Here is a 57,671-nt window from a genome sequence, read left to right on the forward strand (position 1 = left end):
AGGAAGCACCAAATAATTTTCTTTAAACATTTCCTCAATTTCTTCTTTAACTCTGTCTCTTTCTTGTGGTAAATAACCCAAAAAATAGTAAGCAATCCCTCCAATTAAAAGCAAAGCAATTAACATAGTGGCTTGCTTTTGTTTTTTTTGTTTTTGGTTTTCAAGGGCTTTTTGCTCTGCTTGTTCGTCAAATTCGTAATACATGATTTTATTCTCTAAGTTTTTTTAGGAGTTCAACTCTTTTCAATACTCTTTCTTCCATGGCTGCTTCAGCTCGTTCTTTGCGTCGCAAAACTTCGGCAGGGTCTTCTTGTTTAGTGAGGTAATAAATGACAAAGGCTAATAGGGCAAGTATGGCAATTAAAACCAACCCTCTTTGTCAAGGTTCTAAATTAGTGTAATTTGGGCTGAAATTATCCCATAGTTCACCGGCTTTTTGTTCTAATTTCTCGGTTTGTTCACCAAGTTTTTGTTTTAGTTCTTCAGTGTCAATATCAAGGTCAAATTGTTTAGTCATGGTTAATAATCGTATTCGTATCTACTTCTGGGCTGGCTATCTTTTTGGTTCATAAGAAGAAAAAGAACTACTAGAGCTACAACAGCAAAGATAATTAATTGCTGATTTGATTGGTTGTCATCATCTTTTTTTCTTTTGTTTCGAGGAGTTTTGTTGTTATTTCCGTCTGGGTCATTATTATTATCGGAATCACTATCAAAAGGGTCATTAGGGTCAGTTGGATTTCTTCGGTTTCCACCTCCTCCGCTTCCGCTATTACCATCGCCTCCCGAGTTTCCTCTTGCTTTCTTTTCAAGTGCTTTTTTTATTCCCTCAATCATGTCAGAAACATATTTACTGGGATCAAAGTTTATTTTAGAAGTAGGGATTGCTTGTTGTTTTCTTAAATTATCTTCTAGTTTCTTGCCATCCTCTTCAATTAATAGTAGCAAAGCTGCTCTTTTAGTTGGATCTTTTTCTTTAGATGCTTTTCTTTTATTTTCCTGTATTCGTTTTTCAATTTGTTTTTGTTCCAACTTCAAGCGTCTTAGTTCTTCAATATGTTGATACTTTTCTCCTGTTAATTGACTTTTCAATTCATCTAGTTCTCTGCGACATTCTTGCATTTTTTCTTCTACATACGGACTCATAGCATCATCGGCTCAAATGATACAGATACCAAACATGGCACTCGAAGCACCAGTTCTTGGGTGTAAATTATTGCTGATTTCATCGACTTTCCGAGTATAATCACGTTTTTTAGTTTCGTATTCCTGTTGACTAGTGCATTTGTTTAATTCTTCAATGATTTTCTTGCTATCTAAACTTTGCAATTTATCAAATCCTCGGGCTAAAGTTCCGCAATCTTCTCGTAAGTTGTGACTACCTCCTCAATTACAATGTCCACCATCTCAATAAGTAGAATCATTATTGTAAGCAGGATTTCCTTTACGAGCATAGCCTAGTTGACTAAAATCAGTGTGTAGTTGGTCAGCGATATATTTCATATATTACTTCGCTATTCCTCTCAACACTTCTTCATCTTTTTCTAACCTGCTTCACTTCCATAGCATTCATGCTAAAACAATCACTACCGGTAAAACAAAATACCCTAAACTAACCCCACATAACAACTCTTTCCATCATACTTTTTCTTTAAAATCTCTAATCATGCTCTCCTCCTTTAATAATCTTCCCTAAAAAGCCAAAAAAAGTCCAACCAATAAATCCTACTAATCAGAAAGTTAGGCCAGTAATAATTCCAATCACCATTCACCCACTCATTATCCATGTCTCCTTTCAATCATTCTTTCTCATTCACTTAACTTTCCTTTAACATTTTGAGAAATTTCTTGTAAAGCTACCTGTAATCCTCTATTTTCTGCTTTCAAATCATTTTTCTCTATCTCTTTTAAGCCCAAAGAACTATTCAGTGTTCTTATTTCTTTTTTCAAGTCTTCATATTCACTAGAAACAGTTAAAAGATTTAATTCTTCTTTTTTTCTACATCTTTCACAATCGACTGGTCTTCAACCACATTGAGGACACTTAGCTCCTCAAATGTGGTCACATTGGCTGCAATAAACATTAACCATTATAAACTCCTCCCTAATTCTTGGAATTCTTTAATAAGTTTCTCTAATATCTTCTCATTTTCGGAGTTTTCTTTCATTTGGAGTTCTAATTTACGATTGCTTTCAGCTAACTTTTGGTTAGTTTCAGTGATAGTTTGGGTATTGGTGGCTAGTTTGGTTTTAATTTTGGTTTGGAGTGTGCTTCATTCAGTGGCTAATTGTTGTAATTTATCTTTTAAGTTCATATTATTTGATTTCTTGGTTTAGTTTTTGCATGGAGGCTATTAGGTTATTAAGCGTTGTTTCTAGGGCTGATTGGTCTTGGTTAGAGGGCAGGTTATCAGTTTGTGTTTCTTTATCATTAGTAGGCTTTTGGGTAGGCTTTAACTGGCTTTCTAGCTTGTTTTTAAGCATAGTTAAGTTTCAAGACTTATTAGTATCTATTCCTTGCTCTTGGGCTCAGAGGGCAACTTGGTTTCATTGGTTGGTTAAGAGGGAAATTTGTTTATCACTTAAATTAGTTTGAGTTTGAGTAGATTTAAGGGCAGGTTGAAGGCTTTTAGGAATAGTTTTTGGGTGTTCTTGTTTTTGACTGAAATAATAGACTATTAGGATTAAAAGAATAGCAATTATTAAGATTTTATTCATAGTTTTTTAGAAAATTGGTGACAAGAGGACAAGGAATAAAAGGGCAAGTTAAAAGGAAAGCAAAAGGGAAAATATAACAATATTTTTAGTGAAAAGGGCGAATTATGTTAATCACAACTTTTTAAGCATCAAGTGCAACTAGGTTTAGAAGGCAAAGGAAAGTTTTTCTTTTTGTCCTTATTGATTAAGTGCCAAATGTCATAAAGGAGAATATAAACTAGATTTCTTTCAACTATACCAAATATTCTGATTTGTTTGCTGATTTTGAACTTATAAATATCTGGATCTTTAATGTTTTGCTCAATTCAAGTTGTCGGATATCCAACTTTTTGAAAAACTTTGGCAATGTTGTTTCTTGTCTCATTAATTTTATCTTTTTTCACTGGATAACAATCTTGATCGCTTTCTAAACCTCGAATAGTCTTAGATGACCAAACCCGTAAAGAATTCTCAATAATTGTGCGATATTTTCTGATTTCATCCTTTGGAACCTGGTTAGTAAAATAAAAATTCTTGTTATTTACTTCTACGCACTTATTTAAAGTATAAGCAAAAGAGAAACAAATATTATCAGAATGAATTTTATTCTCTGAATCTGGCTTAGGCTTTGGCAAAACTAATCAACTCCTCCAAAGCAATTTCTTGAGTAGAAACTTCTGTTTCAGGCAACTCGTCTCGGGCTTTTTGTCAAGGACCATGATGGGATTTTTCTACTAAATCTCAAGCTTCTAATGCCTCATTTTCTTGGTAAACTTTTACCAATACAGCAAGAACTTTTTTTTGACGCAAAGAAGGAATCTCGGCAAATAGAGTATCTAAACTAGAAGAACTAGTCATAGCATCAAAAACACTTCTTAAGACTGGACCATATTTCCAAGCTTGAAATTTTTCGCGGAAAAGAAACAAATCATTTCTCAATCCTTCTAGGAAAGAAAAATAAATCAACTTTTGAATAACTAAGTGTGAAATAACTCCTCGTTTGTAGAAATATTTAGCGATTGCTAAAGGCTGGATGTTCAGGTCTTCTCCTAATTTCATTTTGATTGTGGCAAATTTGTTCATAATAATTGGCATGTTTTTTCTATATATAGATTTTATAAGTTTACAAAATTATTTAAGAATAACGCTTGAAATCAAGGCTTCTTTAATCCCATTTACATCATTTTTCACCCCCGATTTTTTGTTTTCATTCTCAGCGAAAGTTTTGGCAATCACTGGAAGTATACTTTCTCTTTAATTCTAGTTGGCCAGTTTCAAGCAATTCTAGAATATAGAAAACTAAATAAACCCCACAGTTATAACCATCTTTTTGCTTGTCTCCTTGGAGAATTTGGATATTATTTTCTAGTTCAGTAATTTGGCTAATGAAAGGCTTTAATTGTTTTACTTCACTTTCTATTCCTCACCCAGAAGAAGTATAATAAACTTGATAATTAGAGCATTCCTCTCCAAAAGTTAAGTTTTGTAAAATAAATAATCCTCAGTGATTTCCTGAAACTCGCAAAGGAAACAACACATATTCAGCTTTATTTCACTCTAATTCTTGGAGGAATTCAGGCAAATCTCAGTCTTGGTTATTTTGGGCTTTATAAAAGCAGTTGTAAATGTTGGCAATATCAGTGCGGAGTGTGAATTGTTTTTGCTTAGTTAAAGCTTCCTGTATTCTTGGGTGATTAGTTAAAATGAATTCTAGGTTATCATCAGTAAGTCAGCCATAATCAGTAGGGGCATTAATGGGCTTTAGGGCAGGAAACTTAGGAGTTTCTATTGCTGCGGGTTCATAAAAAACTTCAGCAGCAGGGCAATGGATAAATTCAGGGTCAGGGATTGAGATATTGGGAAGAAAGTTAATTATGGGCGAGCGAGGAGGAGAAGGCGAGTTAGTAGGTGGGATATTGGGCTTTTTAGGGTTAGTGATGGGTAGGATTGGCTTAATAACAGGTTTTTTTTGAGTAATAACAGGTCGGGGAGGCTTAGTTTCTTGGTTTAGGTAATAAATCATTAGGGCAAAGATAATTAAAAGGATTAATAACTGGCTCTTGTTCATACTAACTCATTAGGAAATAGAGCACTATCAGGGCAATAATCACATACAATCAGAGGTTTTTATTAGTGGGATACTTAGCTTCTAATTGTTCTTGTAAAACTTGCTTTTCTTGCTGAACTTTGGTTAATTCTTTTTGAAGATTTTGGAAAGCATCACCTTCTACTGAGGCTGATTCTAGTTTTGTGATTCATTCAGTGAGTTTAGTGATTTCTTGGTTGGCAGTGTTAAGTTTAGTTTGGAGGTCAGTATTGCGTTCTTGGATTAGGGCATAAGATGCTTGTTTTTTGGCTAGTTCTTGGTCTTTTTGGTTTAAGGTGGTTTGATAGGAAGTTTGGTTTTGTTGGCTTTGATTTTCGGTATTGGTGAGTTGGTTTTTGGTGTCTTGGAGAGTGTTTTCAGTAGATTTTAAAGTATCTCTTAAATAGTCAGCAGATTGCTTGAATTTGTCTTTTTCTTGGTTGAGTTCTTGGATATTAGCTTCTAATTTTTGCTTTTCTTGATTTCATTCTTGGAGAGCTTGCTGTCTTTCTTTTAAGAGTTTTTCTTCAGTTTCTTGCTTGGTTTTTTCTAAGTCTTTTAGTTGCTTTTCCAGAAGAGTTTTTTGCTCCTGTAATTGCTTTTCTGCTTCAGTTTTAGCTGTCAGGTCAATTTGGAATTGATTTACTTGCTTTTGTAGGGCTTCTTTTTGCTGGATTTGTTGCTGATAATTAGCTTCTTTTTGGCTGTATTCAGCAACTTTATTTTCTAAGGTTTGGATTTTTTCTAAGAGTTCAATTTCTTTACGGAGTGGAGCCGTAGATTTCTTGCTACCAGTGCGTAAGTTGGCTAATTCTTGTTTCTTTCTTTGGATTTTAGTGTTTAAGGGTTCACTGGGTCGCTGATGGTTTCTTGCTGTTCATATTCTGCTAACTGGGTTTTTAGGTTTTGGATTTCTGCTTTTCAGGAATCTAAGAAAGTGAAAAAGGGTTGGAGGCGTTTACAATTGTTGATAGTGAGAACAATGAGTTTTTTACAGTTTTCCAAGCCTTTAATTGTCACCAAGTTATGACAATTGTTAACATCCAAAGAAGTTAAATTAACTATATTCTTCACTATCATGTTGATTACTTTACCCTGGACCGCTTGATGATAACTTATGCGGGACGCCTTTTGGTTCCTTCGCAAGTAAAAGTAATTAAAGCTTTGGTAAGCATGTATCCACCCAAGAAATGATAAAATAGTTGGTGTAAATAGATGCATTATTCCTAAAATTATAATATATGGACCAAATTAATCCATATAGTAAGTGCTAACCAAACACTGATGGCAGTTAGTAACAACTAATTGAGGAAAGTCCGTACTCGCCCAAGCTGCGACGCTTGGAATGTTGGTGCTAGAGTTAATAATTCTAGGCAGGAATACAAATTCTTGACGGCTGACGAAATACCTAACTAGGTTCTCAAATAGGGTAAATTATAGTTTGTCATGTTCTCCGACCCTTACCTCCTTTCTACTTACAAGGTATTAGTCTATAAAAGTGCTATAGTGACGAATACTAGAGAAATCTAGGAAGTGAGACGACGTAAACCCCGCCAGCGAGCAATCCAAATTAATTGGTAGGAGCAGCCAAAAGGAAGAAATGAATTCTAATTGGCTATTCGCAAGAATAAGATAAATCATCAGTTAGAACAGAATACGGCTTATGTTTGGTTAGCAGTTATTGATAAATAACGCCTAATAATAAAGGTTAAAGGTTGCCAAATCTCAAAATTTAATTTCTTTTCTCAAAACACACCAATGAGAAACACCACTATCAAATCAAACATTTTTAATTTTTTAAGGCCAAAGTAATATGTAAAGATTTTTCTACTTTTTCTATTTCTTCTATGCTTAATTTTCCTAACTTATCACCAAATCTTTTTCTATCCACAGTGCGAATTTGGTCAATTAAAATTACTCCTTTTTTGTTTTGTAAATGACTGGCTACTTGAAAAGGATAAATCTTATCTATTTTGCTCATTATTAGAAATCACCACTCCCGGATGTTTGCCTTGCAGTTCCCGTCCATTACTCGATGGCAAACTAATTTAGTAGACTTCACCTCGCCGAATTAACTTTTCTGCCATTATTTACTATTTCTCCTTTTTTTCTCTCAATTTATTCAGTCCTCATCTTGGGCTTTTTCTCATTTTTTCGCTAATTCTAATAAATGAGGATTATTAGCATAACACTCTTGATAGGCTTTGGCTAAATCTTCTTTTTCTTGCTCTAATTTTTCCTCTACTGTTTCTTTAATAAATTTACTAATTTTTCCCTTTCCTACTTCTTGCTGTAAACGTTGGTATAAGGTAATTGGAATGGTAATGCTTAAAGTTTGTTTTGGTTCTACTTGTTTCATAATATTATAATTTTATATTGTTATAATGTTTTTTTTCATAACTAATTAAATCTATCTTTTTCTAAATCAAAACCAAAATCTAATAAAATACTATCCGGAATTTGGTAAAAATTAACTTTTACTTAGTTAAATATTAATAAACAACTTTTATTAGAAGAATTAAAAAAAGCATTAGTCAAGTATCAGCAAAAAGAAATTAAAAATGAGATAGTTTTGTTGGTTATCCAAAAAAGATAATTTCTTTTTCTTGCCTGTGTTTTTGTATCCAAACACAGGTTAAGCAAATTTTTTTATAAAAAGTGCAAGTTCACGCTTAAAATTATCTAAAAATCTTTATTCGCTAAATAAACATTTTTAACCTTTTTATCATTCTGTAAGGCTGCTTCTTTGTTTATATTATTAAAAATCATATTCGTTATTTCATGGATTAACAAGAATATTTTATCTTGCTAGAAAAACAAAAAAAATATATATGGATGCAGAAAAATTAGCCAAGTTAAAAGAATTACGTTCACAAACCGAAATTAGTATTAAACTTTGTCAAGAAGCTTTGGAAAAAAATAATTATGATTTGCGGCTGGCACAACAATGACTGCAAAAAGAGGCAAAAGTTTTTAGAAAAGACCAGGGGGAAAACGAGCAAAAACAAAAACTTGGTGTTGTAAGTATTAAAGAAAAACAAAGCAAAATAGTTGCTTTTATACTTACTTATACGGACTCTTCTATACCTTCTGATAGTGAAGAACTTGGGAAAGTGGTAGAAAAGTTAGAAAATATTCTTTTAGATAATTTTTCAATTTTTTACAAAAAAGACGATTGAAAATTGCCAGAAGAGGCACAAAAAGAATTAGATAAATTGTCGCAAAGGATAAAAGATAAAGGAATTAAATTAGAAAAATGCCGATTTTTTCAACAAAAAGAAAATGAACATTTAGGAATTTATGTTCACCAAAAGAAAATCGGAGCCTTAATTTCAATTCAGGGGGGAGATGAAGATATTGCCCATGAACTAGCACTACAAGTAGTAGCTAATAAGCCACAATTTCTTTCCTTGGAAAGCATTCCCCAAGATATTAAAGAAAAAGCAAAACAAAAGTTTTCGATCCAGATTCAAGAAAAAAACCCGGAAAAAAAACCAGAAGTTATTCAAAAAATTACACAGGATAATTTGAATAAATACTTAATCAAAACTTATGCTTGTTTTTTAGAACAAAGCGATTTTCGCGACCCAGAAAATAAAATTAAAGACTATTTGACAGAAAACCAAGCACAAGTTAAAGAATTTTATTTGCTAACAGTTTAAATCTATAAAAAAATAAAGAAAAACAAAAGTTAAGAAATTATACTTGTTAATTTGTTTGTCAGACAAAAAAAACATTTTTTCTAATTTATTCAATTGATACTCTTTATAGCGTTTCAAAATTTGTTAAAATAACAAGACCCTTAATGATTAGCAAAAACATTAAAATTGCTCTTTCAGTATTAAAAATATCTATTATGGAAAAACTTAAATCTTCTGCTCAAGGCAATTTATTAGACCAAATTACTGAACCATATCTGCGAAATGACTTGCCTTCCTTAGAAATAGGAGAAAGAGTAAAAGTAATTATGAGAACTCAAAGTAAAGAAAACAAAGAAGTGCATTCATCTTCATTTGAAGGAACAATTATTGCCCAAAAAAGAAAAAAGCAAATTAGTTATAATTTTACTGTGCTTCACGAAAGTAATAAATTAATTGTCAAGCAAGTTTTTTCTTATCATTCGCCTCTGATTGCTGGAATTAAAAAACTAGGTAAAATTAACCAAAAAGTTCGTCAGGCGAAATTATATTCTTGAGAAAGAAAATTAGTTGCCCGAAAAGCTGGTGAATAAAATTAAAATATTATGCTTTGTGCGAAATGTTACAAAAAAAATCCAGAAGGATAAGAGATTAAAAAAGGAAGTGGATTAAGCCTTGAAGTTGAATTGGAGGAGGAAGTAAAGTAGTTTGCCGCAAGTGTGCCAAAAAAGATGAAAAAACCAATCGGATAGTTTGGGGTTTTTATTGGTTGGTTCGTTTTTGTTCTTCTTTTTGGGATTTTAACTATTATTCTGCAAGAAAATATAACAACTATTTTGCTTTTATTTCATTAAAAACAACGAAAAAATTAAAGTTATTAACAAAAATTAAATATTAGGACCACTTTCAATAATTAAATGATATTTTTCCAAGTTTTCTAACTGTTCTAAATGATTTTTATTAAGAACAGTTGCTAACTCTTCTTTTCAGTTGTTGATTTGCCCTTTTTGCTGTCGGTAATCAATGATTCTACGAGCATAACTTTCTCCAATACCCGTAATGGCCGTAAAAGGGATTAAAATTTGCCCATTAATTATTTGAAAGTTTTTAGTTTCAGACTTATTGAAATCAACTCCTAAACGAAAATCTAAGTGTTTTTTTTTCATCTCTAAAATAATTTTCAAAGTGTAAAGCAATTCTTTTTCTTTAGTTGTTAGTTTTCACTCGCGCAAACTATAATTAGGGATATTTACTTTGTTCTTAACTCTTTTTTTTTCTGCTTCACTCAAATTTAAATGTGGCAATGACTTTCCTAAAAGTAGATTTTTGCTTTGTTCATCACAGTTCTCTATTTGCGTAATAATTTTTTGCTTAGTGGTTTGGAGAACAGCACTAATTTCTTCTTTTTTTTGGACTAAATATTCGTCTTTATTTGCTTTGTTTCCGTTAATTCCTTTAATTAATTCTTGCAATACTTTAACAATCGAGAGCAACTCTTTTTCGCTATTTTTGGCTTTTCCAATGGTTTCTAAAAGTTTTTCTAAACGAAAATTAATACTTTCCGGGTCAAAGGTCATTAACCAAATGTCGTGAACTGCTACATGATAGGTCAAAAGAACCGAATAAAATTCTTGGGGATGATAAACTTTATAGTAAGCAGTCCTTCAAGCAGTAGTAGTATAAGCAATAGCATGGGGTTTAGGAAAGATATATTGAATTTTGCTTAAAATATTGTAATATTTTTCTCCTGAGGTTAATTCTTTACTGGTTTTTTTTGCTTCTTGGATTTCTTTTAATAGTGATTTTGATTTTAATGGTAGTAATTTAGCCAAAAAATCAACAGTTTCAAGAGTTTCCTTTCTCTGATTAGCCAATTGTTCTACTTGGTCTATTTCCTGACTTTGCTCAAGGATTGGTTCTTTAATTTGGTATTTTTGCTCAATTGCTTTTAGCAATTTTTGTGCCTCGCTGTTTGGGTTATTTTCTTGCAGTGCTTGATGAGTTTTTTGAATAACTTTCAGCAAATAATTAACTTTTTGCTGATTTTTAAGTTCTAGGGACATTGTTTTTAAGTATATTTATTTTTAAGTTGCTGCTTATTATTAAGAATGTTCGCAAAAATCACTTAAAATCTTTTTATGCTTGGCAAAATTAAAAAAATGCTTATTTTTTTGTGAAAAAAGAGAGTTTTTCCTAATTCTCAGGGAGCAATCAAAGACAGTGAATTGTCTGTGGACCAAATTAATACTAAAATTAGAGATAAATTAAAAACTAGGAAAAATTTCATTGTTCTCTCTCGTTATGAGACTTATTTTTCTTTTTTAAAGGATTTAGGTTTATGAAAGAGCTTTCAAATTTTGTCAACAAAGGATTCAATAGTTCTCCGCGGTAGTAATATTCGCCCTTTAGTTATTAATGAAAACAACGACAAAGTAATTATTTTTTGTCATGGAGTAACCAGCAATCAGTGGGGTTTGTTTTATTGTATTCATTTAGTTTTACAATTAGGCTACCAAGTAGTAATTTATGACGCTCGAAATCACGGAATTTCTGGCAAATCTTATACTACTTTGGGAAAAGTTGAAGCCTATGATTTGGAAGATATTGTCAATTGAACCAAAAAATATTGTCAACCACAACAAATTGGTCTTTACGGCTTTTCCATGGGAGCAGCAACTTTACTTTTTTGGTTAAGTTTATTTCAGAACCAACATCCTGAAGTAAAATTCCTTATTTGCGAAGCCCCTTTTGATAGTTTTTCCGCCCAATTTAAGAATTTAACAAGAACAAAGGCTAATTCTTGACGTCGCTTGATTGCGGAACGTTTTTTGAAGTATGCTTTGCCTTCTTCACAAAACTTAGAAGACGTTAACCCCATTTCGGCTTTGCCTGATAAATTGTCTCTTAAACTGCTTTTGCTTCACGGCACTGCTGACATCACCATTTCTTGAAAGGCTTCTTACAATATTTGGGAACATTTTCAAAAAAATCCAGTTAATCGACCATATATTAATTGCTATTTTTTTATCGGAGCCGACCACGGCGAAGTTCCTTTTATTGGTGATGCTTTGGTTGGTAAATTGCGATGAATTGGGAATAAACGCCAAAAGTCAGAGTTTTCCACTTTTACTGAATTGCTGGTAACTTTTTTAAAAAAAAATTTTTAATTTTCGTTAATTTTGGAGAATTATTTTGGGCCCAGGAAAACAAAATTATTAAGTTTCAAGTAAAAAAGTATATATAATGATTATAAGCATTAATCCTAGTGGCACCGGTACCACTGCCTGTTTTTTATTTTCTGACTGAAATAAATATGAATTTCGTAGTTTTACTGATAAAGACTGATTAAACCATGCCGAATTCATTCAAAAGTTAATCAAAAAAGAAAAGCCAGAAGTAATTATTTATGAAAATGTTAGTTTTCTTAAATTTGCTAATTATCATTTTAAAAATCTTTTAAAAGTAATTGCTATAATCGAGTTGGTTTGCCATGAAAAACAAATTAATCGCCAAGCAATTGTGGATAAATATACTAAATGAGTAGAAGTAAAAATTAAGCAAAAGAAAATACCAGGTCTCGAATACGAAAAAAGAAAATATTACTTTCAAGACAAATTACTTACTCATGATGAAAAAAACACTCTTTTATGCTTTTATATTTATTGAACTAAAATGGTTAAAAAAAATTGGTTATCAGCGTAATAATTAATCCAAAGAGTAAAATAAATGAAAGACTAAAAGTAGCAATTATTCAATAGTTTTTATTTTTTGTTAGTTGGTTTTTTGGCATAAGACCGAACGAAACAGATTAAAAACTTTTGCTAATACTGCCCAAATCTTTTAATCTTGGTTTTTTCTTCCCAAGGATTACGATATTGTAGACTAGCAAAATAATTTCCCAAAGGAGGTCATTTGCTTATTTTACTTAAAAGATGAGGTTGTCAAGGTATCATTACTATGATGCTAGAAATTTGCTTTTCATTAATAATCAAAAAAAGAACAGTCCCCTGTTTAACTTTTTGCTTTTCTCTAACCAAACAATGAATTGCTTTATAAACTGAAGTAAGTTTAGTATTAAATCTAATTGTCAGAATAATCTGTAATCCATTATCATCAACCAAATGAATAGTAGCAGTATTCAGGTAAATTTTCGCAACATAACCATCTAAGGAACTGTGTACTTTGTAACTGCGAGGATAAAAAAAGCAAAAAGAGTGTCCAATTAACGAATTTTTAACCATTTTTATTGTACGGCATTTAATCGGATTTGTTAAACGAAATGGTCAACGAAATCAAGAAAAAAATCACAACTTAAGTTCTTGTCAAAAGTGGGGACGGTCCCGTTTTCATAAATGAATTAAATATTTAGTCCTTTCCATGTTTTTCTATAATAATTTTTAGAGTAGTTTTTAACTACCAAATTTAAAATTCCTTTTTAGAAAACTTCCATTAGTGCGAATTGTGTTGTTTGCAATAATAACTTAACATAAGTAAACTATCAGGGCTAACAATGTCTCTAACTTCATTTAAAGATAGTGGACGATGTGCTTTTTTTTTTAGTTTTTCTTTTTCTTTTTTTGATAAGTTGAGTTGGTCATAGTCAATGTCCGATGGTAGCCACTTGTTTTCTAATTCTTTGGTCAATTTTTTCATTTTTTCTACCTGTTGTTCCTGTCTTTTAATGTAGTACTCATATTTAATGTTGATTTCACATTCTCTTTGACCTTCCCAAGTTAATTTTTTAATTTCAGGAACTCACGGACTTAAGTCTGCCAAGGAAATTTTTCGTTGTCCTTTAATTAATAATTCATAAGCATTAATAAGTGTTATTTTTTTTAATAATTTTGCTTGATTATCAGCATAAACTTTAGGAAAATATTGACTTAATTCAGAAAAGGTGAATTTTAATTCTTGAAGTCTTTTGGCGATAATTTTTTGTAATTCCTGCTTGTGTTGAAATTCTTCTCATTGTGCTTCATCTAATAATCCTAATTCACGGGCAATTGAATAAAGGCGAGTATCGGCATTATCATGTCTTAAAAGTGAGCGATATTCAGCTCAAGAGGTTAAAAGACGATGAGGCTCGTCAATTCCTTTCACTAAATCATCAATTAAAACCCCAATATAGGCTTGTTCACGTCCTAAGATTAATGGTGGAAGATTTTTAATTTTTTGACTGGCATTAATGCCGGCAATTATACCTTGAGCGGCTGCCTCCTCGTAGCCAGTAGTGCCATTAATTTGCCCCGCAGTAAAAAAATTATTAATTAGTTCTGTTTCCAAAGTTTTTTTTAATTGGGTTGAATCTACTACATCATACTCAATTGCATAACCTCATTTTTGTACCTGGGCTTTTTCAAATCCGGGGAGAGTCATCAAAATCTTTTTTTGAACTTCTATTGGTAAAGAAGTAGAGAGTCCCTGTAGGTAGTAAGATTTTTCTTCATCAGTGTCTTCTACTTGGGATTGTGGTTCCACAAAAACTTGGTGTCTTTCCTTGTCGATAAAACGACAAACTTTATGTTCAATGCTAGGACAATGGCGCGGCGGAGTACCCATGTCTGGTTTATAAAAAATGGGTGATAAATGCGAATTATCTCGAATAATTTGGTGAGTTTTTTCGTTAGTATAAAGCAAATAACAAGGCAATTGTTTATTAAAAGGCAATAATTTTTCATTTTTGCTGTGGTAAGAAAATTTTAGAGGCAAATTATGTCCTGGTTCTAGTTTAAACTTATTACAATCAACGCTGTTTTTCAAAATCCTTGGACTAGTGCCAGTTTTGAAGCGCTTCAATTGAAAACCCAGTTCTTTTAATTGTTGGGAAATATTATTAATTACCTTTTTTTCTCCGTCTGGTCCTTCAATATGGCTCTCTTTGCCCTTATAAGTAATTGGTTGTAAATAAGTCCCAGTAGTTAAAATAACTATTTTGCTGGAAATTTTTTGCTGGTTGGTTAATTTAACACCAATAACATTATTTTTCTCAATTAGTAAACTTTCGACTGCTCCCTCTATTACTTCAAGATTTTTTTGCTGGCTTATTAAGTTTTGCATATAACGGGAATAAGCAACTTTATCTGATTGGACTCGCAAAGCTTGAATGGCTCGCAAAGTCTGAAAGGCTGGGTCTGAAGAATAATTCAAAAGTTTAAATTGCAAAGCAGTAGCATCTGCTGCTTGACCCATTACTCCTCCTAGAGCATCAATTTCTCTTACTACTATTCCTTTGGCAGACCCACCAATTGAAGGATTACAAGGCATAAAACCAATTTTTTCTTTATTTAAAGTAACCAAACAAACTTTGTTTCCTAATTTAGCACTAATGCAGGCTGCTTCAATTCCGGCATGACCACCACCAATAACAATAATATCAACATTTTTCATTATTATAATAATTTTTTATTGTTTTTTCTTTCTAAACTTAAATAGATATCAGTAAGTGCGAATAAAAAGCATGCCATAGTAGTAATTTATTCTTCTTTCTTTTCTTTTTCTTCAGTTTTTGAAGTTTCAACTTCTTTTTTATCTATTTTTTCCATAAATTTACTATGATTAGGGCAAAGCAAATTATCTTTTTTCAGCAAGTGTAATATCATTATTGTTAACATATCTAAATTACTTACTGGAATCTGCGAAATTGGCTGTTTATTTTCCTTTTCCTTAGACTTTTCTGCTTCCTCTATTTGCTGGCGAATAAAATTAAAACAACGCATTAAATAGCAACAATCAAAAACGCTTAATCTTATTTCTCCCCGGTTTATTCTTTCGCTTAATTCAGTTAAAAGTTTGGGGCTTTCCACTTTTGTTAAATTAACGAATTCTAAGTTTCCAACTAATTTTAATTTAGCATCTTTATCTTTTTCTTTACTCAATTTTTCACCACTAATTTTTTCTCATAATTCCGGATAACGTTCTTTATCGCTTTCAATGGTTCTTAATGTTTCTTCAACTGCGTGGTTGTTTACTTTGATAATTTTATTCATTGCCTATATTTATTTTTTTCGCCGAGAACGAATAATTATTACTGTTATTATGGCTAAAAAGCCAGTTATTAAAGCAGCGAAAATCACTATTTTTCAAGGAAAATCAGAAGGAGAGGAAGAAGGTTTAGATTGCTTAGAACTTATTACTATGTGCTTTTCTTGTAGATTACTATCTGGTTTGTTATTTTGTTTTTGGTCTTGATTAAACTCTTTTTGTTTCTCTTGAATGGCGTCTTCTATTAAATGTAAAAAAGTATTTAATTCCTCATTTTCAGTTCTTTTTCAGAATTCGTGTCTTTGTTTGTTAGTCAATACTTCTCAACCAGGGATTTTTCTTAATTCGGCTTTTCTTTCCAATCAACGGTCATCTTCTCCTTTTAGTTTTTCTTCATAAAATTCAAATTGAAGTTCTTCTTCAAGGGCACTTTCCTTATAATCACTAATTACCAAAGCATTACCTTCTTTTACGGAAAGTCAATCACCACTACCTAATCGAGTCCCTTCTAAAATAAATTTTTTACCAACATTTTTTCATTCAGTTAATCTTTTGGCAAAATCTCAATCTAAACCAAGCCAATGTGGATGTCAAAATATTTTATTACAAGTAATTTGCTCACCATTTATTGTAAAAGTCCGAGGAGATATATCAAAACAATATCCTTTTTTAACCGGAGTAATTTTTTCTCAAACAATTTCTAAATCAGAAATAATTCGTTCTTGTTTTATTTCTTCGTTTTCTTCTTTGCTTCTTCCATATTCTAAACTATTACAATAAACTACTAAGGTGTTTGGTCAAAGGCTGGAAAAATTAACCCTTTCTCCATTCATAAAATCTTTTTGTTTTAAGTTAAAGACCTGATTATTTTCCAAGGCATTTTTTAATAAAAATTCAATACCCATATGATTTTGGCAAAAAAAGTCAATGGTTTCAATTTTCTTCTTTTCTCCATTTAAAGAGAGTCAAAAAGGCATTACTTTTACGCGAAAAACATAATCATGTTGAGTGTTTTTTACCGGATTGCCATTACCTTTTTCTAATCAGTCATCAATTATTTTTAAACCGAGTCGCATCCCAGTGGCTTTTAAAATTTGAAGAGCATTATTTTCTGAACTTATTTGAAAAGTGAGAGAGTTTGACATAACAGTTAAATTTTAGAAGAAAAAGAAAAAAATTAGGAATATTTGTTTCAAATCTTGCTTTTTAACTCTTTAAGTTTACTCTGAAAAAAATCAGGCAATGGTGCTTGGAAAAAAAATTTTTCTTTCTTTGGACCAAAAAATTCTAAACTGTGAGCGTGTAAAAATTGACCGATTTCGGGATTAGCACAAATTTGACCATAAAGCGGGTCGTTGTAAATTGGATGATTAATCTTTTGAAAGGCTAACCGAATTTGGTGAGTTCGACCAGTTAGAGGAAAAATCTTTAAAAAAGTATAGTTATTTAATCTCTCAATGACCTGAAAAGAAATCTGGACCAATTTGCCTTGTTGAGCATTTAAATCCATCCTAATTTTTCCCTTTTTCGGAAACTTTTTCTGCTCATAAAAAGTAATTTCTCCGCTTTCATTAACTAAAACTCCTTCAACTAGTGCTAAATAAGTTTTTTGAATTTTTCTTTTTTTGAAAAGAGTGGTTAAATAATTAAAACTTTTTGAACTTTTGGCCACTAAAAGTAAACCAGTAGTCTGTCGGTCTAATCGATGAACTATTCCCCAGCGGGGAACAGAGGTAAGCAATGGTTCATATTTAACTAAAATTTCTTCTAAACTTTCTGTATAGTCCTTAGTTTTCTGAACGGATAAATTGTTTGGTTTATTAATTAATAACAAGTTTTGGTCGTGGTAAATAATGTCAAGCATGTTTTTTTTGATTTTCTGTAAAAATATAACTATAAAGATAGAAAAAAATGAGTAGTAAATTAAATATTCTAATTGAAGGATTTGATGTTCGACCAGTAGAAGTAACGACGGCTTGAATTCTCCGCAAACTTTTAGATACTAAAATAAAATTTAATGCGAAGGGTAAAGTATATTTACCAAACCAGTGAGAAACAGAAACCGTTTTGAAGTCTCCGCATAAACATAAAAAATCCCAAGAACACCTCGGCAGAATAATGCACCGCCGCTTAATCCAGGTTATAGATACTTCTTTTGCTGATTTAAACAAAATTGGCTTAAAAGGTGAGCATCCGGAAATTTCTCGGGGAGTTCAAGTACGACTAAAAGTTTAATACGAACGGAGAGAACGAAAATCTTTTACTCGTATTTTATAAGTTTTATTGCCAATTTTAAACTTTTGAATGTTCCCTCGAAACTTCCTTTTGGTAGCTATCATTGAGAAAGAACGATTGTTGCCTACCAAAGGCTTATTCTTTGCATTTAATATTTTTTTTAATTTTTCCTCTATCTTTTTCATATTTTTAATTTTAAACTATTATGAACCAAAAAAATCAATTAAACAACAACCAAAACAAACCTAAAAACACCAAAAAACGCTTTCTTATTTTAATAATTAGTGGAATTATCGCAATATTTTTATTGATAGCAATTATTCTTTTTATAAAAAAATCTAAACATAAAAACCAGCAAGAACAAACCGCCTCGGAAAATGACAAGCAACCACCAAGCGAACAAGAAATTAACCCTGAAACTAATCAACCAACGCAAGAAATATCTCCTACTGATAAAGAACAGTGTCCTTATTTAAACGAACAAAATCTAATAAATAAAAAGAGTCTTTGTGAAATGTCTCTCTGAAATGATAACCAAAAATCAAATGAGGATTTAATAAAATGAAGGCAAATTCCCCAAGAATACATAATTAAACTCTGAAAAAAAGGTTATCATTGAAATGATATTTTACAATTATGAGACTGAAACTTACCACCAGAAATTATTCCTAACTTAAAAGCCGAAAAAAGTATTGGAGTTATTAATACTTTATCTTATCTTCTTGGTATTCCTTGTTCGGTCATTGAAAAATGAAAAACTATGTCCGAAGAAGAAAAAAATGCTTGAAAGAAAAAAATGGAAAATGAAGAATTAGGAATATCAAGCAAAACAATACTTATAGCACGAAAATCTTCTACTCCAACTATTAATTTTGACAGAAAAATACACGGTGCTAGCCCTTACGGTAACACGCTAAAATATGTTGAAAAACTAGTCAAATTCGCTTTCCAACAGGAAAATATTAATTCCAACAATTACGAGATATCGGTATTGAGTTGTATCGGAGCCGAAAATTTTGGTAAAGAAGGCGACATACAATACGGAAATGTAATTGGAAAATCAATCGGAGTTGCTTATTATCTTGGTTTGTTAGGAACTATTCACCAAAAACCAATTAACCAAGCCGTAGCCGCCACCGGAGTTGTTAATTTAAAAGAAAGAAAAGGAAAAATTAACGAGCAAGAAGTTAACTTACCTGCTGGTGTCGTTCTAACAATTGCGGGTTTAAGAGGAAAAACTATTGCTGCTACTGAAAAAGGAATTAGCCGCTTGGTGCTTTCCAAATATCAATCTTCTCCTAATCTTTTGTCCCGAGAAATAAAAAATCGTGATGAAAAACGTAAAGAATGAAAAAAAGCCGAGGATTATCAGCAAGTAGTTTATCCTGAAATTAAACAAAAACTAACCGTTAATTTTGCTGAAAATACTACCGAACTACGAAAATTACTTTTAGGAGGGGGACTAAGTTAATGGATTTCGGTATTGACAAGTTTATTATTATTTTCCTAGCAGTTTTAACTTTAATTTTGTCTTTAATTTTTTGGTCTTGACAAAAAAAATTGGCTAACCAGCAAGAAAAATTAAAAAAAACTCAAATTCAACAACAAAAAAAAGAAATTAATCTCATAACTAGAGAAGAAAAACTTCGCTTAGCCCAAACTTCTCTTGCTATACAAAAGAAAAGTCTCCAAAAAGAGGAAGAAAAAACAACTAATTTAAGCGAAAAACTACTCCAAAAAGAGAAAGTAATCGCCGAACAAATTAAAAAATGCGACCAAAAAGAACAACGATTAGAAGAAAAAGAAAGAGAATTATATCAGAAAGAACAAGAAAATAGCAATCAATTAAGCCAAATTAACAAATTGCGACAAGAAGCCGAACAAAAACTTTACGAAGTTTCCCAAATGGACAAAAAAGAAGCAAAAGAAATACTTTTCTCACGTCTAAAAGAAAAAATTAAAGAGGATTTAGATAAGAAAACTCAAAAAGAAATTAAAAACAATCAAGAAAAAGTTAAAGAAGAAACCACCAAAATTATTTGTTTAGCATTAGAAAAATATAGTTCGGAATTAGTATATAGCAAAACTGTTAACCATTTAAAAGTTGATGATGGTAAAACAGTAGGACGAATTATTGGCAAAGACGGTCGTAATATCAATTTTTTTCGCAAATTAACCGGAGTAGACCTCTTATTCAATTCTGAAAATGAAGTTTCTCATCGCAAACCAAAAGAAGGCAAAAAAAAAGAAGAATGAATAATTGAAATTTCTTGTTTTAATTCTTTACGGCGAGAAATTGCCACTCACACTTTACAAAAATTAATTAACGAACAAAAATTTAGTCCGCTCCAGATGGAAGCAATTTTCCAAGAAGTAAGCCAAGAAGTTGACGAGATTATTCAACAGAGCGGAGAAGAAGTTTTACACGAGCTACAAATTAGTTCGGTTCATCCTGAATTAATTAAACATTTAGGTAAATTAAAATTTCGTACCAGTTATGGGCAAAATGTTTTAGAACACTGTCTAGAAGTTGCTAAGTTGGCTGCTGGCATTGCGGCCGAATTAGGTTTAGACATTAATTTAGCCAAAAGAGCCGGCTTATTTCACGATATTGGCAAATCTGTTGAGGATGACGGTCTTTCTCATGTCACCAGCGGGGTAATTATTGCTAAACAATGCAAAGAATCAGAGGTAGTTATTAATGCTATTGCTTCCCATCATCGGAATTTTCCAGCGGATAATCCTTACTCTTTTATTGTAATGGCAGCCGATACTCTTTCTGCTGCTCGTCCGGGTGCTCGGGGTCAGCAATTAGAAGCTTATATTGCCCGAATGGAAAGTTTGGAAAAACTAGCCAAAGAATTTTCTGAAGTAGAGAAAATTTATGCTTTTCAAGCCGGTAAAGAAATTTGAGTAATTGTTAATGCCAAAAAAGTTAGTGATTACCAACTTTTAGAAGTTTCCGAGGCTATTCAAAACAAAATTCGTGAACAAATTATTGTACCCGGAGAAATAATTATTTCTGTTTTGCGAGAAACTAAATTTACCCAAAAAATGAATACTTTGCCAGCGACTAATAAGTCAAAAAAGAAAAAAACAAAGCAATAAAAAAGAAAAATAATATTTATTTAACCACATTTGCTAAGTAATAGATAAAACAAATAAGAAATAAAACAGCATAAATGCCATAGATAAAATTCCTATAAGGTTTGTATTTTCATAATCGGTTAATTCGTTTATAATGTTGAGAAAGGAAAGAAATATGGCAAAAAGCATAAATGAGAGAAGCAAAAATTAGCCAAATTAAAATCAATAATCAATGATAAAAATTTAATTTTGAAACACTGTCATTATCGCTTATTACTAAAATCAAGATAGTAAAAAACAAAGAGAGAAAAAAGCAAAGTAGAAAGTGGAAAATAAATTCTTTGACTTGCCTTTGGTTCATAATAATTATTATTTGGAAATTTTTTCTTAAAAAGAAATTAAATAAAACTACGCCAAGGAAAATAGAGTTATTTAAAATAAACTAAATTTAATTATAAACACACTTTGCTAGTTTTTTAAAAATGGCACTCCTAGGAAGATTCGAACTCCCGACGACCCGTTTAGGAAACGAGCATTCTATCCACTGAATTATAGGAGCAATTAACTGATTTTTAAATTGTTGATAAAATAAATCAGTAAAACGTCGACAATCCTTTTCTCTTGGGTTTACATATTGTTTTTATCCATCTAGCAGTTCGTTTAAATTATTAATTTCTGTGTTTTCTTGTCAACAATCAACCAATTAATCCTCCAACACCTAATAATCCTATTCCTCCTAAACTAAGCCATAAAATTTTGTAATCTTGGGGTTTTTCATTAGACGAAAACTTACTATTAACTAAGGTGTCGTTTAATTTTTTCTCTAAATCATTTAACTTTTGCTCGTTAAAACTATTTCGATTAGTTTTTTGTAAATAACTTTTAACACTCGTAAGTTCTTGCTTATGTTGATGATTATTTAGAGAATTGGAGGATAATTCTTCTTTTGGTTTGCTATCATGGTATTCAATATTTAATTTTCCGTCCGAAGTTAGAGTAATTTGTTTGATATTTTGGCTTTTAAATCATTTAACGAAATCCTTCATAAATTCCTCATTTGTTTTTTTAGACCATCTTTCGTGACATTCAACAGAACAGAAATCTCCCCTTAGTTCTCTTTTTCATTCCTCAAAACCTCTTATTACTGTAATCTTTATTGCAGAATAACTTTTCTTTCCTAGGGGCTTATGACAATAATCACAATATCCATATTTATTCATATATTATTTTTTTTGTAAAAAATCTAATAAGGGGACTTGGCCGAGTGGTTTAAGGCGACAGTCTTGAAAACTGTTATACTTCGTATGCAAGGGTTCAAATCCCTTAGTCCCCTCCATTTACGAAATTTTTAAATATTGCTGAAATCTATGTCATTAAGGAAAAAATAGTTATTGTCTTTTCACCTAATTTTTAATTAGTCTATAAAAATAAAACCAACATTGCCTTCTCTTGAAAAATAGCAAAAATTAATAATATGAGTAATGCTGAATTAGAAAAAAAAATAATTAACTTTTTTCAGCAATTAGAACCAAAGGAAGTCACTTCTCCTCTCGATTTTTCCTTTTCCCCAAAAATCAAAAATAACCAACTTACTCCTTTTTTAAAAATTAAAAGTGATTATGATAAAATTAGTCAGGAAATTAAAGAATATCAATCCTTAAAACAAGAGACAATTGACCCTGAAAGCCAAAATATTTTAGAGCAAGAAGTAAATTTATTAGAAACAAAAAAAACTGCCCTTATCGAAAGAATTAAACAAGAATTGATTGGTCAAGAAAAAAATATCCAAAAAGTCTTGATAGAAATTCGTCCCGGAACAGGGGGGGTAGAAGCAGGATTGTTTACTAGTGATTTATATTACATGTATATTAAATTTGCCAAAAAATATAAAGGCTGGAAGGTGAAAGAAGACGAAATTGAAATTCGTGCAAATAGTTTAGGTAACTTTTCTTTTGTTTCTTTTTTTGTTGAAGGCAAGGGAGTATATAAATATTTAAAAAATGAAGCTGGGGTTCATCGTGTTCAAAGAGTTCCAGTCACCGAAAACAAAGGACGCTTGCAAACTTCCACCGCTAGTGTTGTCATTTTACCTGAAATCCAAGATATTACTGTCAGGATCAACCCCCAAGATTTAAAAATTGAAACTTGTCGTTCCAGTGGTAGTGGAGGACAACACGTTAACACTACTGATTCTGCGGTGAAGATCACACACAAACCAACGGGAATTATCGCTACTTCTCAAGCTGGTCGTAGTCAACATGACAACAAGGAAAAAGCTATGTTTGTCTTAAAAAGTCGTTTATTCGAAAAATATCGTCAAGAACAAGAAAAAGAAATTGGTAGTCTACGTTCTTCGGCTATTGGTACTTCAGAAAGAGCTGAAAGCATTCGCACTTATAATTATCCACAAAATCGTGTAACTGATGACCGTTTAAGAACGAGTTGAAATAAACTTAAACACGTTATAGAAGGAGATTTAGAAGAAATATGTCAAAAATTAATTGACTATGAAATTGAAAAAAAACTAGAGAGTTGCCAAAAATTAATTGGTAAAGAGTAAATATAAAAAAACAAAAAATGGATTTTAATAAGTTATTTTAAATTATGAAATAAAGTTGTTAAAATAAGTAAAGTTTACAAAGAAATTTTAAATCCTACGCCAGAATTCTGAGGAAAGCATTTTTATTTACCAGTTTTGGAAAGAAAAATTTTAGGAGGCTCTAAGTATTTAAAGCAATTATATCCATTAATCATCACCCTAAAAGAAAAGAGGTTAGAAAAAAACAGAAGTTATCGGACCAAGAAATTAAGTTCCTTCTAATCAAGTTTTATCTGAAATTTTTGCCCAAAGGATTCGTTCCCACAGAACTGCAGCTAGAACATATGTTTCCTAAAACTCCCGACAATGAATGATGATTAATTTCCGAATGGACGGTTTTAGATGAAGAGCAAAAAAAAGAAAAGCTTTTTTCCCTTGGAAACGCTACTCTTTTAAGTTCAGAACAAAATATTACAGTTAGCAATAAAATATGAGTATGAGAAAAGAAGAAAGAAGAGTATGGAAAAAATACTTGCTTACAACACGAAAAAAATGAGTTAAATCTGCTTGAAAAATCAGTCTTGCTCCCAAAAGATATTGACGATAGAAAAAAATGGTTAATTAAAGAGTTTAGGAAATCTGGCATACTTTTTATTGACGAAAAAAGAGAAAAAGTTCAAACAGAAGAAAAATTAGAAGACTAGGAATAAAAAAAAAAGACTTAAAAATGAGTAGTAAACAAAAAAATAATTTGTTGGCTTCTATACAGGAAAATACTAATGCTTTTTTCTATGGTGGAAGATAAAGAATAATTAGAAACTTTTAAATTAATCCAAGGAGAATTTGCTTATAAATTCACGCTGGCGTTCGTAACTAGGAAAGACATTTGCCTCTTTTTCTGCGGAAAAAATATTTGTCTAAAATTTCTTATTTTATTAGAAATCAAAAATGAAGTTAGTCATTACTAGTTGTTTTCTAATCGTAAAAAAACATTATAATTCATGGATAAAAATGACAGCAAAATTGTTTCTCCATCACTTAATGAAGAAGTAGAAAATTTTAAAAAAAATTTTCTCCACCAGTGCCAAAAAAAACTTTCCCAAGCAGAAAGTGAAAAATTATGGGGGCAAATTGTCAACAGCAGTGCCTATACTTTTAACAAATCGCATGCTGTTGCTTACAGTTATCTAAGTTATTATTTTGCTTTTCTGAAAGCTAATTATTTTTCCTCTCTAATTACCTATTTCTTCAATAATTGTGTAAATTCTTCCGAAAAAACTTTGGCTTATCTTCGAGAGGCCATTTTTTTTGGTTTTATTCCTCAAGGTCCTGATATCAACTTTTCTGAAATTCAATGAAACCAAAGGGGTAAAATTTTACAGATGGGTTTTGCTAATTTGGAAAACTTCCAGTCGGCTTTTTTTGAAGCAATAATTACTGAAAGAAAAAAAAAAGGAAAGTTTCGTGATTGGGAAGATTTTCTTCACCGCACAAGTAGTCATTGAAAAAAAATTGAGTTGACTACTTTTCAACATTGAATTGAAAATGGTCTATTTGTCAACTTGAAAATAAGCACCGGGTTCTTACTTGAAAATAGCGAAATTATTCTTCGTTATTGTCAATTAAAGCAAACTTTTCTAACCACCTCTCGATTTTTGCCAACCTTGGATTGAATTCAAATAAAGCAAGACAACCAAAAAGATTTGACCCAAAGCATGTCCCTAAACAGCGATATAAATAAGAAAGAATGGGAAACTTGAAACATCTATCTTAGTTATTTTTCATTTTGAAAAGAAAAAAAAAAAACTACGCCAATCCAATCCCTTGCAGAATTTTCTGCTAACCTTAAGAAACTAAATGGTCAAGAAACAATCCAAATTTATGCTATCGTGCAAGAACTACAAAGAAAAGGTAATTTATTTTTTTTGACTTTGTTTGACTTGCGTTCAACTTTTAAGTTATTTATTAGCACGGAATTTTACCAAAAAAACAAGGAAATTTTAGTTATTCACCAAGCAATAGTTTTTTACTTGGCAATACGAGTTGATAACTACAAAATACAAAATATTAAAGTGGTAAAAGTTGAATTGTAAATTTCTCCTAGTAAGGCTTAATAATAGAAGTTGGGAAAAGAACAAAGCAAGAAGAAAAAGATTGTTAGAAATAAACCTAAAAAAAGCCGCAGTAGTTTCTATTAGCAACTTTTATTTTCCTGTGCTTGGATACAAAAGCACAGGCATTTTTAAATGTTCCTCGAACTCGCTTTCAGTTTGACGGGTATCTTTGACCAACTAGTTTCTCTTTTCCTATTCTTCGCTATGGCTAGTTAACCATTTTTTTTGTTTTTGTGTTCTAACTAAATATTAAACTAAACGCACCTACTGGTGCTGGACTTTTCGTCCACTAGTGATGAAGGTTCATTTTCACATATTTTTTTTACCTTATATATATATTTTACACCAAAAAATTTTTTTTATATAATTTGGTTCACCAAATTTATAAATTTACTTTTTAGTTTTTTCTATAATAATGAATATGTGCGCGTGAAAGAGACAGAAAAGTTGCGGTGAATTTTTGTGTGATTTTTGACTCTGAAATGGATAAAAATTACTGATAATATTTTTTGAGTAGGTGGTGCAGAATTCCCTACAATGAATTTTCCTAATTCTTTTTAATTGTCCCAAAAGTTTCTTAAAAAGTTATTTCAAAAAATTTATGCCATGAAAAAACATTATATGGTAAATAGCAATTTTGGTTCTTTTTATGTTCCACATTTAAATGTTCAAACTAATTCTAATCTTTCTTTTTCCCTAATTAAAGTGTCTGAACTTATTGATTGAGTAATAAAAAATAATGGTGAATATTTGGCAATTGCTGACTATTATCCTTATGAATTCTTACGTTTCTATAATTTATGTAAAGAAAGAAAAATTAAACCAGTAATTGGAATTAAAGTAATTACTAAAATTGGTGAAAAACAGTGCTTAGTAACAATCTATCCCCAAAATGGCAGTGCCTATAAGGAATTAATTAAAAAACTCTTTAATGCCAGCAGTCTAGACCAAGTTTTTTTGCTTGAAGACGTGCTTTCTTGCCAAAATAATTGTCTAATAGTTTTCTCAGTTCACAATCTAAAAGACATTGTTTATTTTTCTCAACAGTCGTTTTTCTTGACTAAGGAAAAAGCAAATTCCCAAATTTATCTTGGTTTTGATTTTCATATCAAAGAACCCAAAAAAGAATTACCCGCTCATATTTTGCCCTACTTGTTACCTTTCTTTGCGGTTAAGACTCTTGCTCAAGAAGATGTCTCACTTTTAGAATCCTTGTTTAAAACTTCGCTTACTCAATCTTTCTTGTCCATAGACACTCGCCAAAAATTTATTTCTTATCTCAGTGAGAAAGATTTTTTTCCTTTTTGTACTAACGACAAGTTGTTTTACGGAATTATCCTCACTCGATTAAAAGACTTCCTTCACCGAATTGAATTGAAATTTTCTTTTAGCAGCAAGTCGGTTGTCAACAAAAATGATTTTACGGAGTTAAAATCTCGTTGTGAACAAGCACTATTTTATTTAACTAAATCTTCGCGCGAGAAATATGAAGCAAGATTAGAAGAAGAATTACAAATTATCAATAAATTAGGTTATACTCGCTATTTTCTTATTTTTAGCGATATTATCAATGATTTACGCAAGCAAAATATTATTGTTGGTCCGGGAAGAGGCAGTGCTGTTTCTTCTTTGGTCGCTTATCTTTTGGGAATTACCAAAATTGACCCTTTGGAATATAACCTTTTTTTTGAAAGATTTTTAAATGAAAAAAGAAAGTCGCCACCAGATATTGACATTGATATTGAGAATCAAAAAGAAGTAATCAATTATTTACAAAACAAATATGGTCGAAACCAAATTGCTCGGGTAGCCACTCGGCAAAAAGTAGGTTGAAAAAAAGCTTTCCAAGAAAGTGCTAAGATTATTAACTATGGAAAAAGAAGAACAATTATTGATGAGAATCAATTAAAAGAAATAATGAGTTGTGTAAAAGATGAAACTCTAAAAGAAGACTTAAAAACCAAAGCCCTACAAACCAAATTCTCTACTCTCTTTGCTTTAGCAGGAAAAATCAAAAGTTTTTATTTTAATAGTTCCCTTCATGCTTCTGGTTTTGTTATTTCGGAAAACAAAAAAAAGCCTTTAACACAATTACTCCCGCTCCAACCAGACAAGGATTGCCTAATAAGCTACTATTCAGAAAAAGAGTTAAATTTCCTCGGTCTAAAAAAATATGACTTCCTCAATTTGACTAGTTTGGGAACTTTACAGGAAATTAAAAAGATTTTGGGCGAAGAGCAATTGCCAAAGTGCAATCTTCGAGACAAAAATGCTTGAAAATTATTAAGTAATGGTTTGGTTAGCGGTATTCCCCAACTTGATACTGTTTCTTTTCGGGAATTAATTAACTACTTCCAACCACAAACTTTTGCAGATTTGGTGCTAATTTTAGCCCTTAACCGTCCCGGAGCCAGGAAAAATATCGAAATCATTCGAGAACAAAAGTTAAAAAACCAGAGAGAAACATTTTCTTCACCAGAACTTAACCAAATTCTCTCTGAAACTTATGGCTCATTAGTTTTTGAAGAACAAATTAGCCAAATTTTTACTTTTATTTTTAACTGTTCTTTTGCCGAAGGAGAAATTTATCGGCGTAATTTAACTGATATTAGCAAAAAAAGATTATAAACGTAAAAAATGCTAGATTTTTTGAATTAGAAAGAATTGGTTATATTTGGTCTAATAAAAAGGTCCAAGGACAAAGAACACAAAATAGTGTTTCTTGTATTTACACTTTATGACTTTTTAAAAACTGTTTTGATTGGTAAATGTAATAAAACAAGATTTTTCCGTAGATAATTAATTATATATCTTTGATGAGAAAAATGCAGTAATTTAGGATTATTAACAAAAAAAATGAAATAATGGGTTAATCCTGGCTGGTGTTTAACGAAGTAAATTTTTAACCTACCCCCTTTATAAGAAAAAGAGAACATATTTTCAATTGTTTCAGCAAGTTGTTTTTTGGTAAATTGTTTTTGGCCTTCTTCAAGCAAAAGGGCAAAAGTTTTCAATAAAGAATTAATTCCTTTTCCTTGGAGAGCCGAAAGAAAAATAATCGGCACATAACGCAAACTTTTTAATCTATCGTTTATTTGTTCTTGAATTTCTTTTTTTTGTTTAACTTCAATTAAATCACATTTATTAACAATAATAATTAAAGGTTTTTGATGTTTTTCGGCTAAATGGATAATTTGAAAAGTTTGTTTGGTTAAAGGTAAGGTAGCATCAATTACTACTCAAACTAAATCACTTTGTCGAAAAGTTTTTTGGTTTTCTTGGTAGATTTGTTTTTCCTGAATTAGGGATTTGCTAATTCCTGCCGTATCTGCCACAGCAAAGGACCAGTTTTGTCAGTTTCAATAATCTTTTACTGGCTCTTGGGTAGTTCCTGCTACTGAACTGACTAAGGAACGATTTTTTTGCAGCAAATAATTCAATAAAGTAGATTTTCCCGAATTCGGGGGGCCAAAAATAGTTAATTTTATTTTATTATCTTTTTCTGCCTCTGGCAAATCTGGGCTAGGAACAAGACTAATAATTTTTTCCATTAATTCCTCTAAGTTAGCAGTTTTTTGTGAAAAGGAGTAAAGATGTTTTTGTCCCAGCCGTTGAAAAAGGTAAATTTGGTATTCTTTTTGTTCTCCTAAATCAATTTTATTTAAAATTAATATTTTTGGAGCAGAAAATTGCCTTAAATACTTGTTTAACTTTTCTGTGGCTTGGTCTATTTCTTGGCTTGCGTCGATAATTCAGAGGATTAAATCACTTTCTTTAAGTAATTCCTCGTTTTGTTTTTGGACAGCTTGCTCGATTTCGGTGCATGGATGAAGAATAAAAGAAGGTGTATCGATAAGAAAATAATAATTACTTTTGTATTGGATAAGACAATCAGAATAATTAATCAAAGAACTAGTTTTTGTAGTTGGTGTTTGATTCACAGCATAATTTCTAATTAATTTTCGGTAAAAAGTAGTTTTGCCGGTTTTTTGGTAACCAAGAAGGATAATTTTTTTTGTTTTTGACATTCAAGAGGATTTATAAGTATAATGTTTTTTTGCTTATGAGATAGTAAAAGTTGCGGCTCCTTGGTAAGTTTTTCACCTGTTTTTTCTAGAACAGTTTTGCCGGCATTATATAATAAAATAGTTTTTTGTTTAAATTCTTGGTTTTTAGTCATTTTTAAGTTAAGCAAATAAAAATTTTTATAACTAAATTGTGAATATCAACCAAAAAAATTTCTATCAAAAAATTAAGTGAAAAAAGTTCTCTCTTTCGATAATTAAAGGCTTTTTTTTTATTTCTTTTTCCCTTTTGTTACAAACTCCATTGTTTGATATCTTTTGAGACCTCTTTTCTTCTCGACAGAATGAACTAAATAATTATGCTGAATTGTTGCCTCCCCTTTTAAAAAAATTCATAAAAAATTTAAGCAAACAACAATTTATTTTTTTAGGATTAACTCTCTTGTTTTTTTATGTCGTATTTTTTTATCTAAGTAAATGATGGGAAAAAAAATTAATATTTCAAGTAAGCGACTATTATAAAAATTGCTTGTTAAGGAAATTTCATCGTCTTAATTTAGAAGAAAAAATAAAACAAAAAGAAGAAATCAACAGTTTAGTAGAAATAGAAAACAGTGTAGTTGGAGAGCATTGAGTAAAGTTAATTAATAGTATATATGAAGGAAGTTTTAGTTTTTTGCTTTTGATTTTTTATGGAAGTGTTAATCCAAAAGCCGTAAAAGATAAATTTTTTCCTCTGGCAGTTTTGTGAGTAATTGTCTTTAATTTAGTTATTTGGTTTTTTAATAAGTTAAGTTTTAGGCATGGAAAAATAAGTAAAAAAGAAGTAAGTAAAGAATACGGGCTAATTAATAAAGAAATTAATAATTCGGTGCTTATTGAAAGTTCTGGGCTTAATTCTCAATATGAAAAAGACCAACAAATTTTAACTAAAAAAAGTCAAAAAAAGAAAGTTTACTTTTCCGGTATTAGTTTGGGAGGCACCGTTATTCCTTGAAAACTAATAATTAATCTTTTTCCTTTTTTGTTATTAGCAGTAAACAAAGACTTTTTTATAGGAGGAGGGATGAGTGCTATTTGAATGCTTCTTAATAATCTTGTCTACCAATTAGGTTATTTATGAAATTATGGTGATTATAAGTCTTCTTCTTCTCGTATTAATGCTTTCCTTTCTCTCCCAGAAAAAAATGATAATCTGACTGGGATAAAACTAACTGATAATCAGCCAATCCAAAGCATAATTTTCCAAAATGTCTACTTTCATTATCAGGGGCAAAAAGACTGAGTTTTAAAAAATTATAACCGTTCTTTCTGTATATATAAAATAAATCACTTAACTGGTAAAATTGGCATTGGCAAAAGCACTATTCTTTATTTAATTTTAGGAGTAATTAAACCTCAAAAAGGGCAAGTAATAGTCGAATGCCAAGACGGACAAATTTATAATCTCTACCAAGATATTAATTTAAGGCATTGACGAGAAAACAATGTGGCTTATGCTTCTCATGACAACTTAATTGAAACTGGTTCTACCGGGCAAAGACAATTGGCTAATATTAATAATCTTTTTATTACTAAAAAACAGGCTCAAATCTTTTTATTTGATGAAGCAGATAATAACTTGGATAATGAAAAACAGAAAGAATTTCAAGAAAATATCAAAGAACTAGTTAAGCAAAAAAAAATAGTTGTTAATGTCAAGTGTAAAGAAGATTAATTACTCTTTTTCTTTCTTTTGTTTTTTGTTATAATTGTTAATAGATTGACCAATTTTTGACAATAATTCTGTTTCTTCTAAAAAGCCACTGGTTCTTAATTCTTCCAAACGCATAAAAGAACACTCTCGACAATAATTCAATCAAGAGCCACCTCAAGAATCACCTTCTAATTTAGAGGACATTACGTTCTCCTTTTTTTTGCTACACTTATCGCATTTTTTTAATGATGGGGAGGGACAAACTCAAAGAGTGAGATTTGCTTCGGGCATTAATCAATTTTTGCCATTTAAAGTTAATCCAAATTTGTTGCAAGATTTAGATAAATTTTCTTGTTTTTCTAAATAGTTTTTTAAATTGACTTCTTTTTTAATATTTTTATCTTCATTAATATATTGCAGACCTCAAATAATTGGTTCATTCTTATATTTACAAGTACAGCACTTACTATCACATTGGTTATATTTAATATTAATTTCTCCTTTTTCTAAATAATTGCTTAGTTTTTTTAGCAATTCGATAACTTCTTTGTGTTTTTCAGTTTTTTGGTCAGATTTCATAATTGTTAACTAATATTCAATTCCTCGGCGAGCGTTTACTCCTTTATCGAAATAATGTTTTTTTAAGGAAATTTCACTTATTAAATCAGCAATACTTTCGAGATTTTTTATGCCTTTTTTAGGTTCCCTGCCGGAAAGGGCAACTTCGATATGTGCCTTTTTATTTTTTAATGCTTCAACTAATTCTTCTTCGCTAATAAACTGGTTTTCAATGCAACCCAGTATTTCATCAACTATAATTAAATCAACATTGTCTTCTTTCAGCAATTTTTTTAATCTTTCAAAACCTTTTCTGGTTTCTTCCTTAAATTTATTAATTAATATTTCCCTGTCTTCTTGTTTATTCATGTCTCAAATAAATTTCTGAGAAAAGTGATAAAAACTTTCAATTTCCATTTCTTCGGTTTTTTTTTGGAAAAATAAAATTTCCCCCGATTCACGATTTTTCAAAAAGCGTAAATATTTTACTTTAAAACCATAACCTAGTGCTCTAATTGCCATACCATTAAGAATACTAGTTTTGCCTTTCCCATTTCCCTTATATATATGAATATAGCCTTGCTTTTGTTTTATATAGTTATTTTCGGGATTTTGGCTATTTTTACGGGCTTGAATGGAGCAAGACATATTATTAAAGATTTTTTAACAAAAAAAAAAATCTATGACAGAAATTGACTTATTCATTTTTGGTGCAATCTTTGGGTTTAAAAATAAGCAAGTACACCAACTTTTTCATTTATTAAATTTAACTGTGGGCTTTTAAAAAAATTTCATGGATAATGTAAAATTTATTATAATATATGAACAACGAAAAAAAAAAAAAAAAGAGAGAGAGAGAGAGAGAGAGAGTTAATTATCCAACTCCAAGTTAAAGATGAAAATGGAAAACTTTACAATTTAGAAAAAACCGAAACTTTTGTCATAGAATGAGAAAAAGAAACTAGCAAAACAGTAGTTTTTAATTTGGGTGAAAAAGAACATAAATTTGTTATAGAAGTTAAGCCAAAAAAAGGTTGATTTGGAGATAGATTTTGAGCAACAGTAATTAGCCAGGGAGAATTCATGACTCAACAAAAACCAGTTGAGATTATAGACCAAAAAATAAGATTTAAAAAAAATCAGTGAAATACCGAAGGAAAAATTTTAGTTGGAAGTTTGATTTCTCTTCTAGTCATTGGTCTAATTGCTTTTATTGTTTGACGAAAAAGAAAAAAGTAAAGTTTTCAGCAAAATTAATTTTTTACAATCTTGGCTAAAATAAGTTTCATTTTCCCGAGGAAATATTATTTATTAAACCTTCTTCTAATTTATCAATGGTGAATTTTTTTTTGTTAAGATAAGCCAGTGGTTGAGGTAAATTATTGAATTCTAATTGGTAAGCAAACAAAAGAATTTTATTTTTTAAATCTGTTTTGCTACCATATTTTTTATCACCAACTACCGGACTTAAAAAGAAAGAAAAAATGGTCCTAATTTGGTGTTTGCGGCCAGTATCCAAGGTTATTTTATACAGTTGATAAACGCCTTGTTGAAATAATTTTTGGGTGGTTAAAGCACAATGTTTAGTTTCGGAATTATTAGTTGGTTTTTGAATGTTAAATTCCATTTTTTGTTGGTCTTCATTTTTGGTAATCCAGCCTTGAATAAAAGAAGGTATGATTTTTTTTTGTTGATTTTCACAAATAACTAAATAGGTTTTGGTAATCTTGCTTTTGTCGTTAATAGAATTATAGAGAATTTTCTTGCTGGAAGCATTTTTAGCATAAATAACTAATCCTTTGGTTAACTTATCAAGACGGTGAAGGGCTACAGGTACAAAAAAATTTTGTAATTGTTGTTGATATTTTTCGGGATTTTGCTGATAAAGGTAATATTGAACTTGATTATCTAAGCAATTAAGGTCATTTTTTTTATAAATCTCTTGATTGTGTTCTTTCAAGACTAGTAAAATATTTTGGTCTTCATAAGCAATATTAATATCCAAATCAGGTCGTAAAGGCAAAGAATTTTGCTTTGTTGACACTTGTAATCATTTATCTTTAATAGTTATTTGGTCGTCTTTTTTTAAGCGGTGGTGATAATAACGACAATTTTGCTGATTAACTTGGATTTTCTTAGTTCTAAATAACTTATAAATTAAACTAATTGGGGTATTTTTAAATCTTCTTTTGAGGAAACTAATAATTGTTTGGTTATCTTCTTCAGAAGAAACAAGGAAACTCAGCACTTTAATATTTTTTTAAGTATTTTTACTTTGTTTTTGGTTCTGTTTTGAGGTTATTTGCCGCAATTTTTTCCAACTTTCTATTAAAGGCAAAAATTAATCTTTTAATATTGCCATGAGTTTATAATTAATCATGCCTATTTTCTCCAAAGAAATAACTTTTTCCGGACTTACTTCCTCTAAAAAAATTGCTTCTTGTAAATGAAAGTTACCAGAACTAATTCTTCGCAATTGGCTAACAGTAGCAATAGTTTTTAATTTTTTAGCAATATCTTTTGCTAAACTGCGAATATAAGTTCCCTTACTACAATTTACTAACAATTTCATAATTCCTTGCTTGGGAATGTAGTCTAGCAATTCTAAATGATTAATCTTGACTAAACGAGCAGGTATTTCTACCTTTAAACCTTGGCGAGCATATTGATAAAGTTTCTTGCCCTTTAATTTAATGGCTGAATATAAAGGCGGTTTTTGCCAATATTCATTATTATTAAAGAAAGCAATTGTTTGATGAATTTGGTTTAATTCAATGTTTTTAATTTTTTCTTCTTTGATAATTTCTCCGGTGATGTCGTCAGTATTAGTTTCAACAAATAACTGGACTGCTACTTCATAAACTTTATCCTTATTGAGAAAAAGATCACTTAATTTAGTTGCTTTATTTATCAAAATAACTAATAAGCCAGTCGCTAAAGGGTCCAAAGTTCCTGCGTGACCGACTTTTTGCGCTCCTAATTTTTTTTTGATTATTTGAACAACATGATGAGAAGTTTTACCTTGCGGTTTATCAATTAAAATTACGCCATCCATAAGTTAAATTTGCTTATATTGTTATAGTTTTTTACTAATATATATTGCTGGTCTTCAATTAAATTGCAAAAAAGTTAAGGGATTTAACTTAAAAAATAAATTAAATGCCTAAAATTAATATTGCGATTGATGGTCCAGCTGGTTCGGGAAAAACAACCTTAGGGAAAACTTTGGCGCAGAAAATCAATTATCATTTTATTGACAGTGGCCTATTTTATCGTTATTTTGCCAAGGTCTGCTGGGAAAATGGCGTAAATTATCAAGAAAAAGAGAAAGTTATAAGTGTTTGCTCACAACAAAAAGAAAAGGTAGCAACAAATCCTACCAATTTCCTCCAAGAGTTAGAAAAACAAAAAAATACTTTAAGCCAACCAGAAATTGGCAATTTGGCTTCCCAGTTTGCACCGATTAAAGAATTACGTTTCATAATTTACCAATTAATCAGAAGCTTAGCCAGAAGCAAAGGCTTTGTAGTCAGTGGTAGGGATATTACTTTTAAAGTTTTACCGGAAGCAGAAATCAAAGTTTTCCTAACTGCTGATTTGACAATCAGAGCAAAAAGAAGACATCTTCAACTTCAAAATGAAGGCAAAAATCTAACCTTGGACGAAGTAAAAAAGGATTTAAAAGAAAGAGACTTACGAGACCAAGCTAATATTTTAGCAGCAGAGAAAACGGCTGACTGGAAAATTAATACGACCAACTTAAACTCTGATGAAAGTTTAGAAAAATTGTATAACTTATACAAAAAAATGCTTAACCGAGAAGAAAGTAGTTAAGTAATTTTTTGAGTTAATTCCTATTCTTCTAACTTTTCTATAACGTATGGAGGGACTTCTTGGTAATGGGAAAATTGGAGATAATGAGTAGCCCTTCCTTGAGTTGAAGAGCGCAAAATAGTGGAATAGCCAAAAGTTTCGGCTAAAGGTATTTGGGCTTTTAAAAGATAAGTTTCTTTTTTTTTTTCAATGCTCTCGACTGTGCCTCGTTTTTGGGTAATGCTAGCTAAAACTACCCCATAATATTCTTCTGGAACGTTGCTCACTTCTAATTTCATAATTGGTTCTAATAAAATTACTCCTAAGTCTTGGGCTTTTTTTTTTCTTTCTTCTATTCCGTTCCCACGAAAAGCTGAAATAGCAGCCATTTTGAAATCTCCTGGTTTGGTATCTACTGGGTGTCTTTTTCCTCCAATTAAAGTAACTTTCATGTCGAGCAAAGGATAACCTAAGAGCAAGCCAGATAACATTGCTTCTTCTAGCCCCTTTTTTACTTCCTCAGCATCCTTATTAGACATCTCCTGACCACTTTTAATGTCGATAAATTCAAATCCTTTGCCTCTCTCATTAGGTTCAAAAGTAATTTCAACTTTGGCATAATGTCCGCTTCCTCCTGTTTGTTTTATATATTCTCCTTCCACATTTTCTTTCTTTTTGGTAATAGTTTCGCGATAAGAAACTTGTGGCTTACCAACCTTCACTTCCACTCCAAATTCGCTCTTTAACCTTTCGACTAAAACTTCTAAATGTAACTCCCCCATACCACTAATAATTGTTTGCCTTGTTTCTTTGTTATAATGATGAATAAAAGTTGGGTCTTCTTCTCCTAAAGTTTGCAAACTTTTGATTAATTTGTTTTGGTCTTGGGTAGATTCTGATTCAATAGCTAATGATATGACGGGCTCTGTAAAACTAATTTGTTCTAATAGAATATCTTCTTTTTCGCTGCACAGGGTATCTCCTGTCTTGGTGTAGTTTAATCCAATTACAGCAGCAATGTCGCCCATTTTTATTTCACTTACTACTTCTTGCTTATTAGCATGCATTCGAACCAGGCGGCTAACTCTTTCTTTTTTGTCTTTACTGATATTATAAACATAGGAATTGGCAGAAATTTTTCCGCAGTAGACCCGAATAAAGGTAAGTTTAGCGAAGGAAAAACTCATAATTTTGAAAGCTAGTGCAAGAGAATGAGGGTAATCAAAGGTTGAAATAACTTTTTCTTCTTGATTAGAAAGTACAGTAATTTGATGGCTATCAAGAGGAGAAGGTAAATAATCAATTACTCCGTCTAAAAGTAATTTTACTCCAACATGTTTATAAGCTGAGCCACAAAAAACAGCAAAATGTTCTCCACTAAGTACTGCCTTGCGAATTAAATTTTTTATTTCTTGGATAGTTAATGATTGACCTTCTAAATACTTTAAACCTAGTTTTTCATCATAGGAAATAATTCTTTCTAACAAATTTTGTCGATAAGTTTGGACTTTTTCTCGTAAACGGGTAGGTATTTCCTTAGTTTGATAATTTTCTTCCCGTTCACCCGAAAAATAATAAGCTTTTTCTTCTATTAAATCAATAATTCCTTCGATACCTTGATATTCTCCGATAGGGAATTGGCAAACTAATAATTTAGCATATAATCTTTCCTCTAAACTTTGGCAGCAAGCAGTAAAGCGATTTTCTACATCGTCTACGTCATCCATTTTGTTAATAAACACTAAACGAGGGATTTGGTACTTATCAGCTTGATTTCAAACAGTCTCAGTTTGTGCTTCTACTCCTTCTTTTCCGTCAATAACAGCAATTCCTCCGTCCAAAACCCGTAAAGACCTTTCCACTTCAGCAGTAAAATCTACGTGCCCAGGAGTATCAATGATGTTGATTTGATGCTTTTGTCAAAAAACAGTAGTAGCAGCTGAAGTGATAGTAATTCCTCTTTTTTTTTCTTGTGCCATCCAATCCATTTGGGCTTCCCCCGTGTGAACTTCGCCAATTTTGCGGATTTTACCAGCATGGTAAAGAATTCTTTCAGTAGTAGTAGTTTTTCCGGCGTCAATGTGAGCCATAATTCCGATATTGCGAATTTTGCTTAAATAATCGTTATTTTTTTCTAACATAAGCATTTAGTGAAGAAAAAGCCATACTCTCGATTGCTTTCTTTTGCTCCGTTTCTTTCTTTTTGAAAGCCTCTCCGGATTTTTTTCTGGCCTCCATAATTTCTTGAGCTAGACAGTAAAATATTGGTCGACCAATTCCTTTCCGTCTTTTTTTTTGGGTCTTTTTTCTGGCAGCCTCTACTAGCCACCTCAAAGCTAAGCAGAAACTTCTTTCCGGCTTGACTTCCTTAGGAACTAATTGGCTGGTTCCTCCTAATCTAATTTTTATGGTCTCTAATTCTGGCTTGAGCTCTTTAATCGCTTCTTCAGTAGTAACCAATGGGTCTTGTTTCAGTTCCTTTTCCAAATAAGCAAAAGTTTGATAAACTACCCCACGAGCTTGGATTTTTTTTCCCTTTAGCATTATTTTGGTAATCAACTTACTTACCAAAGGAGAAGGAAAACGAGGGTCAACTGGTTGTTGGTATTTTTTAATTTTTCTTTTTTTACGCATTGTTATTTAATTTTTTATGTAATCTTTGGATTTTTTTCTTTCTTTTTTCCGTAAAGAGAGCGGCCTTGCTTGCGGTCTTTAACACCTTCGGTGTCTCGAGTTCCTCGAATAATCACAAAACTCACTCCTGGTAAATCTTGGGTTCGACCACCCTGAACTAACACCTTACTAGTCTCTTGTAAATTGTGCCCTTCTCCAGGAATATAAGCAGTTATTTCTTTTCCGTTGCTTAACTCAATGCGGGCAGTACTGCGAAGAGCAGAGTTAGGTTTCTTGGGTTTTGCTTTACTAATTTTCTTGCAAACTCCTCATTTCTGAGGGCTGTTGCTAAGAAAAAGTGAATTATGCAAAGAGTTCCGGCCATAAGCTAGAACACGTTTTTTTTTGCCTCTTTTCTTAGATTTACGAGGTTTTCTAACTAACTGGTTGATTGTTGGCATATATATTAGTATTTTTACTTACTTTTTGAAGAAGAAAGTTATAAATTTTCCCTTGGAGTTTGATTTTCCCTTGGAGTTTGATTTCTTTGGATTGGAGTTGCAAATTAGCAATAATGTTTTTGCATTTTTCTAAAACCAGGTCTTTGTGTTCTCTTTCTCGCCCAACCATTTTTAAACTAACTTTTACTTGGTGGTTGTTTTCCAACCATTTTTTGATTTTTTCAATTTTAGTTTTCTCATCTTTTTCGCCAATACGATAGGTTAATTCGATTTTTTTAAGAACATTTTTTTGTGTCTTGGGCTTTTTTTTTAATTCATAGAGATATTTTTGGTAATCAATTATTTTGCAAACTGCCAGAGTTTCCTTAGACGGGTCTGGCAAGCGAAAGCAAACTAAGTCTTTCCGTTGTTCTTGGGCTTTTTTTAAGGCTTTTTCCTTAGAAATGATTCCATTTTCTTGCCCAGTGCTATTTCCTACTAGTAGAACTTCCACAAAAGGTATTTGTTCGTTAATCAGATATAGAGAAGAAGGCTTCTTTTTGTTATTTAATTTTGCCATTTATACAAATTATAATTTATATTTTAATTTTTTTATAGGTTTTTTAGTAGTTTTCATAAATCTTTGTAAAATCTTTTTCGCATTGGCAAAAGGGCTAAGTACTGTGGTATCAATTTCCAAGTCGTATTTTTATGCTTTACCTAATTTTTCCATTTTGACGAATTGGTCTCGCGCTAGACTCCATGCTCGGTCTCCGCGAAGTATTTCTCTTTCTTCCATTATTGGTAATTAACAATTTACTTTCACGTAATAAACTTGGTGTTTTTTCAAAAGTGAAGCATAATTTTCTAAATCTCTTTTTTCTCAAATTACTTCGTCGAGAATGAGGTTATGTCCATCGTCGGCTAACTGTTTGACGGCTTTGCGGATTGATTGAACGACTTTTTTTCCATAATCACCACTTTTCACTTTTATAACTGGAAATCCTTCTTTGTCAGTTCCTGGAACAAAATTAATTCCTTCACTGGTTTTCTGACCTCCAGGAAGGTACTTAGCAGGCATGACAGCAAAAGAAACATCAACACCAGAAGTTAATCATGGTTCTTTGGTAATGTTGAATGGCTTTAACCAAGGAAGATTTTCCAGTTGATGAAGGACCATTTAGGAAGATAATTTTATTTTTCATTAGTTTTTATTAGTTCTATAACTTTTTTAGCGTTATCAAGTGGTTCTTGAGTATCATTGTAGACAATTAAATCATAAGGATAATTGAAATTTTCTTCGCTTTGATAAAAAATCTTTGCCATTCCTATAACTCTATCACCTCTTGATTTTTCTCTTTGTTCCAAAGTTTTTAAATTTGACACTTTTACACCAACCATATAAATTTCGTGGTCGGCAAAAAGAGTTTTGTATTCGTCAATTAAAGGTTTTGTACCATTTTTAACAAAGTTGCATTCGTCAAAAATTACATTTAATCCACTATCAGCCAGTAATTTAACCACTTTTGGCAAGCAAGTAAAAACTTGGATAGCATAAGGACTGGCTTTCATTTCAGTTAATTTATCCGTTTTAGGGTCAATCACATAACGAAATCCTTCTTCGTCTTGCTCATCAAAACCAACTATTTTTTTCGGCATAGCACCAAAAAGAGCATCAATTCCAACATATAAAAAATTTTCTTTGCTTAAATGCTGAACCTCTTTCGCAAGAGTAGTTTTGCCGACAGAGGCAACACCATTTAAAAAAATAATTTTACTCATAATGTAGGATAATATAATAAATACTGGCAGTGAACTATTTTCCCTATTAAAAGTATCTTCGCCACAGAAGTGCTTGACTGCCGTATTCGGAATGGGAACGGGTATTATACAGTATTGCTACTGCTTTCACTTCGTTAAAACCACCAGTATTATTAAAGAGGGTTTATTCCCTCAAAACCGAACACAAAAGAAAGAATTTCAACCAAAAAATAAGTCCTCGATAAATTAGTACAACTTAGCTGAACAGATTACTCTGCTTACACTTGTTGCCTATCAACCTCTTAGTCTAAAAGGTACCTTACTTCCTTTCGGAATGGGAAATCTCATCTTGGGACTAGTTTCGTGCTTAGATGCTTTCAGCACTTATCTATTCCTAACATAGTTATCCAGCCATGCCATTGACATGACAACTGGTACGCCATTGGTTAGTCCATCCCGGTCCTCTCGTACTAGGGATAGCCTCCCGCAAATTTCCTACGCCCGCAATAGATAGGAACCAAACTGTCTCACGACGTTCTGAACCCAGCTCACGTTCCTCTTTAATGGGCGAACAGCCCAACCCTTGGTAGCTTCTTCACCACCAGGATGAGAAGAGCCGACATCGAGGTGCCAATCCTTTTCGTCGCTATGGTCGCTTGGAAAAGATAAGCCTGTTATCCCCGGGGTAACTTTTATTCGTTGAGTGCCGACCTTACCACTAAGCATCGGCAGATCACTAAGTCCTACTTTCGTATCTGTTCGACTGGTCAGTCTCACAGTTAAGCATCCTTTTGCCTTTACGCTCACCACAGGATTTCTATTCCTGTTGAGGATACCTTTGAACGCCTCCGTTACTCTTTAGGAGGCAACCGCCCCAGTTAAACTACCCACCAAACACTGTCCTTTTGGCTCTAAACCAATAAGTTAGAATTTTCTGCTTATAGAGGTGGTATCTCACCGTTGACTCTACCAAAACTGGCGTCTTGGCCTCATAGTCTCCCACCTATTGCTATCCTCAAATAAATAAGAAGAAAAATCAATATCAGGTTGCAGTAAAGCTCCACGGGGTCTTTCCGTCTAGTTGCGGGTAACCTGCATCTTCACAGGTACTAAGATTTCACCGAGTCTATGGTTGAGACAGTGCACGGATCGTTACTCCTTTCATGCGGGTCAGAACTTACCTGACAAGGAATTTCGCTACCTTTGGACCGTTATAGTTACGGCCGCCGTTCACTCGGGCTTCAATTCAGAGCTTCACCAGTATTTAAAATACTGGTTGACCCTTCCTCTTAACCTTTGAGCACCGGGCAGGAGGCACCCCCTATACATCCTCTTACGAGTTAGCAGAGAGCTGTGTTTTTGATAAACAGTCGTCCGTGCTGTTGCAGAGTTCCTTAACCATAGTTTTCTCGCTTGCCTGAGGATATTCTCCTTGACCACGTGTGTTCGTTCTCGGTACGGGTAATATTATTATTTTTGGTCGAACCAAACTTAGAAGCTTTTTTTAGAAGCAAAGTATCAGATACTTCGGTACTCAGCGAACCTTTCCCTATCCATCATATTTCAAGGTTGCGCACCACGGATTTACCTATGGTACCCTCTACATACTTAGACCAACATGTTCAACAGTTGGCTTATCTTAACTGTCTCCGTCACTCCGTCAGTAATAATACTAGTACAGGAATATTAACCTGTTGTCCATCGACTACGCTTTTCAGCTTGACCTTAGGTCCCGACTAACCCAGGGAAGACGAACTTGACCCTGGAAACCTTGGTCATTCGGCAAGAAGGATTCTCACCTTCTGTCGTTACTCACGCCGGCATTCTCACTAGCCAAAATTCCATTAATCCTCACGGTTTAACTTCAACACTTTGGCTACGCTCCCCTACCACTAAAAGGCATTAGTTAATGATCAAGAAAAGTTAATTCTTCAACAAAATTCTGTCTTAAATATTCCTTTTTACTTAATATCGCTAATTAATGCCTTTTAGTTCATAACTTCGGTATAATGCTTGAGCCCCCTTACATTCTCGGCGCTGCAACACTCGAATAATGAGCTGTTACGCACTCTGCGAGAGGATGGCTGCTTCTAAGCCAACCTTTTATTTGTCTTCGTGTCGCAACTTCCTTCTACACTTAGCATTATTTAGGGACCTTAGTTGATGATCTGGGCTGTTACCCTCACGTCCAGGGATCTTATCACCCCCAGACTGACTGCCAGATAATGAGCAAAGGTATTCGGAGTTTGATTATAGTCGGTACCCAGTTAAGAGCCCTTCTATATTCAGTGCTCTACCTCCCTTACTTTTCGTCTGACGCTAGTCCTAAAACTATATCGGGGAGAACCAGCTATCTCTAGGTTCGATAACAATTTCAGCTCTAATCACAAGTCATCCAAGATCGTTTCAACGAGCACTAGTTCGGTCCTCCATGAGGTTTTATCCTCACTTCAACCTGCTCATGATTAGCTCACCTAGTTTCGGGTCTATAATTACTGACTTAACGCTCTATTAAAACTCGCTTTCGCTGTGGCTCCGCTTCGAAAAAAGTTTAACCTTGCCAATAATTATAACTCGCCGGCTCATTCTACAAAAAGCACGCCATCAGACTTTAACGTCCTTTGGCTTGTTGTAAGTGTGATGGTTTCAAGTTCTCTTTCACTCCCCTTTCGGGGTTCTTTTCACCTTTCCCTCGCGGTACTAGTTCACTATCGGTGATTGATGAGTATTTAGCCTTACGGGGTGGCCCCCGTAGATTCCAACAAGGTTTCACGTGCCTCGTTGTACTCAGGATTAAATGCAGAGAATTATTAATTTCGAATACAAGGCTTTCACTTTCTTTGGCTTAGCTTTCCAGCCAATTCTTCTATCAATAACTTTGGTAACTCTTAGTGCATTTTCCTCCAACCCCAACTAGTAAACTAATTGGTTTGGGCTCTTCCCCTTTCGCTCGCCGCTACTCAGAGAATCATTATTTATTTTCTTTTCCTCTGGCTACTAAGATGTTTCAGTTCGCCAGGTTCGCTTCTAAGCATTATTAAACTTAGATATTACCACATTACTGGTAATGGGTTGTCCCATTCGGAAATCCCCGGATCGAAGTTCACTTTCCAACTCCCCGAGGCGTATCGCCGGATATCGCGTCCTTCTTCGCCTATCAATCCCAAGGTATCCACCATCCACTCTTTATAACTTACACTATTTGGTGAAATCTTTTTTTGTGTTCAGTTTTCAAAGAATAACGAGAGATAAAATCTCCCAAAACTAAATAGAACCTTTCTAAAAAACCTTTCTGTATTGAAAGGAGGTAATCCATCCGCAGATTCCCCTACGGATACCTTGTTACGACTTAACCCCAATTGCCAATCCTACCCTTGTCAACTTTCCCTCCCTTACGAGAGTTTCCCTTGCGGGAGTTGGTTTCAGGTATTACCGACTTTCGTGATTTGACGGGCGGTGTGTACAAGACCCGAGAACGTATTCACCGTGACGTTGCTGATTCACGATTACTAGCGATTCCGACTTCATGGAGTCGAGTTGCAGACTCCAATCCGAACTTGGGTTAGTTTTTTGGGATTGGCTCCCCCTCGCGGGTTGGCGACCCTTTGTCCTAACCATTGTAGCACGTGTGTAGCCCAAGGTATAAGGGGCATGATGATCAGACGTCATCCTCTCCTTCCTCTAAGTTTCCTTAGCAGTCTATTTAGAGTTCTCAACTAAATGATAGCAACTAAATACGAGGGTTGCGTTCGTTATAGCACTTAAGCATATGCTTCACAGCACGAACTGACGACGACCATGCACCACCTGTGTCGGGATAACCTCTGTTGAGTTTCCTCAACTTTGCCCTCCATGTCAAACCTTGGTAAGGTTCTGCGCGTCGTATCGAATTAAACCACATGCTCCACCGCTTGTGCGGGTCCCCGTCAATTCCTTTAGGTTTTAGCCTTGCGGCCGTAGTCCCCAGGCGGAGCATTTAAAGCGTTAGCTGCGACACTAAGCATACCGCCTAATATCTAATGCTCATCGTTTAGGGCGTGGACTACCCGGGTATCTAATCCGGTTTGCTCCCCACGCTTTCATGCCTCAATGTCAGGAACAGGATAGTTGACTGCCTTCGCCTTTTTTGGTGTTCCTCTGTAGATCAACGCATTTCACCGCTCCACACAGAATTCCATCAACCTCTCCTGTCCTCTAGCAAAACAGTATTACCAGCTTCCGTCAAATTGAGTTTGACATCAACCAGTAACTTACTCTGCCATCTACGCATCCTTTACGCCCAATAATTCCGGATAACGTTCGCCACCTATGTCTTACCGCGACTGCTGGCACATAGTTAGTCGTGACTTTTTGCTCAGATGCAAGCTTTTAGGAGTACATCTAAGTAAAGAAGTTTACAATCCGTAGACCTTCATCCTTCACGTAGCATTGCAGCGATCAGGGTTGCCCCCATTGTCGACGATTCCTCACTGCTGCCTCCCGTAGGAGTAGGGACCGTGTCTCAGTTCCCTTGTGGCCGATCAGCCTCTCAGCCCGGCTACGCGTCTTAGCCTTGGTAGGCCTTTACCCCACCAACTAGCTGATGCGACTTATCCCCATCAATTAGCGAGAGCCTGAAGGCTCCCTTTCCTTTGACCGAAGCCAAAGAGTATGCAGTATTAGTTAGAAAATCCTTTGCAGGACCTTTCTAACACGTCCTCCGCTAAATGGTAGGTAAGATAAGCATTACTCACCCGTTCGCCGCTAAAAGTGATATTACTAGCACTTTCCGCTCGACTTGCATGTGTTAGGCATGCTACCAACGTTCATCCTGAGCTAGGATCAAACTCTTAAAAAAATTAGCACGAGAATTCACCCGTACGTGATTGGTTCTATTTAGTTTTCAAAGATTATCGATTCATTTTTTTAATTGAATTAGGGAAAAACGAGCAAACCCGAATATCTATAATATATTTTTAAGCCGGTGTGGTAATAATTTTCTTGCTCTGGTGAAAATATTAATTATATGCAACCTTTACAACGGAAAGTAGTTCCTAACGAAGCAAAATCACTAGTTCTGATTTGTGAAGACCCCGACGTTCCTAAAGGAAACTGAGACCACCGAATTATTTTTAATTTACCTGCTGACACCAATTTCCTTACGGAGGGGAGCAAAAAATTGCTACTCGAGACTAAGTTAGGAAGAAACAGTTGAGGGAAAGAAGAATATGGCGAACCTTGCTTGCCAGATAAAAAACACTATTGTTACTTTTTTCTTCCCTTATGCACTTTAGACACTCTTTTAGAATTACCTAACAGGATGACTAAGGAACAAATCAAGCGTGCTATTAGTGGTCACGTGTTGGCTAAAGTGGAATTGATTGGCCTTTATGCTCGACCATGACAAAAGAACTAAAATGAAGCTTCCTTTTTTACCAAAGAAAGAATGGGGACAAAACTTTTTACTAGATAAAAATCTTCTTCAAAAGATCGTAGATAGTTGTCCTTTTGATAAAAAAACAATAATTGTAGAAATTGGCAGTGGTTATGGACATTTGACAGAATTTTTGGCCAAGAGCAATTGTCATCAAGTAATAAGTTATGAAAAAGACGCTCAACTCCATTTTTGGTTGCAAAGCAAATGAAAAGAACAAAAAAATAAAGTTATTTTTCTCTATCAAGACGCCCTAAAAATTAATTGGCCAGAACTCCGACAAAAATACAATCAATTTTTAACTTTCTTAGTAGTAGGAAATTTGCCTTATTCAATTGCTAATTCTTTAATTTTTAATTTATTAGAAAGTGCTGAATTATTTGAAAATTTAGTTTTTTTGATACAAAAAGAAGTTGCTCAAAGATGAGTAGCTACACCTCAAAAATACAAAAAAGAGTATTCTGCATTATCAGTTTATATCTCCTTAATTACCAAACCAGAAATTATTTTTTTTGTCCCTAAACAGTGCTTTTTTCCTCAACCAAGTGTTGATGGTGCTTTGGTTCGCCTAGAAATAAAGAAAGAAATTCAACTAGAAAAAGAAAAACGAGTCCAATTTTGGGCTTTTTTGAAAAACTGTTTTCGGCATCGGCGCAAAACCCTTTGAAATAACTTATTAATCGCTTCTTATCAGGAGAAAAAAATCAGAGAAGTATTTCAAAAGTTAAAATATGAAAAAAATATTCGCCCCCAGCAATTAACTATCCAGGATTATTTAAGTGTTTTTAACTTCTTGCAAATTGAGTTAAAATAATTTCTCCTTAATAATTATGGTCTTAATTTGGTTTTAGCGTGGTTTACGCTTTTTTGCGAGCAAGTAACAACAAACCACCAACACACTAACTAAAAATAAAGAACCAATTATTATCAGTGGCAAAGGAAACTTGTTTTTGTCGGAACTTACAGAAGATTGGTTAGTTTGCTCGGATTTTTGATTAGCAGAAAGCTCATTTTTAACTTCTTCCCCATTAGGGTCAGTGTTCTCTCTCTCTCTCTCTCTCTCTCTCTCTTTTTTTTTTTTTTTTCTTCCTCTTCGTGAACTTTTTTAATGTGTTTGTTTATTTGCTCACTTAATCTATTACTTGCCTCTTTCTCCGAAGTATCGCCTTCCTCTAATTCACAAAAGAACATTTCATTACAAGTAGGACAAACATCAGTATATGTTTTTAGTTCGGTTTGCGGCTCAGGAGCAGGTTTTAGATTTTTTATTTGTAAATCTATTTTTTCTAAACATTTAGAAGGCTGTCATCCCATCTTTGAGCCGTCTGATGTCCATAAAGCTACAATTAATTCTTTACCTCCTTTTTTACTTGCTTCGCCACCAATGGTATCACTCCCAACAACATAATTATCACTAATTATTTTTCTAACTTCTTTTAATTGCTCTAAGGTTAATCCTGCTTTCAGTTTAGCTTTATCAATATCTAAATATTGGGTTAATTGTTCCCTTAACTCTTGAACTTTTGCCTCATTTATTCCAGTTTCTCAACACACAAAGCACTCAATTCCATCATAGAATTCAGTGTGATATTTTTCTTCTTTGCATTTACTACACCTAATTTTTAGTTCATCATCGTTTGTCAAATTCTACCTCCTTTCCAAAAGCCTTTGTAATCTGGTCTTTTCTACCACGGTTATTCTTTGTGGACCATGATGAACGATAGCTGAGCTAACTTGTGCCGCTAAATTAACTCGAGATTCCTGATGAGGATTAAATTCATTTCCGAATCTAATGCTGTATTCTCAATCCCCTTGTCCTAGAACACGATTAGCTAGGTCTTCAACTTGCTGCTCACTAGTTGGAATTATTGTTTCAGACCTGGCATTTCCACGCATGTCAACTAAGGTAGCAGTTATTTTGAAACCACAATTACAATCTCCGTAATCAATTTGTCTATAACAAGGACCAAAACCCTCCTGATTGCCACTAATATAATTACTCCCACTGCGATTAATCACTTTGGCTCTTGCTGCTGGTGATAAACCTGATACTTTATTTTCATTTTCTACATATCTTACTTCATATGTTTTTGGTGCTGTTGGCACAAATTTATTATCTTTTGTCATAACATATATATTTTACACCAAAAAATTTTTTTTATATAATTTGGTTCACCAAATTTATAAATTTACTTTTTAGTTTTTTCTATAATAATGAATATGTGCGCGTGAAAGAGACAGATTTTTAGGTGAATTTTTGTGTGATTTCGCTCCTGAAAAAAGAAAAATTTTACCAAAAAAACACTCCCCGCACTAACAAATGATTTTAAAAATGGTTAAAAATTCATTAATGCCTGTGATAATTTTCGACACTCACTGTCATTTAGCCGATAAAGGGTACAAAAATCATAATGCTAGCAAAATCATTAGTGAAGCCGAAAAAGTGGGAGTAAAATACATCCTCAACGTTGGTCAAGACATGCCAACTAATCAGTTACTACTTACTCAATTAAAAGAGTTCTCTAATTTGTATGGTGCACTTGGTTTACATCCTAACAGCAAAGAAGACTTAAAAGAAGAAAATTTTCAATGAATAGAAAATCAACTAACTAACAAAAAAATTATTGCTATTGGAGAAATTGGTTTAGACTACTACCGTACTTTTACTCCCCAAGAAACGCAAAAGTATTGATTTAAAAAACAATTAGAACTAGCTAAAAAACATAATTTACCAGTTTTATTGCATATCAGAGGAAAGGATGACAAAAAGGAATTCATAAAAGCTTTTTGAGATGCTTATGAAATAGTAAAAGAAGTGGAAATAAAAAAAGGAATTTTACACTGTTTTACCGGAGATTGAGAAATCGCTCAAAAGTTTATAAACTTAGGATTTTATGTTTCTTTTGCGGGAAATATTACTTACAAAAATGCTAAATGAAAGGAAAAATGAGGAGAAGCAATAGAAAAAATGCCTTTGGAAAAAATAGTTATTGAAACCGATGCTCCTTATTTAGTTCCTGAACCATTACGCGGGAAGCAAACCAACAACTATCCCCAAAATATAATACATACCCTAAAAAAAATTGCTGAAATTAGAAAAATAAAGGTCGGGGAAGCGGGAGAAAAGATTTATTTTAATACTTGTGAATTTTTTGGCTCCCTCATAAAAATTTCTAGTAAATAATATAATAAAAAAACGCTATGAATCCTGAAAAGAAGAAATTAAAAAATCATCGTAACAGTTCAGATTGAGACCCTTTTTCCTTTGGGTTTCTTTTCTGCTTTTTTAATCTTTTTTCTATGCGTAAATTTGATAAGCAGGAGAAAATGACAATGTCAAAATTCTATTGAAAATAAGTCTTAACTTATCTCGATAAAAAGTGATTTTTATTGTTTTGCCCTCTTCCTTTCTTCTTTTTTAACCAAAATTATCATTAAAGTAGTGATAAACAATACCAATCCACCTGTTGCAACTCAAGGAAAAACTTTTTGAAATCATGGTTTTTGACTAGCAACTACTTGTAAGTAATCAGCTTGCTCAGTGACATCTGTTCCACAACAGCCACAATAAAAGCCATAAACTTCCTTAAAGTGTTCTTTACTACACATTTTTTTGTTGCTATCTCGGCACTGGTAATAGCTTTTTTTTTCGGTGATTTCCCTTTGGCAACCAGGATAAAAGCATTTATGTCCTTGAAGTTGAGCCGAGGATTTACCTTTTTCCGTTATTTGATTCCCGCAAGAAAGACAAAAATACTTGGCATTACGAAAATATTTTATTACTCCTTGAACGTCTGTTTCTCCCTCCAATCAGCAAAGAGTGGTTTTAGTTATTAATTTTTGACAATTGGTGCATGATTTTTCGCTGGTAGCGATTGTTCTTACAAATCTTTTCATAATAGTTTAATTTGGTGCCTGCGAAAGGAATCAAACCTTCTACACTTCGGTTAAAAGCCGAATGCTCTATCAGTGAGCTACGCAGGCATTATTTTTTTAGATTAGCAATTTCTACTTCAATTTTTTTTATCTGACTGTGGTAACTTAGCCATTTTACCAATCCTTGCACTGCGATAATTAAAGCAACAATCCAAACTAAAACAAACAAGATTAGCCATAAATGGAATTGCTCGCGAAAAACAGCATCCAAAAATTTCATCATCTTTTTCGCCCAAGCCCTGCCTTCTCTTAAATTTGACAATATGGTATAATCAATCGGCCAGCAACGAAATAAATCAAATAACAACACCGATAATAAATTTTTTACGAGCCTGATACTTTTTTTCAGTTTTTTCGGCTAACTGTTTTAATAACTCTTGCTTTCGTCCACTATTTTCCATATCTAAATATTTTAATAGTCACAAATAAAATATAACTAGTTAAAAATAATAAATTAAAGACAAAAATTGCGAAAATAGTACGAATGCAAAATACTTTGGGAGAAAATCATTTATAATTCTTGTTAAGTAAGTGTAGACAGATTAATAAAACACTTACGATTAGATTAACATTTATGAGAAATTGAGAAAATAAGTTCCAAATATTATTGTTTTTCTGCATAATTAATTTTTAATTGTTTTGCTATTCATTTAATTTTTCAGTTTCTTTACGAACGTTAAGATATTTTATTATTCCTATTGCAGCAAATTAAGGAATAAAGAATTAACAAAGTAAAATAATGCTCATCCAAAAATATTCAAATTTTTTCTAAAATCTTGCTTTTCACTATAGCCTTGGAAAAGTAATGTTGCCGACACGGATATTTACCGCCATTTCCGCGAATTTAAAGACTTATACTTTTGTTCAACCAGTTTGTTTGTCTTCCATATTTAATAATTTTTTAGCAATTTTGTACATAAAGAGTTGGTAAGTGTTTAAAAATAAGTATGATTAAGGTATTTTACCGATTTAATGAAAACAAAAAACAATTTAAATATATTAAAATCCAAGGACATGCTAATTCTGCTCCCAAAGGAAAAGACTTAGTTTGCGCGGGAATTTCCGCAATTGTTAACGGAACTATTAACTTTTTGCAAGAAAATTATGCTGAAAACTGCCAAATTTCTGTTTTACCCGCTGAGATAATTATTAATTGTTCTTCACTAAATAATAAGGACTCTCAATTATGCTTAAAGATGTTTTTTTATCAACTAAAAAATGTTGCCTTGTCTTATCCACAATATTTTCATTTCTTTGAGAAAGTTGAATAATTTTTGTCTCTATCTTTTGAATTGAATTTTAGTTAACTCTTCTTGAACTTGTGGAAAATTTCCTTGCTTAGAAAATTATTAAGTTCTTCATTGTTAGATTAATCTATACTAAACTTACAAAACATAAAAAATCTGCATAGGTGTAAAATTAATTTTATATATGATCAAAGAACAAATAATTCAACAATATGTTTTAAGCAAAAAGAGCCAAGAGCAAGAAGAAAAAGCAAGAATTTATACTTTTTATGTTCATCCTAAGGCTAACAAATTCCAGATTAAACAAGCAGTAAAGGATATTTACAAAGTCAAAGTAAAAAAAGTCAGAACTTGTCGGGAAAAGCCAGTGAAGCAAAAGGTTAGTTTATTACGCAAATTTCCAGGAAAGTTCTACACTAAATTGCGCAAAAAAGCCTTTATTCAACTAGTTTCTGGTTATAAATTAGGATAAAGTACTCCAATTTTAAGTTTGCTTCTCAAAAAAAACAGCAATAATTATTTGTTTTTATATAGTTTATTGTATATTTTCAAAACTGCTATTAAAAATTATTTCCTTTTTGCTAAAATTCACCCTGATTAACAATAATATAAGGCATTAATTTCATTTGCCTAGCCCTTTTAATACTTTTGGCTACTATTCTTTGAATTTTGCTTGGCAATTTTACAAAAGTTTTAGGTATTATTTGCCCTTGTTTATTAATAAAATGGCTCAATAACTTAATGTCTTTGTAGTCAATATAAGTAATATTATTGCGAGTGAAGTAATTATTTTTTTTTACTATTCTCATTGATACTTTTTTGATTTTTTTTGGCTTAGGAGAAGTTTTTTTGTACGATTTAGATTTGTCTTCTTCTAATTGTGTTTTTTCTTTGTTTTCACTTAAATTTTCTGGTCCTATTTTTTCTTCAATTACTTCTAGTTCTTTTTCCATATCTAATTTTTATGATTTTTTTAATTTTAGAAAAGGATTTTTCTCACTAATCAGCTTCAAAGATGATAGGATAAAAAAGCCTGTTGACAGCAAAATCATAATCTATCTGCTTAAATTTAATATCGGTAATCTTATCCAATTCTTTGATTTTTATCTCCCCTGAGTATTTATTAGCCTTGACTAAATAACCCATGCGACCCTGATTTTTTGTGTCAAAAGCCTGTTCGGCAACTATTTCTGAATCTTCAATTATTAAATTAGTTTCTTCAAAAACTTCCCTTTTGGCGGCTTCTAAGGGCGTTTCGTTCGGTTCTATTTTACCGCCCGGGAAAACTCAGCAATTTCATTTTTTTTCAAAGATTACCAGTAATTCCCTTTTTTCATTTTGGATAACTACTCGCACAAAACTTGGTAAATCATTTTTTTCTATCTTCTTAGGCAAATATTTTTTAATTGTGTTTTGAACTTCTTTTAATATTTCTTCTTCACTTTTTTCAGCATTAATAATATAAATTCTTTCGGGAAAATATTCTTTTAATTGTAAATAACCTTGGCGGATTTGGTGGTGAAATTCTAAATTTAAATTATCCCAATTATTTTTTTCTTCCCTTTTTTCTAATCTGGCTTGGGCTTTTTTTGGTTCTAAATCGAGAATAAAAGTTATGTTGGGAAAAGGAGTGTTAATAAATTTTTGAAAAAGTTCCCTAATTAAATTTACTCTGGTTTTTTTTTGCTCTTCGGTCAAATTTCCTCGCAATCCTTGGTAAACAAAAGTGCTATCAATATAGCGGTCAACTAATACTATTTTGCCTTGTTCCAACTGTGGTCTGATTATTGTTTTAACATGCTCATTATGAGCTGCTATGAAAAGAAAAATCTGGCTTCAACTATCAATAGTGAATTCTTTATTTGTTAAAGATTCATTAGTTAATTGTCAAACCCTTTTGCCTAATTCTGTACCTCGTGGTTCCTTGGTAGCAAAAGAATTGGATAATTTTTCGCTTAATTTTTTTACTAAACTAGTTTTACCACTACCATCAATTCCTTCAAAACTAACCAACAAACGCATATTTATATTTTTAACTGTTTTTTTACCGACCAAAATTACCCAGGAAGTGCCAAAAATATCAATATGAATGATAAAAAAACAATTAAGGTTGAAGAAGTTCCTAGCAATGAGGAAATTGAAAAAACTCGGGCTGAAAAAACCCTTCATTTGCTAGAAGATGAATTAAAGAGTCTAATTCAACAAAAAAAAGAATTAAAAACCAAATTTCAGAATAAGTTTCACGAAGTCGAAAAAGAACTGCAAATCCTAAAAACCAAGTTTCAAAAAAAATTTCAAGAAATTGAAAAGGAGCAAAAAAACAATCAGGAATGGTTCGACAAAGAATGACAAAAAGCCACTAAGTTAGAAAATAAAATGATTTTATTATGAGACTATTATCAAAGAGAAGTAGAAATTTTGGCTCTTCAAAAGCAAATCCAAAGCCAAGTCTTATCCACTAATCGACAAGAAAGTATCAAAAGATTAGATAAATTGATTGCCCTTAATGCCGGTCTGGAAAAAGGCTTTAAAGAACGGCAAATTGAACCAGAGTTGATGGAAAAACTACGTAAGAAAATTGGAGCGTGGGAGTAATCATGTGTGCTTCCTTAGCAAACTAAATTATGCAAAAACAACAATACGATTTAATTATTATTGGAGCCGGACCAGCTGGCTTAGCTGCAGCAATTTATGCTAAAAGGGCTTTATTGACAACTTTAATTTTAGAAAAAGACTTGGATGGCGGCAAATTAAACAAAACTGCTGAAGTGGAAAATTATCCTGGCTTTACAAAGATTGAAGGACCAAAATTAGCTGAAGAAATGGCTAAGCATGCTCGTTCTTATAAAATTGATTGGAAAAACGAAAAAGTGGTTCAATTAACTAAGAACAATCAAAAAATATTCGAGGTAAAAACTGAAAAAAATGAAATGCACTTCACTTATTTTAGCAGAGCAGTGGTTATTGCCTCAGGAACCATCGAAAATAAATTGAATGTCTCGGGAGAAGAGGAATTTACTAATTTTGGTGTTTCTTATTGTGCCATTTGTGATGGTTTTGCTTTTCGTGATAGAGTTGTTGCTGTCGTGGGCGGTGGTTACTCAGCTTGTGAAGCCGCACTTTATTTAAGTGAAATTGCGAAAAAAGTGTACTTAATCCATCGACGAAAAGAATTTCGCGTAGACCAAGAAATCAAGCGACAAGTTGAGAAAAATCCCCGAATCAAATTAATTTTAGAGAGAACTGTTAAAGAAATTGTTGGAGAAACAACAAATCAGAAAAAAGTCACTCATCTAATTTTAAATGATTTGCAAGGGTTAGAAAGGGAAAAGTTAGAAATTAGTGCTTTATTCCCTTGTATTGGTCTGCTGCCTTATACTGATTTTCTTCATGATTCAAATGGTATTTGTGATGGTAGAAATTATGTTAATGTTAATGAAAAATGTGAAACTAAAATTAGTGGACTGTTTGCGATTGGTGATGTAATTAAGCCTGAAAGAATTCGCCAAATTGTTACCGCTACTGCTGATGGAGCAATTGCAGCCCAAGCCGTAATTGAGTGTCTAAGAAAAACGGAGAAAAAATAATAATATGGAAAAATGAGAATGAGTCGACTGATTAGATAAGGGAGAAATCCGCTTAACCGACACTCTACTTGTTGATATTAAAAAAGAAAAGAGTTATTACGGCAACACTTTTTTTGTTCTTCATTTAGTAAAAGGTAACGAAACTTACGAAGTTATTGCCTTTGTGGGAAAAGAAGAAATAACTAGTTTAGAAGAGAGAATTGAAAGAAAATTAAATTCGCTCGCTAATGTTAAAAATCTCATCAGAAAGCAATGAGAAGATAACATTGAAATAATGGAACAATTAGCAAAATTAGAAGAACAGGTAGCATTAATTAAACAAAAGTTGAAAGAAAACACTATTATTGATGAAAGACAAAAAAGTCGTATTCAGAGAGAAAAAGAAAGAATAGAAGAAAGATTAAATAAGTACAGTCAGTTGAAAGCAGATAATTATTACCATTTTCATCTTAAAATGAGAGAGAGAAAAGGAGATACTTATTATGTTTTATTAGATTTCCAAGAAGCAAATAGGAAAAACTAGAAAGCATTTTTTTAATCTTCCATGGCCATAGCCTTATCTAAACTAATTATGATTTTTGTTTAGTCATATTAAAATTTATTATATATATGCAGTCAATTATTATCCAAAAGGAAAAAATAGTTCGGGAAATCCAGACTAATCTCCAAAATGCAAAAGCAGTCATCTTCTATGATTTTCACAATATCGACAGCGAAAGCCTCTTTATTCTAAGAAAAGATTTAAAAAAAACAGGCGGGTTTTGAAAAGTTTACAAAAACACTTTAATTAAACGAGCATTAACTAGCAAAAAGGATTTAGAATTCCAACAAGCAAACGCTTTAATTTTTTGCCAAAAAGACGAATACGAACCTCTAAAAATCTTAAATAAATTTGATCAAGAAAATTTTGAGAAGAGCAAAATTAAAGGTGGTTGATATGAAGAAGACTATGTTTCTGGGAAAATTTTGACTGAATGAGCAAAGTTACCTAGTAAGACAGAATTATTACAAACTCTTTGCTATTATCTTCAATGACATTTACGAAAACTAACTTATTTGCTAGAAGAAATTCAAAAAAAGAAAGAGAAGCAAAGTTAAATTAAATAAAAAGTTAAAGGGTGGTTTTTTTGTTTAGTTTTCAACATGTTTTTTAAAATTCTTGAATAATTTATTGTCTTGGCTGAAAAATCAAAGTTTATTGCTTATGATGCTCATAAACCTGATTAATCGGAGCCAGAGCATCAGGAGAACTTATTTTAGCAAATTCGTCCGCCAAATTATCAGGATGTATTTTTTCAAGACAAGATTTTATTCCCTCTTCACGGCTGGTTAAATTTTCTTTTCCTTTGGCAATCAATAACAATTCCGCCCCTTCATAATTCAAAAATTCACTGGTAGCGAGAGGAATAAAAGAATAATTAGCAAATTTAGTTTGTAAAGAGGAAGGGAATTTAACTTTTTGCCTTTCGGTTAATCCTACTCCTGGGGGTGTGGCGGCTTGGGGATTTTTAATATTAATCAAATAATCATCTTCCTTTTGGAGATTAAATCCTTCTTGAATTTCTTTAACCTGCGAAGGAATAGTTAATCGATAAATAAAATGGGTGTGGTTATTATGACTAACCAATAAATATTTTCCGGCTCCGAGGCAATGAGCAACTGGTAAAACTCGTTCTCCCTTCGTTTTGGTTGAATAATGTTTTTCATTTAACGTTGATAATAAATCCTCTTTATTATTTTTAATTTATTTTGACAATTGTCATCGCACCTTTTCTTTTTCATTCCTAATTCTTGGGCTGTTTTCTCAAATATTATAAAATTTAGAATTTTCTCAATTACATTATTGCTCCTTAACACAATAGTGACATATTTTTATTACGCTTTTTCCACTTTTTCAATCACTAAAAATCTCTTGGTTTTAGAATAAGGTCGGCTATTTTTAATGACTACTTTATCGCCAATTTTAAGAGAAAAATCTTCATTATGTACGGTTTTTCTATCTTTGATTTTAAGAACTTTTTGATATTTAGGATGGCGACGATGAAAAATTAATTCTACTTTCACTGTTTTATCCTGTTTTGATTTAATTACTGTTCCAGAAAATACTTTGTTCATATATAATTATTTTTTCTTTTTTTCTGTGCCAACATTCAAAGAAAGATTAAAATATTTAATCAAATAATCTCCTACTCCTCCTTCGTAGTTTTTTTTTTCAGTAATATCTTTTGCCAAAGTTTTTAAATAAGTTTCAGCATTTGCCACTACTACTCCTCATCCTACGTTTCTAATCATGTCAATATCATTTTCGCTATCGCCAAAAGCGATAATATTCTCCATAGGAATATGATAGCCTTTTTTTCCGGCTATTTCTTTTACAGCTTCGTATTTGTCTGCTAACTTTGAGCGAATGCGAATTACTATTCTTTCAAGGTCAGGAACAAGGGTAGGAGATTCAGGATTTTTCGGATCTTTTTTTAACTTGTTGACAACATCAAAATAAATAGAAGCATGATATTTTCTGCGTAAAGTAGCAATAATTTCATTAAGTTTTTTTTCTTTATTTTCAAATTCCAAAATTAACTGCAAAGCATCTTTTTTTCCTAAACTCTTTAAGATATCTTTGGTATGGATAAATTTATTCTTGTTGAATCAAACTTCATGTCAATAAATATCCTTGTCTTCAGTGCAAATTATTTCGCGGTCGTTGCTATCTACTAAAGCATCTATCAAGTTGTCTTTAATTACTTTTTCTTTCATGACATCTTTAATTACTTTGTTAGATATATGGTTAGTTTTAAGGGTCTCCGACTTTTCGCCGGATTTTTCTTTGCTTGGGTTATTAATATAGGCTCCGTTGTAAGTTGCCATCAAAGTATCTAATTTTAATTCTTCATAATAACGGAGAGCAGATAAATAGTTGCGACCAGTAGCAATACAAACTTTATGACCCAGTTTGTGTAAATGAGTAAGGACTTTGTGGTTTAATTTGTTAAAAGTACGAAAATCTTTATCTAAAGTAGTACCGTCTAAATCGATTAAAATTAATTTTTTTTTAGTTGTTTGGATATCTTTTTTTATTGCTTTCTCTGCCATACTTATATTTTTATGACCTTGGCAGGTTAAAAAAAACAAATATAAACGTTAGAGGAGCGCATTTTTTGATGCTAGCCATTTTGGCAATAGTCATGTTCGGTGATTTTTTTAG

At 32.2% G+C, this 57,671-nt stretch carries 67 protein-coding genes, 3 tRNA genes, 1 rRNA gene, 1 other RNA gene, 1 pseudogene and 1 other annotated feature (1 of these 74 only partly in view); of the genes and pseudogenes, 25 read left to right on the plus strand and 48 right to left on the minus strand.

Annotated features, from left to right (window positions below; all coding sequences use genetic code 4):
* From GvMRE_RS04745 to GvMRE_RS04790, 12 genes are all read right to left on the minus strand, one after another.
* Window positions 1-204: the 5' portion of a hypothetical protein gene (locus GvMRE_RS04745; protein ID WP_147410124.1), read on the minus strand. 972 nt of this gene lie to the left of the window's left edge; only the first 204 of its 1,176 coding nucleotides appear in the window; it begins with the start codon at window positions 202-204; its stop codon lies beyond the left edge, outside the window.
* Between the two features lie 4 nt (window positions 205-208).
* Entirely contained in the window at window positions 209-517 is a 309-nt protein-coding gene (locus GvMRE_RS04750) for a hypothetical protein (RefSeq protein ID WP_147410125.1), read from the minus strand.
* 2 nt (window positions 518-519) lie between these two features.
* The gene (locus tag GvMRE_RS04755) at window positions 520-1,503 is read right to left on the minus strand and encodes a hypothetical protein (protein WP_147410126.1); all 984 of its coding nucleotides are present in this window, start codon (window positions 1,501-1,503) and stop codon (window positions 520-522) included.
* 3 nt (window positions 1,504-1,506) lie between these two features.
* On the minus strand, window positions 1,507-1,668 hold the full coding sequence (locus tag GvMRE_RS13540) for a hypothetical protein (RefSeq protein ID WP_172575262.1): 162 nt from the start codon (window positions 1,666-1,668) through the stop codon (window positions 1,507-1,509).
* On the minus strand, window positions 1,661-1,813 hold the full coding sequence (locus GvMRE_RS13545) for a hypothetical protein (RefSeq protein ID WP_172575263.1): 153 nt from the start codon (window positions 1,811-1,813) through the stop codon (window positions 1,661-1,663). Before GvMRE_RS13545 ends, GvMRE_RS13540 begins: the two co-directional genes overlap by 8 nt.
* Complete coding sequence (locus tag GvMRE_RS04760) at window positions 1,780-2,091, minus strand: hypothetical protein (RefSeq protein WP_147410127.1); 312 nt, start codon at window positions 2,089-2,091, stop codon at window positions 1,780-1,782. The genes GvMRE_RS13545 and GvMRE_RS04760 overlap by 34 nt, the downstream gene beginning before the upstream one ends.
* Window positions 2,091-2,315, minus strand: a complete 225-nt coding sequence (locus GvMRE_RS04765) for a hypothetical protein (RefSeq protein WP_147409917.1) — start codon at window positions 2,313-2,315, stop codon at window positions 2,091-2,093. Before GvMRE_RS04765 ends, GvMRE_RS04760 begins: the two co-directional genes overlap by 1 nt.
* Window position 2,316: 1 nt before the next feature.
* Window positions 2,317-2,718 carry a hypothetical protein gene (locus GvMRE_RS04770; protein WP_147409916.1) on the minus strand — a complete coding sequence of 134 codons (402 nt, stop codon included), beginning with the start codon at window positions 2,716-2,718 and terminating at the stop codon, window positions 2,317-2,319.
* A 107-nt stretch (window positions 2,719-2,825) separates the two neighbouring features.
* A complete protein-coding gene (locus GvMRE_RS04775) occupies window positions 2,826-3,332 on the minus strand; it encodes a hypothetical protein (RefSeq protein WP_147410128.1) in 507 nt (168 codons plus the stop codon).
* Window positions 3,319-3,780, minus strand: a complete 462-nt coding sequence (locus GvMRE_RS04780; protein ID WP_147410129.1) for a Panacea domain-containing protein — start codon at window positions 3,778-3,780, stop codon at window positions 3,319-3,321. Before GvMRE_RS04780 ends, GvMRE_RS04775 begins: the two co-directional genes overlap by 14 nt.
* Before the next feature lie 82 nt (window positions 3,781-3,862).
* Window positions 3,863-4,765, minus strand: a complete 903-nt coding sequence (locus GvMRE_RS04785) for a hypothetical protein (RefSeq protein WP_147410130.1) — start codon at window positions 4,763-4,765, stop codon at window positions 3,863-3,865.
* Between the two features lie 858 nt (window positions 4,766-5,623).
* A complete protein-coding gene (locus tag GvMRE_RS04790) occupies window positions 5,624-5,863 on the minus strand; it encodes a hypothetical protein (RefSeq protein ID WP_147410131.1) in 240 nt (79 codons plus the stop codon).
* Between the two features lie 193 nt (window positions 5,864-6,056).
* Between GvMRE_RS04790 and rnpB the strand changes: the two genes are divergently transcribed.
* Window positions 6,057-6,452, plus strand: an RNA gene (gene rnpB, locus GvMRE_RS04795) — RNase P RNA component class B.
* A 120-nt stretch (window positions 6,453-6,572) separates the two neighbouring features.
* Here rnpB and GvMRE_RS04800 read toward each other — a convergent pair.
* Together GvMRE_RS04800 and GvMRE_RS04805 are read right to left on the minus strand one after the other, a co-directional pair.
* Window positions 6,573-6,764, minus strand: coding sequence for a type II toxin-antitoxin system PemK/MazF family toxin (locus tag GvMRE_RS04800; RefSeq protein WP_172575264.1), 192 nt, complete (start codon window positions 6,762-6,764; stop codon window positions 6,573-6,575).
* A 105-nt stretch (window positions 6,765-6,869) separates the two neighbouring features.
* Window positions 6,870-7,142, minus strand: coding sequence for a hypothetical protein (locus GvMRE_RS04805; protein ID WP_147410133.1), 273 nt, complete (start codon window positions 7,140-7,142; stop codon window positions 6,870-6,872).
* 472 nt (window positions 7,143-7,614) lie between these two features.
* Here GvMRE_RS04805 and GvMRE_RS04810 point away from each other — a divergent pair, with 472 nt between their 5' ends.
* Window positions 7,615-8,445 carry a hypothetical protein gene (locus tag GvMRE_RS04810; RefSeq protein WP_147410134.1) on the plus strand — a complete coding sequence of 277 codons (831 nt, stop codon included), beginning with the start codon at window positions 7,615-7,617 and terminating at the stop codon, window positions 8,443-8,445.
* Window positions 8,446-8,639: 194 nt separating this feature from the next.
* Window positions 8,640-9,014, plus strand: coding sequence for a 50S ribosomal protein L19 (locus GvMRE_RS04815; protein WP_172575265.1), 375 nt, complete (start codon window positions 8,640-8,642; stop codon window positions 9,012-9,014).
* A gap of 294 nt (window positions 9,015-9,308) precedes the next feature.
* On the opposite strand, the gene GvMRE_RS04820 is transcribed toward GvMRE_RS04815, so the two are convergent.
* On the minus strand, window positions 9,309-10,484 hold the full coding sequence (locus GvMRE_RS04820; RefSeq protein ID WP_147410136.1) for a helix-hairpin-helix domain-containing protein: 1,176 nt from the start codon (window positions 10,482-10,484) through the stop codon (window positions 9,309-9,311).
* A gap of 75 nt (window positions 10,485-10,559) precedes the next feature.
* On the opposite strand from GvMRE_RS04820, the gene GvMRE_RS04825 reads away from it, so the two are divergent.
* Both GvMRE_RS04825 and GvMRE_RS04830 read left to right on the plus strand, forming a co-directional pair.
* Window positions 10,560-11,588 (plus strand): alpha/beta hydrolase, encoded by a 1,029-nt coding sequence (locus GvMRE_RS04825; RefSeq protein ID WP_147410137.1) that lies wholly within the window; start codon window positions 10,560-10,562, stop codon window positions 11,586-11,588.
* A 76-nt stretch (window positions 11,589-11,664) separates the two neighbouring features.
* Window positions 11,665-12,123, plus strand: coding sequence for a hypothetical protein (locus tag GvMRE_RS04830; protein ID WP_147410138.1), 459 nt, complete (start codon window positions 11,665-11,667; stop codon window positions 12,121-12,123).
* A 119-nt stretch (window positions 12,124-12,242) separates the two neighbouring features.
* On the opposite strand, the gene GvMRE_RS04835 is transcribed toward GvMRE_RS04830, so the two are convergent.
* The 5 genes from GvMRE_RS04835 to GvMRE_RS04855 form a co-directional block, all read right to left on the minus strand.
* A complete protein-coding gene (locus tag GvMRE_RS04835; RefSeq protein WP_172575266.1) occupies window positions 12,243-12,662 on the minus strand; it encodes a M23 family metallopeptidase in 420 nt (139 codons plus the stop codon).
* 208 nt (window positions 12,663-12,870) lie between these two features.
* Window positions 12,871-14,808: a tRNA uridine-5-carboxymethylaminomethyl(34) synthesis enzyme MnmG gene (mnmG, locus tag GvMRE_RS04840; RefSeq protein WP_147410140.1), complete on the minus strand. Its 1,938-nt coding sequence runs from the start codon at window positions 14,806-14,808 to the stop codon at window positions 12,871-12,873.
* Window positions 14,809-14,894: 86 nt separating this feature from the next.
* A complete protein-coding gene (locus GvMRE_RS04845) occupies window positions 14,895-15,407 on the minus strand; it encodes a hypothetical protein (RefSeq protein ID WP_147410141.1) in 513 nt (170 codons plus the stop codon).
* A gap of 9 nt (window positions 15,408-15,416) precedes the next feature.
* Complete coding sequence (locus GvMRE_RS04850) at window positions 15,417-16,547, minus strand: hypothetical protein (RefSeq protein WP_147410142.1); 1,131 nt, start codon at window positions 16,545-16,547, stop codon at window positions 15,417-15,419.
* 32 nt (window positions 16,548-16,579) lie between these two features.
* Entirely contained in the window at window positions 16,580-17,266 is a 687-nt protein-coding gene (locus tag GvMRE_RS04855) for an RluA family pseudouridine synthase (RefSeq protein ID WP_147410143.1), read from the minus strand.
* A 47-nt stretch (window positions 17,267-17,313) separates the two neighbouring features.
* Here GvMRE_RS04855 and GvMRE_RS04860 point away from each other — a divergent pair, with 47 nt between their 5' ends.
* Window positions 17,314-17,637: a 30S ribosomal protein S10 gene (locus GvMRE_RS04860; RefSeq protein ID WP_147410144.1), complete on the plus strand. Its 324-nt coding sequence runs from the start codon at window positions 17,314-17,316 to the stop codon at window positions 17,635-17,637.
* Here the strand turns inward: GvMRE_RS04860 and GvMRE_RS04865 are convergent.
* Window positions 17,634-17,822 carry a large ribosomal subunit protein bL28 gene (locus GvMRE_RS04865; protein WP_147410145.1) on the minus strand — a complete coding sequence of 63 codons (189 nt, stop codon included), beginning with the start codon at window positions 17,820-17,822 and terminating at the stop codon, window positions 17,634-17,636. The genes GvMRE_RS04860 and GvMRE_RS04865 overlap by 4 nt on opposite strands.
* Before the next feature lie 20 nt (window positions 17,823-17,842).
* Between GvMRE_RS04865 and GvMRE_RS04870 the strand changes: the two genes are divergently transcribed.
* Both GvMRE_RS04870 and GvMRE_RS04875 read left to right on the plus strand, forming a co-directional pair.
* Complete coding sequence (locus GvMRE_RS04870) at window positions 17,843-19,108, plus strand: hypothetical protein (protein WP_147410146.1); 1,266 nt, start codon at window positions 17,843-17,845, stop codon at window positions 19,106-19,108.
* Complete coding sequence (locus GvMRE_RS04875) at window positions 19,108-20,745, plus strand: Rnase Y domain-containing protein (RefSeq protein ID WP_147410147.1); 1,638 nt, start codon at window positions 19,108-19,110, stop codon at window positions 20,743-20,745. The genes GvMRE_RS04870 and GvMRE_RS04875 overlap by 1 nt, the downstream gene beginning before the upstream one ends.
* A 462-nt stretch (window positions 20,746-21,207) precedes the next feature.
* Here the strand turns inward: GvMRE_RS04875 and GvMRE_RS04880 are convergent.
* Window positions 21,208-21,283, minus strand: a tRNA-Arg gene (locus GvMRE_RS04880).
* A gap of 109 nt (window positions 21,284-21,392) precedes the next feature.
* A complete protein-coding gene (locus GvMRE_RS04885) occupies window positions 21,393-21,944 on the minus strand; it encodes a hypothetical protein (protein WP_147410148.1) in 552 nt (183 codons plus the stop codon).
* Between the two features lie 30 nt (window positions 21,945-21,974).
* Here GvMRE_RS04885 and GvMRE_RS04890 point away from each other — a divergent pair.
* The 5 genes from GvMRE_RS04890 (at window position 21,975) to GvMRE_RS04910 (ending at window position 28,005) form a co-directional block, all read left to right on the plus strand.
* Window positions 21,975-22,060, plus strand: a tRNA-Ser gene (locus GvMRE_RS04890).
* Window positions 22,061-22,198: 138 nt separating this feature from the next.
* The gene (locus tag GvMRE_RS04895; RefSeq protein ID WP_147410149.1) at window positions 22,199-23,284 is read left to right on the plus strand and encodes a PCRF domain-containing protein; all 1,086 of its coding nucleotides are present in this window, start codon (window positions 22,199-22,201) and stop codon (window positions 23,282-23,284) included.
* Between the two features lie 323 nt (window positions 23,285-23,607).
* On the plus strand, window positions 23,608-23,967 hold the full coding sequence (locus tag GvMRE_RS04900) for a GmrSD restriction endonuclease domain-containing protein (RefSeq protein ID WP_147410150.1): 360 nt from the start codon (window positions 23,608-23,610) through the stop codon (window positions 23,965-23,967).
* Window positions 23,968-24,264: 297 nt separating this feature from the next.
* The gene (locus tag GvMRE_RS04905) at window positions 24,265-25,356 is read left to right on the plus strand and encodes a helix-hairpin-helix domain-containing protein (RefSeq protein ID WP_147410151.1); all 1,092 of its coding nucleotides are present in this window, start codon (window positions 24,265-24,267) and stop codon (window positions 25,354-25,356) included.
* A gap of 642 nt (window positions 25,357-25,998) precedes the next feature.
* Entirely contained in the window at window positions 25,999-28,005 is a 2,007-nt protein-coding gene (locus tag GvMRE_RS04910) for a PHP domain-containing protein (protein WP_172575267.1), read from the plus strand.
* A gap of 107 nt (window positions 28,006-28,112) precedes the next feature.
* On the opposite strand, the gene GvMRE_RS04915 is transcribed toward GvMRE_RS04910, so the two are convergent.
* On the minus strand, window positions 28,113-29,405 hold the full coding sequence (locus tag GvMRE_RS04915; protein ID WP_147410153.1) for a GTP-binding protein: 1,293 nt from the start codon (window positions 29,403-29,405) through the stop codon (window positions 28,113-28,115).
* On the minus strand, window positions 29,333-29,572 hold the full coding sequence (locus GvMRE_RS13550; RefSeq protein ID WP_172575268.1) for a hypothetical protein: 240 nt from the start codon (window positions 29,570-29,572) through the stop codon (window positions 29,333-29,335). The genes GvMRE_RS04915 and GvMRE_RS13550 overlap by 73 nt, the downstream gene beginning before the upstream one ends.
* Before the next feature lie 23 nt (window positions 29,573-29,595).
* Here GvMRE_RS13550 and GvMRE_RS14125 point away from each other — a divergent pair, with 23 nt between their 5' ends.
* Complete coding sequence (locus tag GvMRE_RS14125; RefSeq protein WP_216361618.1) at window positions 29,596-31,119, plus strand: ATP-binding cassette domain-containing protein; 1,524 nt, start codon at window positions 29,596-29,598, stop codon at window positions 31,117-31,119.
* On the opposite strand, the gene GvMRE_RS04925 is transcribed toward GvMRE_RS14125, so the two are convergent.
* Window positions 31,120-31,677: a hypothetical protein gene (locus GvMRE_RS04925; RefSeq protein WP_147410154.1), complete on the minus strand. Its 558-nt coding sequence runs from the start codon at window positions 31,675-31,677 to the stop codon at window positions 31,120-31,122. It abuts the gene before it with no gap.
* Window positions 31,678-31,686: 9 nt separating this feature from the next.
* Window positions 31,687-32,304 carry a cob(I)yrinic acid a,c-diamide adenosyltransferase gene (locus GvMRE_RS04930; RefSeq protein ID WP_147410155.1) on the minus strand — a complete coding sequence of 206 codons (618 nt, stop codon included), beginning with the start codon at window positions 32,302-32,304 and terminating at the stop codon, window positions 31,687-31,689.
* 336 nt (window positions 32,305-32,640) lie between these two features.
* On the opposite strand from GvMRE_RS04930, the gene GvMRE_RS04935 reads away from it, so the two are divergent.
* On the plus strand, window positions 32,641-32,895 hold the full coding sequence (locus GvMRE_RS04935) for a hypothetical protein (protein ID WP_147410156.1): 255 nt from the start codon (window positions 32,641-32,643) through the stop codon (window positions 32,893-32,895).
* A gap of 34 nt (window positions 32,896-32,929) precedes the next feature.
* Here the strand turns inward: GvMRE_RS04935 and GvMRE_RS04940 are convergent, their stop codons facing one another.
* Together GvMRE_RS04940 and truB are read right to left on the minus strand one after the other, a co-directional pair.
* Complete coding sequence (locus tag GvMRE_RS04940) at window positions 32,930-33,904, minus strand: pseudouridine synthase family protein (RefSeq protein ID WP_172575269.1); 975 nt, start codon at window positions 33,902-33,904, stop codon at window positions 32,930-32,932.
* Window positions 33,905-33,997: 93 nt separating this feature from the next.
* Entirely contained in the window at window positions 33,998-34,711 is a 714-nt protein-coding gene (gene truB, locus GvMRE_RS04945; RefSeq protein WP_147410158.1) for a tRNA pseudouridine(55) synthase TruB, read from the minus strand.
* A 104-nt stretch (window positions 34,712-34,815) separates the two neighbouring features.
* Between truB and cmk the strand changes: the two genes are divergently transcribed.
* Complete coding sequence (cmk, locus tag GvMRE_RS04950; protein WP_147410159.1) at window positions 34,816-35,490, plus strand: (d)CMP kinase; 675 nt, start codon at window positions 34,816-34,818, stop codon at window positions 35,488-35,490.
* Window positions 35,491-35,510: 20 nt separating this feature from the next.
* On the opposite strand, the gene fusA is transcribed toward cmk, so the two are convergent.
* The 9 genes from fusA to GvMRE_RS05000 form a co-directional block, all read right to left on the minus strand.
* Entirely contained in the window at window positions 35,511-37,610 is a 2,100-nt protein-coding gene (fusA, locus tag GvMRE_RS04955; RefSeq protein ID WP_147410160.1) for an elongation factor G, read from the minus strand.
* Window positions 37,594-38,103 (minus strand): uS7 family ribosomal protein, encoded by a 510-nt coding sequence (locus tag GvMRE_RS04960; RefSeq protein WP_147410161.1) that lies wholly within the window; start codon window positions 38,101-38,103, stop codon window positions 37,594-37,596. The genes fusA and GvMRE_RS04960 overlap by 17 nt, the downstream gene beginning before the upstream one ends.
* 14 nt (window positions 38,104-38,117) lie before the next feature.
* Window positions 38,118-38,543 carry a 30S ribosomal protein S12 gene (rpsL, locus tag GvMRE_RS04965; protein ID WP_147410162.1) on the minus strand — a complete coding sequence of 142 codons (426 nt, stop codon included), beginning with the start codon at window positions 38,541-38,543 and terminating at the stop codon, window positions 38,118-38,120.
* Window positions 38,518-39,102 carry a translation initiation factor IF-3 gene (gene infC, locus GvMRE_RS04970; RefSeq protein WP_147410163.1) on the minus strand — a complete coding sequence of 195 codons (585 nt, stop codon included), beginning with the start codon at window positions 39,100-39,102 and terminating at the stop codon, window positions 38,518-38,520. The genes rpsL and infC overlap by 26 nt, the downstream gene beginning before the upstream one ends.
* Before the next feature lie 228 nt (window positions 39,103-39,330).
* Window positions 39,331-39,603 carry a phosphotransferase-like protein gene (locus GvMRE_RS04975; protein ID WP_147410164.1) on the minus strand — a complete coding sequence of 91 codons (273 nt, stop codon included), beginning with the start codon at window positions 39,601-39,603 and terminating at the stop codon, window positions 39,331-39,333.
* Window positions 39,593-39,727, minus strand: coding sequence for a phosphotransferase-like protein (locus GvMRE_RS14510; RefSeq protein WP_147410165.1), 135 nt, complete (start codon window positions 39,725-39,727; stop codon window positions 39,593-39,595). The genes GvMRE_RS04975 and GvMRE_RS14510 overlap by 11 nt, the downstream gene beginning before the upstream one ends.
* The gene (locus GvMRE_RS04985; protein WP_147410166.1) at window positions 39,717-40,304 is read right to left on the minus strand and encodes a phosphotransferase-like protein; all 588 of its coding nucleotides are present in this window, start codon (window positions 40,302-40,304) and stop codon (window positions 39,717-39,719) included. Before GvMRE_RS04985 ends, GvMRE_RS14510 begins: the two co-directional genes overlap by 11 nt.
* 205 nt (window positions 40,305-40,509) lie before the next feature.
* Window positions 40,510-43,482: a sequence feature (mutual gap in cmsearch alignment for this rRNA model is longer than 100), on the minus strand.
* Window positions 41,678-41,863 (minus strand): hypothetical protein, encoded by a 186-nt coding sequence (locus tag GvMRE_RS14130; RefSeq protein WP_216361619.1) that lies wholly within the window; start codon window positions 41,861-41,863, stop codon window positions 41,678-41,680. Its footprint overlaps the feature before it by 186 nt.
* Window positions 43,483-43,583: 101 nt before the next feature.
* A 16S ribosomal RNA gene (locus GvMRE_RS05000) occupies window positions 43,584-45,120 on the minus strand.
* A 150-nt stretch (window positions 45,121-45,270) separates the two neighbouring features.
* On the opposite strand from GvMRE_RS05000, the pseudogene GvMRE_RS05005 reads away from it, so the two are divergent.
* Window positions 45,271-45,678, plus strand: a pseudogene (locus GvMRE_RS05005) (YbhB/YbcL family Raf kinase inhibitor-like protein); the annotation flags it as partial.
* A gap of 1 nt (window position 45,679) precedes the next feature.
* The gene (rsmA, locus tag GvMRE_RS05010; protein ID WP_172575270.1) at window positions 45,680-46,510 is read left to right on the plus strand and encodes a 16S rRNA (adenine(1518)-N(6)/adenine(1519)-N(6))-dimethyltransferase RsmA; all 831 of its coding nucleotides are present in this window, start codon (window positions 45,680-45,682) and stop codon (window positions 46,508-46,510) included.
* A gap of 146 nt (window positions 46,511-46,656) precedes the next feature.
* On the opposite strand, the gene GvMRE_RS05015 is transcribed toward rsmA, so the two are convergent.
* Both GvMRE_RS05015 and GvMRE_RS05020 read right to left on the minus strand, forming a co-directional pair.
* Window positions 46,657-47,340, minus strand: coding sequence for a hypothetical protein (locus GvMRE_RS05015; RefSeq protein WP_147410168.1), 684 nt, complete (start codon window positions 47,338-47,340; stop codon window positions 46,657-46,659).
* A gap of 3 nt (window positions 47,341-47,343) precedes the next feature.
* Window positions 47,344-47,823: a hypothetical protein gene (locus GvMRE_RS05020; protein WP_147410169.1), complete on the minus strand. Its 480-nt coding sequence runs from the start codon at window positions 47,821-47,823 to the stop codon at window positions 47,344-47,346.
* 223 nt (window positions 47,824-48,046) lie between these two features.
* Here GvMRE_RS05020 and GvMRE_RS05025 point away from each other — a divergent pair, with 223 nt between their 5' ends.
* Window positions 48,047-48,880 (plus strand): TatD family hydrolase, encoded by an 834-nt coding sequence (locus GvMRE_RS05025; RefSeq protein ID WP_172575271.1) that lies wholly within the window; start codon window positions 48,047-48,049, stop codon window positions 48,878-48,880.
* Between the two features lie 203 nt (window positions 48,881-49,083).
* On the opposite strand, the gene GvMRE_RS05030 is transcribed toward GvMRE_RS05025, so the two are convergent.
* From GvMRE_RS05030 to GvMRE_RS05040, 3 genes are all read right to left on the minus strand, one after another.
* Window positions 49,084-49,593, minus strand: coding sequence for a hypothetical protein (locus GvMRE_RS05030; protein WP_147410171.1), 510 nt, complete (start codon window positions 49,591-49,593; stop codon window positions 49,084-49,086).
* Between the two features lie 12 nt (window positions 49,594-49,605).
* Window positions 49,606-49,680: transfer RNA gene (locus GvMRE_RS05035), tRNA-Lys, on the minus strand.
* Window positions 49,681-49,694: 14 nt separating this feature from the next.
* Window positions 49,695-50,033 (minus strand): hypothetical protein, encoded by a 339-nt coding sequence (locus tag GvMRE_RS05040; protein WP_147410172.1) that lies wholly within the window; start codon window positions 50,031-50,033, stop codon window positions 49,695-49,697.
* A 546-nt stretch (window positions 50,034-50,579) separates the two neighbouring features.
* On the opposite strand from GvMRE_RS05040, the gene GvMRE_RS05045 reads away from it, so the two are divergent.
* Together GvMRE_RS05045 and GvMRE_RS05050 are read left to right on the plus strand one after the other, a co-directional pair.
* Window positions 50,580-50,903, plus strand: coding sequence for a ribosomal-processing cysteine protease Prp (locus tag GvMRE_RS05045; RefSeq protein WP_147410173.1), 324 nt, complete (start codon window positions 50,580-50,582; stop codon window positions 50,901-50,903).
* Between the two features lie 160 nt (window positions 50,904-51,063).
* Window positions 51,064-51,351, plus strand: coding sequence for a 50S ribosomal protein L23 (locus GvMRE_RS05050; RefSeq protein WP_147410174.1), 288 nt, complete (start codon window positions 51,064-51,066; stop codon window positions 51,349-51,351).
* Window positions 51,352-51,460: 109 nt separating this feature from the next.
* On the opposite strand, the gene rpsR is transcribed toward GvMRE_RS05050, so the two are convergent.
* Together rpsR and tmk are read right to left on the minus strand one after the other, a co-directional pair.
* On the minus strand, window positions 51,461-51,688 hold the full coding sequence (rpsR, locus tag GvMRE_RS05055; protein WP_147410466.1) for a 30S ribosomal protein S18: 228 nt from the start codon (window positions 51,686-51,688) through the stop codon (window positions 51,461-51,463).
* Between the two features lie 190 nt (window positions 51,689-51,878).
* A complete protein-coding gene (gene tmk / locus GvMRE_RS14335; protein WP_172575272.1) occupies window positions 51,879-52,901 on the minus strand; it encodes a dTMP kinase in 1,023 nt (340 codons plus the stop codon).
* A gap of 63 nt (window positions 52,902-52,964) precedes the next feature.
* On the opposite strand from tmk, the gene GvMRE_RS05065 reads away from it, so the two are divergent.
* The 4 genes from GvMRE_RS05065 to rplJ all read left to right on the plus strand — a co-directional run bounded on the left by GvMRE_RS05065 (window position 52,965) and on the right by rplJ (window position 55,564).
* Window positions 52,965-53,474, plus strand: a complete 510-nt coding sequence (locus GvMRE_RS05065; protein WP_147410176.1) for a hypothetical protein — start codon at window positions 52,965-52,967, stop codon at window positions 53,472-53,474.
* A 29-nt stretch (window positions 53,475-53,503) separates the two neighbouring features.
* On the plus strand, window positions 53,504-54,466 hold the full coding sequence (locus GvMRE_RS05070) for an NAD(P)/FAD-dependent oxidoreductase (protein ID WP_147410177.1): 963 nt from the start codon (window positions 53,504-53,506) through the stop codon (window positions 54,464-54,466).
* Window positions 54,467-54,470: 4 nt separating this feature from the next.
* The gene (locus tag GvMRE_RS05075; protein ID WP_147410178.1) at window positions 54,471-54,989 is read left to right on the plus strand and encodes a hypothetical protein; all 519 of its coding nucleotides are present in this window, start codon (window positions 54,471-54,473) and stop codon (window positions 54,987-54,989) included.
* A gap of 86 nt (window positions 54,990-55,075) precedes the next feature.
* Window positions 55,076-55,564 (plus strand): 50S ribosomal protein L10, encoded by a 489-nt coding sequence (rplJ, locus tag GvMRE_RS05080; RefSeq protein WP_147410179.1) that lies wholly within the window; start codon window positions 55,076-55,078, stop codon window positions 55,562-55,564.
* Between the two features lie 97 nt (window positions 55,565-55,661).
* On the opposite strand, the gene GvMRE_RS05085 is transcribed toward rplJ, so the two are convergent.
* From GvMRE_RS05085 to GvMRE_RS05095, 3 genes are all read right to left on the minus strand, one after another.
* Window positions 55,662-56,093, minus strand: a complete 432-nt coding sequence (locus GvMRE_RS05085) for a hypothetical protein (RefSeq protein ID WP_147410180.1) — start codon at window positions 56,091-56,093, stop codon at window positions 55,662-55,664.
* A 248-nt stretch (window positions 56,094-56,341) separates the two neighbouring features.
* A complete protein-coding gene (locus GvMRE_RS05090; protein WP_147410181.1) occupies window positions 56,342-56,581 on the minus strand; it encodes a small ribosomal subunit protein uS17 in 240 nt (79 codons plus the stop codon).
* 6 nt (window positions 56,582-56,587) lie between these two features.
* A complete protein-coding gene (locus tag GvMRE_RS05095) occupies window positions 56,588-57,559 on the minus strand; it encodes an HAD-IIB family hydrolase (RefSeq protein WP_147410182.1) in 972 nt (323 codons plus the stop codon).
* Between the last annotated feature and the right edge of the window lie 112 nt (window positions 57,560-57,671).

The sequence above is a fragment of the endosymbiont GvMRE of Glomus versiforme genome, from assembly GCF_003546845.1.